The organism is Streptomyces mayonensis (genome assembly GCF_018982965.1).
In the GTDB taxonomy this organism is placed as follows: domain Bacteria; phylum Actinomycetota; class Actinomycetes; order Streptomycetales; family Streptomycetaceae; genus Streptomyces; species Streptomyces mayonensis.
The window spans coordinates 1-53,657 of the sequence record NZ_JACBYP010000051.1 but is presented as its reverse complement, the minus strand read 5'-3'; the positions used below and the strand labels follow the sequence as shown (position 1 = coordinate 53,657).

Here is a 53,657-nt window from a genome sequence, read left to right as displayed (position 1 = left end):
GCCCCGCACCCCGCGCCACCGCGCACCCCGCCCCTCCGCGCGGCGCGCTGCACCCCTCCGTGTCACATGGTCAGCAGCATGGCCAGCATCCCGATCGCCATGGCGAGCCGGCAGGCCCGCGCCAGCTCCGGACGGTCGCCCCACCCCGCGGCCGCGGGGGCGCCGGCCCCCGGCCCGCCTCCGGCGACCGCCACGCCGGGTATCAGGCGTACGCCGGTCAACAGTACGTAGCCCGCGAAGTAGAGCAGCAGGATCCCGGTCAGCACGGGCGCGCCGGAGGCGCCGTGCCCGTGGGCGTGCCCGTGGGCGGCGGAACCGGACGCCGGGGAGGCGGCCATCGCTGCGGCCATGTAGACCATGGCTCCGGCCTCCACGAGGTGGTGCAGATGGCGACGCCCGGTCCGGGCCGCCCAGAGGGCCCGCAGCCCGGCGGCCCCGAACACCACCGCGCCACCGGCCCATGCCCAGGCCGGTGCCGTGAACACCGCCGCCGGCACGGCCATGGCGGCCATGCCGAACCCCATGACCGCCTCCCCGCCCGCGGCGCGGCGCTGGTCCTCGACGCTGCTGCGCATCCGCAGCAGACAGTAGGCGCCGGTCGCCGCGCAGAGCGCGACCAGCAGCCAGGCGGGCGACTCCGGTCCGTGCACACGCACCTCCCCGTTCAGCGGTTCACGGTCGGTCAGAGGACTGCCCGTCGCGTGCGGCGCGCACGCGAGCGCAAGGGTGTACACGGGGGGTATTCGAGGGAGCGCGGCGGATCGTCGCTGGTCGGGAGGGGCCTTCGGGTCGGGATCCCGCACCCGGCCGGTATCATTTACTGGTAAAACACCTGCTAAACTAAAAGTCATGAGCAGTGCGACCCCCACCTCCGGCACCCCGCTGGGCCGACGTCTGTCCCTGTCGGGCGTACTCCGACTGCGCCGGCCCTCCGAGATCTGGTTCAAGCCCGCCCTGAGTTCGGTCGCCGCCGTCGCCCCGCCCAACCTGCTCCTGCTGGCGCTCGGCCGGCTCGACCTGGCGATGTACACGATGGCGGGGTCGCTGTGCGCGCTCTACGCCCACAACCGCCCCTACGCCGCCCGCGCCCGCACCCTGGCGTGGGTGGTCCTCGGCATGCTCGGCGGTGTCGCCGTCGCCCTGGTCACCGCCTCGCTCACCCGGAACGCGGTCGTCCTGGTCACCGTGGGTGCCCTGCTGGCGGCCGTGCAGAAGACGCTGTGCGACGCCACCCGCGTCGGGCCGCCGGGCAACGTGATCCTCACCTTCATCAGCTCCGCCGCCCTCTTCGTCCCGCAGACCCCCGGCCAGATCCCCGGCCACCTGGCGCTCGGCGCCGCCGCCGGCGTCTGGGCCTGGGCCGTCGGCATGGCGCCCGCGCTCGTCCGCCCGCACGGCCCGGAGCGCCGGGCCACCGCCCAGGCGCTGGGCGCCGCCGCCGCGTACGCCGCCGCCCCCGGCACCGCTGAGGGCCGCGACGCCGCCCGCGCCTCCGGGTACGCCGCCGTGCAGGCCGCCTGGCAGACGCTGCTGTCCCTTCCGGCTGCGGGGACCCGCGCCACCACCCGCCGCGCCCTCGAACGCCTCGTCGTACGCGCCGAGGTCGCGCTGGCCGCCCCCGCCGACACCGACCCGGAGCGGCTGCGCGGGTGGGCCCGCGCCCTGCGCGGCACCGGACGGATCCCCCGCACCGGCGAGATTCCGGCGGACACCGGCGAGCTGCTCGGTGTCGACGCCGAACTCACCGCCCGCCCGGCCCCCCTGTGGCGGCGCCTCGGCCCACTGGCCCCCATCGCCGTGCGCACCGCCCTCGGCTGCGCGCTGGCCGGTTACGCCTCCCTCGCCCTCGGCATCGGCCGCCCCTACTGGGCCCTGGTCACCGCCGCCGCGCTCTACCAGGCGAACCTGACCCTGACCTGGAGCCGGGCCGTGCAGCGCGTGGTCGGCAACGTCGCGGGGGTGCTGCTGTTCGCGGCACTCGTCCCGCTCGCCCACCTCGGGCAGGTGCTCCTCGTCCTGTTCTGCCTCGCCCTCAACTTCGGGGCCGAGGCGCTCATCACCCGCAACTACTGGCTCGGCACCGTCTGCGTGACACCGATGGCGCTGCTCATCACCGAGTTCGCCGGCTACCAGCAGCCCGGCGAACTGATCACGGAGCGGGTGGTGGACACCCTCGTCGGCGCCCTGGTCGGCTTCCTGGCCGCCGTCGCCGTCACCAACCGGCGCGCCGGGAACCGCGTCGAACAGGCGGTGACCGCCGCCGACCGGGCACGCGAGAACGCCGCGCGCCTCCTCGCGCAGGCCGACCCCGGCCCCGGCGCCCTGGAGGCCGCCCGCCGGGGCCTCGCGGCCGCACTGACCGAGCTGCGGGCCACCGCCGACGGAGCGGCCGGCGAGTGGTGGGGGCGCGCACTGCCGCAGGAGAGGGTCGTGCTCGCCGAGCAGTCCGGACACCGTACGCTCGCCGAGGCGGTGCGACGCCAGGCAGCGCGTCGGGACCGGGACACGGCCACGAGAGCGGAGGACGTACGGCGATGACCGCAACCGACGGGGGACCGGCCACCGGGGGCGACGAGGGTGCCGGCCACGGGGGAGACGGCGCCGGGAGCGACGGGCCGGGCGGGGACACCGTCGCCGCCGTCGTACGGCAGTGGCGGGCCGTCCACCCCGACCTGGACACCGGGCCGATGGAGATCATCGGCCGCATCAACCGCTGCGCCGCCCTGCTCCAGCAGGCCGAGGACGCGCCGCTGCGCCGGGCGGGCCTCAGCCGTGCCGAGTTCGACCTGCTCGGCGCGCTGCGCCGGACCGGGCACGAGCTGACCCCCGGGGAACTGGCCCGGGAGACGTTCTCCTCCGGCGCCGCCGTCACCAAGCGCCTCAAACAGCTCAGCGAGCGGGGTCTGGTGGAGCGGCGCGGCGACACCCGCGACCGCCGCGTCGCTCACGTCCGCCTCACGGACACCGGACGCGACCTCGTCGACGGCCTGCTGCCCGACCAGCTCGCCTACGAGGCCGCCGTCCTGTCCGGAGTGGAAGGGACCAGGCAGGGCGAGCTGGCGGGGCTCCTGGCGGGACTGCTGGGCCAGTTGGAGGGCCGCCTGGACGCGCTGCGGGTGTGAGGTTCAGCCCGTCCGGGTCCCGGACTCGCCAAGGGCGGGGACGACCTCGGCGTCGGTGGCGGCGCGCACCTGGTCCAGGGTGACACCGGGGGCGAGTTCGGCCACCGTCACGGCGGGCGGGGCGATGTCGAAGACACCGAGGCCGGTGATGACGCGGTCCACGCACGCCGTGCCGGTCAGCGGCAGCGTGCAGTCGCGCACGATCTTGGGGCTGCCGTCCTTGGCGGTGTGGTCCATCAGCACGATGACCCGCCGGGCCCCGTGCACCAGGTCCATCGCCCCGCCCATGCCCTTGATCATCTTGCCGGGCACGGTCCAGTTGGCGAGGTCGCCGCCGGTGGAGACCTGCAGGCCGCCGAGGATCGCGGTGTCCAGGTGGCCGCCGCGGATCATGCCGAAGGAGAGCGCCGAGTCGAAGAACGACGCGCCCGGCGCCGTGGTCACCGTCTCCTTGCCCGCGTTGATCAGGTCGGGGTCGACCTCGTCCGGGGTGGGGTACGGGCCGACGCCGAGGATGCCGTTCTCCGAGTGCAGGACGACGTCGACGCCGGCCGGGAGGTGGCCGGGCACCAGCGTGGGCAGCCCGATGCCCAGGTTGACGTAGGAACCTTCGGTCAGCTCGGCCGCCGCGCGGGCGGCCATCTCGTCACGGTTCCAGGGCATCAGCGCACCGTCGCCTTCTCGATGGACTTGTCCGCGGCCTGCGCGGCGGTGAGCGGCACGACCCGCTGCACGAAGACGCCCGGCAGATGCACCTCGTCGGGGTGGAGGGCGCCGTCGGCCAACTCCTCGACCTCGGCGACCGCGACCGTGCCGGCCATGGCCGCCAGCGGGTTGAAGTTGCGGGCCGAGCGCCGGAAGACGAGGTTGCCGTACCGGTCGCCGCGCACCGCACGGACCAGGGCGAAGTCGGTGGTGACCGACTCCTCCAGCACGTACGTACGCCCCCGGAACGCGCGCCGCTCCTTCCTCGGCGACGCCACCTCCACGGCCCCGTCCGCCGTGTACTTCCACGGCAGGCCGCCGTCCGCGACCTGGGTCCCGACACCGGCCGGGGTGTAGAACGCGGGTATGCCGCAGCCCCCGGCGCGCAGCCGTTCCGCCAGCGTGCCCTGCGGGATCAGCTCCACCTCCAGCTCCCCGCCCAGGTACTGGCGGGCGAACTCCTTGTTCTCGCCGACGTAGGAGGCCGTGACCCGGCTGATCCGGCCGGCGGAGAGGAGGACGCCGAGCCCGTGTCCGTCGGTGCCGCAGTTGTTGGACACCACGGACAGGTCACCGGCGCCCTTCTCGTGCAGGGCATGGAGCAGCACCGTGGGGATGCCGCACAGACCGAAACCGCCGACCGCGAGCGACGCGCCGTCGCCGATGTCGGCCACGGCCTCGCGCGCACTGGCGACGACCTTGTTCATGAGCCGTCGCCTCCCGCGACGATCCGGCCGCGGACCTCTCCGAAGCCGATGCGCGAGCCGTCGGGCCCCGGTGCGGTCGCCGTGATGGTGACCTCGTCGCCGTCCTCCAGGAAGGTGCGGGTGGAGCCGTCCGACAGCGTCAGCGGCTCCTGCCCGTTCCAGGTCAGCTCCATCAGGCAGCCGCGTTCGTGCGCCTGCGGGCCGCTGACCGTGCCGGAGGCGTAGAAGTCGCCGGTGCGCAGCGAGGCGCCGTTGACGGTGAGGTGCGCCAGCATCTGGGCCGGTGTCCAGTACATCGACGTGAACGACGGCCGGGAGACCACCTCCCCGTTGAGCCGCACCTCCAGGGCCAGGTCCAGACCCCAGTCCTCGCCGTCCCGGAGGTAGGGCCGCAGCTCCTCGGTCCGCTCGGGCGGCGCCGTGCGGGCCGCCTCCAGCGCGTCCAGCGGCACGATCCACGGCGACACGGACGTCGCGAACGACTTGGCGAGGAACGGCCCGAGCGGCACGTACTCCCAGGCCTGGAGGTCCCGTGCGCTCCAGTCGTTGACCAGGCACACGCCGAAGACGTGGTCGGCGAAGTCCCCGACACCGACCCGGGTGCCCCGCGCGGACGGGGTGCCGACGACGAAGCCGACCTCCGCCTCGATGTCCAGCCGCGCGGACGGGCCGAACGGCGGTGCGCCGCCGTCGGCCGGACGGGTCTGGCCCCACGGGCGGACGACGTCCGTGCCGGAGACGACCAGCGTGCCGGAGCGGCCGTGGTAGCCGATCGGGAGGTGCTTCCACTGCGGGGTCAGCGGCTCCTGGCCGGGACGCAGCATCCGGCCGATGTTCGCCGCGTGGTGCTCGGAGGCGTAGAAGTCGACGTAGTCGGCCGGTTCGAAGGGCATGAGCAGCCGGACCCGGTCGGCGCGGTGCAGCGCGGGCTCCACCGCCCCGCGGTGCGCGGAGTCGGTGAGCAGCCCGGTGACGCGGGCCCGTACCTCCTGCCAGCGGGCCCGGCCCTGGGCGAGGAAAGCGTTGAGCGAGGGCCGGGCGAAGGTGTCGTCGCCGAGGGCGCGGGCCAGGTCGAGGACGTGGTCGCCGATGGCGACACCGACCCTCGGGGCACCGTCCTCGGGGGCGAAGACGCCGTAGGGAAGGGTGTGTTCGGTGAACGGGGAGCCCTCGGGCACCGGGACCCAGCTTGCGGAGGTCATCGTGGAACTGTCCTTTCAGGCGGTGCCGAGCAGAGTGCGGGCCTCGGACACCGGTGTCGCGGTGGAGCAGGAGCCGTAGGAGACGAACAGGGCGCGGGCCGCGGCCGCGTCGGGTCCGGACAGGGCGGTCAGCTCGCGGGTGAGCGTGTCGGCCGACTCCGTCCGCAGCGCGTCCAGCACGGGCGCCGGGGCGCCGGGTCCGGCGGCGGCGCGGGCGGCGGCCAGCAGCAGGTTGAGGTAGCCGTGGTGGGTGAATCCGGTCTCGGTGTCCCGGTGCCGTACGGCGTGGTGGAGCCCGGCGGTCGCCTTGAAGGGGACGCCGGCCCGGGCGCAGGAGACGACGAAGTGCAGGACCTCGGCGGGGGTGGGGAACAACTCGGCCCGTACGCCGCCGCAGCGCAGCTTCGCCCCGATGCCGGGGGCGCCCGCCACCGCGGTGAGCAGGGCCCCGATGCCGGACGGTGCGGCCGGTTCCAGGAACACCGGCACCCCGGCCCCGGCGGTGGCGGCGAGCGCGGCGGGCACAGCCGTCGCCGGATCACCGCCGAACACCGCGAGCGGCACCTCGACCAGTGCCGTTTCCAGCCGGTCGTCGTCGGCCACCGTCTCCAGCGCGGCCCGCAGCCGGTCACCGGGATCGCCCGGCCCCGCCGCGTCCGCGATCAGACCGAGCAGCAGCCGGTCGTCCGGGCCCAGTTCGGCCCGGATCTCCTCCAGCCGGCCCACCGGAACCAGGAACCGCAGGGTGTGCATCGGGTGGGCGGCGGCCCGGTCGCGGCGGTGCCGCGCCACCGCTCCGGCGGGCGGCAGCGCGGTCGGCGGGAACAGCCCGGCGTCGTCGACGAGCCCGGCGAGCAGCGCGCTCACGCGGCCGGCCCCCGCCCCGCCCAGGTCCAGGCGTAGCCGGCGTCCTCCGCGGCCAGCGCGCCCTCGCCCAGCTCCAGCGGCCTGAACGTGTCGACCATGACGGCCAGTTCGTCGAAGAACTCGGCGCCGACCGACCGCTCGTAGGCGCCGGGCTGCGGCCCGTGCGCGTGGCCGCCGGGGTGCAGCGACACCGAACCCTGCCCGATGCCGGAGCCCTTGCGGGCCTCGTAGTCGCCGCCGCAGTAGAACATCACCTCGTCGCTGTCCACGTTGGAGTGGTAGTACGGGACCGGGATCGCCAGCGGGTGGTAGTCCACCTTGCGGGGCACGAAGTTGCAGACGACGAAGTTGTCGCCCTCGAAGACCTGGTGGGCGGGCGGCGGCTGGTGCACCCGGCCCGTGATCGGCTCGAAGTCGTGGACGCTGAAGGTGTACGGGTACAGGCAGCCGTCCCAGCCGACCACGTCGAACGGGTGGGTGGCCTGGGTGAACACCGTGCCGAGCACCTCGCCGCGCGGCCCGCGGTGCTTGACGTACACGTCGACGTCGGTGCCGTCGGCCAGCAGCGGCCCGCCGGGTCCGTGCAGGTCCCGCTCGCAGAACGGGGCGTGCTCCAGGAGCTGTCCGTGGCGCGAGAGGTAGCGGCGGGCGGGGGAGATGTGCGAGTTGGCCTCCACGCAGTACAGGCGCAGCGGCTCGTCGCCCTCGGGCAGCCAGCGGTGGGTGGTGGCCCGGGGCAGCAGCACGTAGTCCCCGGCACGCGCGGGCAGCGTGCCGAACACGGTCTCCACGGTGGCCGTGCCGGCCTCGACGTACACGCACTCGTCGCCGAGGCCGTTGCGGTAGAGCGGCGAGGCGGCACCGGCGACGACGTAGGAGATGCGCACGTCGCCGTTGCCGAGCAGCAGCCGCCGGCCCGTCACGGCATCGGTGTCGCGCCAGGCGTCACCGGGGAAGAGGGCGTGGAGCTTCAGGTGGCGCGGTTTGAGCGGGTGGTTGGCGGCCGTGTCCTGGCCGGTGAGGTTCCAGGTCCGGGAGTCGGTGATCGCCGAGGGGATCTCGCGGTGGTAGAGCAGCGAGGAGTCGGAGGAGAAGCCCTCCTCGCCCATGAGTTCCTCGAAACGCAGACGGCCGTCGGCGTCCCGGTGCTGGGTGTGCCGCTTGGGCGGCACGTCCCCGACACTGCGGTAGTAAGGCATGAGGTGTGGTTCCTTGCGTCGGCGGGTGAGCTGGTCAGACGCCCGCTGTGGTGGCCGTGGCGGGAGCCTCGGCGGGCTGCCGGTCACGCGGCACCTTCAGGAGGGCGAGCATCCCGGCGCACACCACGAGGCAGACGATGGGGAAGTACAGGCCGACGGTGACGTCGTCGGCGGTGGCGTTCTGGCCGATGATGTACGGGCTGAAGAAACCGCCCAGCGCGGCGATGGAGTTGATGCCGGCCAGGCCCACCGCGGTCTGCTCGCGCGGCAGCACCCGTGCGGCCAGCGCCCAGTACGGCGCCATGTAGCCGAGCACGCCGATCGCCACCAGCGACAGGCAGATCATCGCCGGCACCGGGTCGTGCCGGAAGACGATGGTGCCGAACAGGCCGACCGCACCGAGCAGCATCAGGCCGATGACATGGAGGCGGCGTTCCCCCGTGCGGTCGGAGTTCCGCGCCACCAGCAGCATGCCGGCCGCACCCACCAGGTACGGGATGGTGCCGAGCACACCGATGTTGGTGGCCGAGTACGACGGGTCGAGCTGCTGGACGATCTTCGGCACGAAGAAGGTGAAGCCGTACAGGCCGCACGCCGCGAAGAAGTTGGCGAAGGCCAGGTAGAGCACCTTGCGGTTCTTCAGCGCAGCCAGCTGGTCGCGGACGGTCTCCTTGTGACCGGGCCCGTCCGTGTACTCCTTGTCGATCTCCGACTCCAGCCAGCGGCTCTCGGCCGGCGTCAGGAACCGGGCGTCCGACGGCCGGTCGGGCAGCCACACCAGGGTGACCAGGCCGATCAGGATCGCGGGCGCGCCCTGGAGGATGAACACCCAGCGCCAGCCGCTCAGGTCGGCCCAGTGCACGTGGTCGAGGATCCAGCCGCCGGTGAGGGAGCCGAGGACCATCGCGACGGGCTGCGCGAGCGCCATCATCGCGATGGCCCGGCCGCGCTCCCGGCCCCGGTACCAGAACGTCAGATACAGCAGCAGACCCGGGAAGAGCCCGGCCTCCGCGATGCCCAGCGCGATCCGCGCGACGTACAGGTGGGTGACGCTCTCCACGAACCCGGTGACCACGGTCACCAGACCCCAGCTGATGGCGATCCGGGCCAGCCACAGCCGGGCCCCGACCTTCTTCAGCATCATGTTGCTGGGGATCTCCAGCACCACGTAGGCCAGGAAGAAGATGGCCGCGACGGCGCCGAACGTGGCCGTCGTGATGCCCAGTTCCTGCTCCATCCCGAGCTGGGCGTAACTGATGTTGGACCGGTCCATGTAGTTGAACACGTACAACAGGCCCACGATGGGGAAGATCCGGTACGTGACCTTCCGGGTGACTCTGCTGCCCAGGGCTGCGGTGTCCTCGGCGTCGAGGTGCGCTCCCATGACGGCTCCTGAGGGGAAGAGGGGGAGAAGGGAGGTGAGAGGGTCAGCGGGCCGCGTTGCGGCCGGCGACGCGCCCCATGGTGAGGGCGTTGGCGACGGCGTTGCCGCCGCCGACGTAGCGCATGCCGAGCACACCGCCGCCGGCCTCACCGGCGGCGAACAGCCCGGGTACGGGGGTTCCGGTGCGGTCCAGTACGGCCGCGTCGTGGTCGATCTCCAGCCCGGTGTGCGTGCACACCAGCTCCGCCGGCAGCACCCGTGCCGCGTAGTACGGCCCGGCGTCGAGCGGTGCGGGCGGCTGCGGCGACCCCTTCGCGGCGAGCGAGTCCTCGCGCAGGAAGTCGGGGTCCGTGCCCTCCCCGGCGAGCTGCGCGTTCCAGCGGGCGACGGTGGCCGTCAGCGCCTCGGGCGGTACGTCCATGGCGGCGGCCAGTCCGGAGAGGGTGCCGGCGCTCAGTGTCCGTCCGGCGCGCACCTCCTCGGCGACGCGTTCGGGCGTCCAGTCGGCGTACCCGGCCGGCAGACCCAGCCGGGCCTTCTCGTCGAACACCGCCCACACCGGCCCGTCCTGGGCCAGGATGATGCCGGTGGAGACCGCGTAGGAGGCGTCCTCGTCCATGAAGCGCCGGCCGGTCCCGTTGACGTACACCCGGGACTTCGGCGGGAACCCGGCCTGCCAGTGGTGGTGGCGCTGGAAGTACGCGGTCGGCAGCATCAGGCCCCAGCCGTGCCCGGTGAGTGCGGCGCCGGTCTGCTCGGCGAAGGCGAAGTGGTCGCCGCGGCTGCCGGGAGCCGCCACCACGAACAGCGAGTCGCCCGCCTGCCGCGCCTCGGGGTAGTATCGGTCGAGCAGCCCGGGGTCCTGCGCGAAGCCGCCACTGGCGACGACGACCGCCCCTGCCCGGACCTCGATGCCGTCGGCGACCACGCCCGCGACCCGTCCCTCCTCGAACAGCAGCCGCTCGACGCGGGTGTTGAGCACCGCCTCGACGCCGCGTCCGCGCCGGGCCCGGTCGAGGACCTGCACGAGTCCGTACCCCTGGTCGCGCGGTACGTGGCCGCGCCAGACGTCCTCCACCCCGGCCCGGCACAGGCCCGGTGTGTGCGCGTCGGGCGACACGGCCGCCGGGACGTCCAGGCCGAGGCCCAGCATCCACTCCAGGGTGGGACCGGCCGCCGCGCAGAAGGCCCTGACCAGACCGGGCTTGAGCAGCCACTGGTTGAGGTCCATGTAGTGCTGGAAGTGCCGGCCGGCGGTGTCCTCGATGCCCAGGCCGCGCTGGACGCTGGTGCCGGCCGCGGTGAACAGGCCCGCGGAGAGCTGCGTGGAGCCGCCCAGTTCGCGTTCGGACTCGAAGAGCAGCACCTGGGCGCCCTGTTCGGCGGCGCTGACCGCGGCGGCCAGACCGGCCCCGCCGCCGCCCACCACGATCACGTCCAGTGCGTCGAGGTCGGTCATCACAGTGCTCCTTCGGCGTCGTCGAGGATGCGGTGGTACAGCCCGTTGGAGACCAGTCCGCCGTCGAGGGTGACCTCGGTGCCGGTCATGTACGAGCTGCGGTCGGACAGCAGGAAGAGCACCGCGTCCGTCACCTCGCCGACCTCACCGAGACGTCCGGCCGGGATGCTGCGCCGGGCCGACTCCACGAAGCCGTCCGAACCGGCCAGCAGTCCCGTGCCGACCAGCCCCGGATGGAGCGAGTTGACCCGGATGCCCCAGGCGGCCAGCTCCCCCGCGGCGGACTTCGACAGGCCGGTCAGGCCCCACTTGCTCGCCGAGTACGACGGGGAGAAGTAGCCGATCTGCCCGGAGACCGACGAGATGTTGACGACCGATCCGCCACCGCTGTCGCGCATCAGCGGCGCGCAGGCGCGGATGCCGTGGAAGGGACCGTGGAGATTGATCCGCAGGACCCGGTCCCAGACCTCCTCGGTGGTGTCCATGAACCGCAGCCGCCGTGAGACGCCGGCGTTGTTGACCAGTCCGTCGAGGCGGCCGTCCGACTCCCGGACGGCTTCCACGAGCGTGCGCCAGCCGCCCGGGTCGGTGACGTCGAGGAGGTGCCCGGTGGCCCGGCCGCCCGCCCCGGTGATGTCCCGCACCACGGGCGCGGTGTCGGCCACGTCGGCGAGGTGGACGTGGACACCGCGCCGGGCAAGGGCACGGGCGTGCTCGGCGCCCATGCCGGCGGCGGCCCCGGTGACCACGACGACGGACGGGTAGCGCACCGTCTCCCGGTGGGCGCCGGACCCGGGGTGCTCCCGGTCGGTGCCGGAGACGGCCTCCTCCCGGCGGTCGCCGGGCACGATCTCCTGTCCGTGGGCGTCAGACATGACGCGAGCCGCCGTCCACCGCGATGCTGTGCCCGGTCACGTAGCGCGCGCTGTCGGAGAGCAGGAACAGCAGCACGCCGAGCACCTCCTGCGGCGAGCCCAGCCGGTGCAGCGGCACGCTGTCCAGCGCGTGCCGCAGGGCCGCCGGGTCCTCCTGCACCCACCGGGTCATCTCGGTGTCGATGTAGCCGGGCGCGATGGAGTTGACGCGCAGGCCCTCGTCGCCGAGTTCCACGGCGAGCGACTCGGTGAGGTGGGCGACCGACGCCTTGGAGGCGCAGTACGCACCGCGGCCCTTGCGCACCCGGACGGCCGAGACCGACGACATGTTCACGATGGAGCCGCCGGGCCGCATGTGCCGGGCGGCGGCCTGCGAACCGAACAGCACGCCCTGCACGTTCACCTTCAGCACGGCGTCGATCTGCTCCGGCGAGATGTCCCGCACGAAGGAGTGCGGGAAGATGCCGGCGTTGTTGACCCAGTGGTCCAGGCGGCCGAACTCGGCGTGCGCCAGCCGCGCCAGCTCTTCGTGCCCGGCCGGGTCCACCACGTCCACCGCGGCCGGTACGACCCGGCCCCGGGTGCCGTCGGCGGGCAGGGCGTCCCGCCCGGCGTTGATGGTCTCGGCGGTCTCCTTCATCGCGACGAGGTCGATGTCGGCGGCGACGACGTTGACCCCGCGCAGGGCCAGGCCCTCGCTGAAGACGGCGCCCATGCCGCGGGCGGCGCCGGTGACGACGGCGGTGGTGCCCGCCAGCTCGGGGTGGACGGCGGCGGGCCGCCGGCCGACGACCCGGCCGGGACCTTCGGCGCCGGTGACCGGCGGGTATGCGGTGTCGCTCATGGGGGGATCCGTTCCTTCGTCGTTGAAGTGCCGTTGTGGTGAGGTGCCGTCGACGGGCGAGGGGGAGGGGGCCCGCTCAGGCGCCGGGGGCGTCGTCGCGGCGTACGGTGCGGGCGGCGACCCGCCAGCCGTCGCCGTCGCGCACCACCCGGTCGGAGAGGGTGGTGAACCGCTCGATGCGCGGGGATCCGCCCGGCGGGGTCGCGACGATCTGCAGATACGCCGCGACCCGCACCGCTCCCTCGCCGTCGCCGCCGGTCACGGCCACGTTCGAGACCACGTGCCGGCGGACCACGCCGTCGGCGGCGCAGCCGGCGGCGAACCGCTCGGCGAACGCGGTGAGGGCGCCCGCGCCGGCCACCGGCTCCGGGTAGGTGGGGGAGTCGAAGGTGCCGTCCGCGGTGAAGGTCGTGGCCCACTCCGCGGCGTGTCCGCCGTCGATGAGATGGCTCTGCAGGGCGTACAGGTGGTGGATCTCGGCCAGTGCCGCACCGGCCAAGAACGCGGGCGCGCTGGAGTCCATGCGTGCGTCCCTTCGGCTCGTGGTCCCCGGACAACCGCTGTCCCGAGCGGTCGGAGGGGTTGTCGCACACCTCAATGTTGTGCGATAATCGCACTCACTGTGCGAATAATGGGAGCATAGGCAGCGTGGCTGAAACCCGTCAAGGGATGGATTCGTGAACTCACCAGCACCGGCCCGGCCGGTCCCCGAGCTCGACGCCGGGATGTCCAAGACGCTCCACCACGGGCTGCTGATCCTCAGAGTCCTCTCCGAGCACCCGCGGGGGCTGACCGTCAGCGAGGTGGCGGACGCCGTGGGCGTGCACCGCACGGTCGCCCACCGTCTGGTGCGCACCCTGGAGGCGCACCAGCTCTGCCGCCGCGACCACCAGCGCCGCATCGTCCTGGGCACGGGCCTGGTCACCCTCGCCGAACCCGTCCAGCAGGACCTCCGGGCCCTCGCCCGCCCCGTCCTGGACGACCTCGCCGAGACCACCCGCGCCACCGCGCACCTCATGGTCCGGGAGGGCGCCACCGAGATGCGGGCCCTCATGGTCGTGGAGCCGCGCGGGGCCCGCGTCCACGTCTCCTTCCGCCCCGGGCACACCCACTCCGTCGAGCAGGGCTCCGGCGGCCTCGCCCTGCTCGCCCACGGCCCGCACCGCGAGGGTGAGCGCCCCGAGGTCACCGAGGCCCGGGCCCGGGGGTACGCCGTGACCATGGGCGAGGTGATCCCGGCCGTCACCGGCATCTCCGCCGCCGTGCCCGGCCGCGGCGGCGAGGCGACGACCAGCATCGGCATCTCGGTCTTCGAGCAGACGGACCTCGACGACCTGGGCACCACCGTGGCCGCCGCCGCCTCCCGGCTGGGGGAGCTGCTCGACTGACGGGCGGGACCGCGCGTTCACACGTCGCGCACGTCCGCGCACGTCCCCGTACGTTCGTGCGGATGGCGCGGCAGCGGAGGGAGGGGGCGCGAAGCTGCCGCCGGACGACGCGCCCATGTGTCCGTCCCATGGGAGCCCGGACACGGGATGCCGGACGGACGGCCCGCAAGGAGCGCGTGTCACCGGCCCGGGAACGCCGCCGGTGAGGTGGCCGAGGCCCTCCGGCCCGGCCCTGGTGTCCGCACGCGCTCCCCGGTCACCCTCGTGCTCGCCGACCTGTCGGGTGCCCTCCGCCCGACGGCCCGCGACCGCACCGGGGCAGGGCGGCCGCCCAAGGTCCGGCCTGCCCCGTAACCGGCCGCCCGGACGACCCGCACACCGCCGTCGCGGGAGCACCCGGCCGGCCCGGAGCGGCCCCCGGGCGGCTCAGCGCTCCCCGCCCGCCCGGTACACGCCGAACATCGCGCCCTGCGGGTCGCGCAGGACCGCGAGGCGGGGCCCGTCGGGGACCGAGGTGGGCTCCATGAGCACCGTCCCTCCGGCGTCGGTCGTGTCCACCGCCGCGGTGTTCACGTCCGCCACCGCGAAGTACGGCAGCCAGTGCGCCGGTACCTCGTGCGGGAACTTGTCGTCCATCGTCACCATGCCGCCGAAGTCCGCGTCGCCGACCCTCCACTGCGGGTAGCGCGCCGAGACGTCGACGTTCCAGCCGAACACCGTGGTGTAGAAGTCGGCGGCCCGTTCGGGTTCACGGGTCAGCAGCTCCACCCAGCCCAGCGAGCCGGGCGCGTTGAACAGCCCGGCGCCGGGGAAGGTGCCCGGCTGCCACAACTGGAACAGCGCGCCGGTGGGATCGACGGCCACCGCGAAGCGGCCCGCCTCGAAGACGTCCGCGGGCCCCTGCGGCACCGTCCCGCCGGCCGCGGTCACCTGCCGCACGGCGGCGTCCGCGTCGCCCACGGTGAACGACACGTTCCACGCGACCGGCTGCTCTCGCTGGTACAGCGGCGTCAGGGCGGCGACGGCCGCACCGCCGACGTGCGCGATCGTGTAGCCGCCCGCCTGCTGCCGCGGGTCCGTCTCGGGGCGCCAGCCGAACAGCTTGGTGTAGAAGCGCCGGGCCCCGCCCAGGTCGGTGGTCCCCAGCTCCGCCCAGCAGGGGCCGCCGGTCACCGGTTCGTGGAGCTTCATCGTGGGGCGTCCTTCCGCCGGGCCGCAGACCGTCCGTCCCCCTCCAGCACGCTAAGGCCGGGTGCGGGAGGCGGCCATCCGGCGCGGACGGCCACGGTGGCGCCCGAGGCCTCTCAGATTCCCGGCCGGTAGCGCAGCGGATGCTCCGCGGGCACCTCCACCAGGACGATCCGCGTACCGTCCGGGTCCGCGATCCACATCTCGACCAGCCCCCACGGCTCCTGGACCGGCGGCCGGACGATCTCGACACCCCTGGCGCGCAGTTCGTCGTGGGCCGCCGCGGCGTCCTCGACCTGGAGCCACACCTGGAGCGCGGGGGAGGCCGGGGTCTCCGAGCGGCCGGAGACCTCCAGGAACCCGCCGCCGAGGAAGTAGACGGTGCCCCGCTCGGGCCCGGTGCCGAACTCCCGGTGCACGGCGAGGCCGAGCTGATCGCCGTAGAAGGCGCGGGAACGGTCGGGGTCGGTGGGGCGGAGCAGGATCCGGCTGCTGAGTACGTGCACCATGCGTCCCGACCCTAACGGGGCCCGGCCACCACGCGGCCCGACCCCGACGGGACCCGGCCGCGGCGCTAGGCTCATCGGTGCCCGCGCCCGAGGACGAACCGGAGACGCCTCCATGGACACCGCCGCCAGCCCGCTGACCTACCGCGACGCCACCGGCGCCGACGTGGACGGGATCGTCGCGCTCATAGAGTCCGCGTACCGCGGGGACTCCAGCCGGGCCGGGTGGACCACCGAGGCGGACATCCTCCACGGGCAGCGCACGGACCCCCGGGGGGTGCTGGAGGTCGTCGAGGCGGCGGACAGCCGCCTGCTCGCCGTGGAGCGGGACGGCCGGCTGGTGGCCTGCTGCCAGCTGGAGCACCGCGGCCCGCACGCCTACTTCGGGATGTTCGCCGTCAGCCCGGCGCTCCAGGGCGCGGGCCTGGGCAAGACGGTCATCGCGGAGGCCGAACGGCAGGCCCGCACGACCTGGGGCGCCGAGGAGATGCACATGACCGTGATCTCCGTGCGCGAGGACCTCATCGCCTGGTACGAACGCCGCGGCTACCGCCGTACGGGAGAGACGATCCCCTTCCCGTACGGCGACGAGCGTTTCGGCATCCCGCAGCGGGACGACCTCCGGTTCGAGCTGCTGGTCAAGCCGCTGGGGTGAGCCCGGCCCGCGAAGCCACCGCGGTTCAGGCGGTGAAGCGGCCGGTACGTTTGATCTCCGGGTAGTCGGTCGTCGCGCCGTCGAGACCGAGGGCGCGCACCAGCCGCAGGTGGTCCTGGGTGTTCACGGTCCAGCAGAAGACCCGGAGCCCCGCCTTGCGGGCCAGTTGCACGATCTCCAGCGTGACCCGGTTGATGTCGAGACACAGGGTCCCGGCACCGGCCGCCACCGCCCGGTCCACGACCTCCGTGCCGTAGTACTGCGCGACCAGCGCGGTGCGCACCCCGGGCACCAGCCGGGCGATCTCCACGACGGCCTCGTCGTGGAACGAGATCACCTCGACGCGCTCGGCCAGGTCCCGGCGGAGCATGACCTCGGCCAGCGTCCGCGCGGCCGCCGCGTCCTTGATCTCGGCCTGCAGCGGCACCGAGACGGCGTCGAGCACCTCCTCGAAGACGGGGATCCGTTCCCCGCGGCCCGCGTCCAGCACGCGCAGTTCCTCGAGCGTCTTGTCGGCGATCGCGCCCGTGCCGTCCGTGGTGCGGTCCACGGCCGTGTCGTGCATGACGACGAGCGCGCCGTCCTTGCTCAGATGCAGGTCCAGCTCGACGACGTCGAGGCCGGCCTGCTCGGCGGCGACGAAGGAACGCAGGGTGTTCTCGGGTTCGACACCCATCGCTCCGCGGTGACCGATGGTGAGGAAGTTCAAGGCTCGACTCGCTTCCGTCGACGTCGGCGTGGGCAGGGCGGCAGCCTAACGGCCCTGCCGGACCGTTTCCCCCGTGCCGCGCCGGGTATACGAATCCGGCGATCGGCAGGAAAAAATGCGGCAAGAGGTGGGGTGAGGCAGGATAATTTACGGATACCTGCCTTGATTGGAGGAACCTCGTATGCCTACGGTGTGACGACGCAAGCTTCTCCCGTGGAGGGTGGGACATGACGGAAATTCTTGTGCAGGTGGGTGCGGAGGGGAATGTTCCTCCTGCGAGCAGGGTGGTGGAGCACCCGGCGTGGCCCGTCCTCAAGGATGCCGTGGAGCGGATCCGGCCGTGGCAGTCCAAGGACGGGTCGATCGACTTCGACGCCGAGGGCGCCCCCGAGCGGGCCGCCGCCGAGGACGCCGTGCGCGGGGTCACCGAGGCCGTGCGCGAGCTGTCCCCGCTCCTGCCGCACGACCGCGCCTACCACGACGCCCTCGTCACCGACCTCGGCCGCTGGGCCGACGGCGGCTTCCAGGTGCCCGACTTCCTCGACTCGCTGCTGGCCTTCCAGCCCGCCGCGCACCGGGCGGACGGCCTGCAGCACCTGGTCGTCTTCCCGATGTACACGCAGAACGGCAACCCGGACCGCAACCTCGAAGCGGTCGTGCTGCGCATGGTCTGGCCCGACTGGCTGGCCGAACTCGAGCGCACCCGCTACGACAACCCGATGTTCTGCGGCATCACGTTCGAGGACTTCACCGCGGGCTACGACACCAACTCCGCCGTCCTCTTCCCGGAGACCATCGCCGTGCGCGAGGCGCCCGAGCGCTTCTCCTGGGGCGGCATCTTCTGCGACCGCGAGGCCGCCCGCTTCCGCCGCGTCACCGAGGCCGCCGTGGACGTCCTCGGCGTCGAGCTGCCCGAGGACGTCGCCGCCATGGTCGAGGACCAGAAGCGCTGCCAGGAGGCCTTCGTGCTGTGGGACATGGTGCACGACCGCACCCACAGCCACGGCGACCTGCCGTTCGACCCCTTCATGATCAAGCAGCGCCAGCCGTTCTGGATGTACGGCCTGGAGGAACTGCGCTGCGACCTCACCGCCTTCAAGGAGGCCGTGAAGCTGGCGGCGGACGGCGTCCCGCAGGCCCGCGACGTGCAGTACGCGGTGCTCTTCGACCGCATGTTCCGCTTCCCGGTCACCGGTGAGCGCGTGCGCAACTACGACGGCCTCGGCGGCCAGCTCCTCTTCGCCTACCTGCACCAGCACGACGTCGTCCGCTGGACCGACAACAAGCTCCACCTCGACTGGGAGCGCGCCCCGCAGGTCACCAACCAGCTGTGCGCGGAGATCGAGAAGCTCTACCGCGACGGCATCGACCGCCCGAAGATCGTCCACTGGTTCGCCGGCTACGAGCTGGTCTCCACCTACCTCGCCCCGCACCCCGGCTCGAAGTGGGCCAAGGGTCCCGACGCCCTGGACCTGACCCTGCCGCCGCGCAAACTGGTCGACGACGTGCTTCCGGACGAGTTTCCCCTGAGCATGTTCTACGAGGCCCTTTCCAAGAAGCTCAAGAAGGTGATCGCCTCGACCCGCGGCATCACCGGAACCGCGGACGGCCCCGAGCGGGCCGCCGCGTGAGCGACGGCGACGGCGGGCACACACGCGCACGACAGACACAGGCTCGACAGACACAGACACAGACACAGACACGACGGACGCAGGCGCGGCAGGCTCAGTGGAGTCGGCCGGCCCGGGAGGCGAGGACCATGGGGAACGGGGCGCTGGACGGCGCGGTGATCGCGGTGGCGGGAGCGGGCGGCCCCGCCGGACGGGCGGCACTGCTGCGGCTCGCCGAGGCGGGCGCGACCGTGGTCGGCGCGGACAACGACCCGGAGCGGCTGGCGGAGGCGGTCGACGCGGCGCGCTACGCGCACGGCGGCGCCACCGTCACCGGCGAGACCGTCGACCTGCTCGACCTCGACTCCACCCGGGCCTGGGCCGACCGCACCGAGGAGGAGTTCGGCCGGGTCGACGGCATGGTCCACCTCGTCGGCGGCTGGCGCGGCAGCCAGACCTTCACCAAGACCGACCTCGGCGACTGGGACCTCCTGGAGAGGCTGCTCGTCCGCACCGTGCAGCACACCTCGCTCGCCTTCCACGAGGTGCTTCAGCGCAGCGACCGCGGCCGCTACGTCCTGATCAGCGCGGCGGGCGCGAGCAGGCCCACCGCGGGCAACGCCGCCTACTCGGCCGCCAAGGCCGCGGCCGAGGCGTGGACGCTCGCGATGGCGGACTACTTCCGCAAGGCGGGGGGCGAGCAGGGACCGACGTCGGCGGCTGCGATCCTGGTGGTCAAGGCGTTGGTGCACGACGCGATGCGCGCCGAGCGCCCCAACGCGAAGTTCGCGGGCTTCACGGACGTGCGTGACCTCGCCGAGGCCGTCGCCGGAGTCTGGGACCAGCCCGCCGCGGAAGTGAACGGAAACCGCCTGTGGCTGACCGAGAAGCCGTGAACCCACCGAAGACCGACGCACGTCGCCACCACGACCCCGAGGTCCGCGGTTTCGCCAGTGACAACTACGCCGGCGCGCACCCCGAGGTGCTCGCCGCCCTGGCCCTGGCCAACGGCGGGCACCAGATCGCCTACGGCGAGGACGAGTACACGGAGAACCTCCAGCGGGTGATCCGCAGCCACTTCGGCGCGGGCGCCGAGGCGTTCCCGGTGTTCAACGGCACCGGCGCCAACGTCGTCGCGCTCCAGGCGGTCACCGACCGCTGGGGCGCGGTGGTCTGCGCCGAGAGCGCGCACATCAACGTCGACGAGGGCGGCGCACCCGAGCGGATGGGCGGCCTCAAACTGCTCACCGTGCCCACCCCCGACGGCAAGCTCACGCCCGACCTGATCGACCGGCAGGCGTACGGCTGGGACGACGAGCACCGTGCGATGCCGCAGGTCGTCTCGATCACCCAGAGCACCGAGCTCGGCACCCTCTACACGCCGGACGAGATCCGTGCGATCTGCGAGCACGCCCACGCGCACGGCATGAAGGTGCACCTGGACGGCTCCCGGATAGCCAACGCCGCCGCCTCCCTGGACGTGCCCATGCGCACGTTCACCAACGCGGTCGGCGTCGACCTGCTCTCCCTCGGCGGCACCAAGAACGGGGCCCTGTACGGCGAGGCGGTCGTGGTCCTGAACCAGGACGCGGTGCGGCACATGAAGCACCTGCGCAAGCTGTCCATGCAGCTCGCCTCCAAGATGCGCTTCGTGTCCGTGCAACTGGAGGCGCTGCTCGCCAGGGACCTGTGGCTGCGCAACGCCCGGCACTCCAACGAGATGGCCCGGCGCCTGGCCGAGGGCGTGCGTGCCGTGCACGGCGTGGAGATCCTCCACCCGGTGCAGGCCAACGCGGTCTTCGCCCGCCTGCCGCACGACGTGGGCGAGCGCCTGCAGAAGCGCTTCCGCTTCTACTTCTGGGACGAGGCCGCCGGCGACGTCCGCTGGATGTGCGCCTTCGACACCACCGAGGACGACGTCGACGCGTTCGTGGCGGCGCTCAAGGAGGAAACGGCGCGCTGACAGGCGCATTCTCGCCATGCATAGATATGCGGTCACCTGAAAAGTCATTGACTCTCGGGTGATCGCTTTTCTATGCTCTGCGGGCATGGAGCTGATCCAGAAAGACCCCGACCTGTCCGCCTACCTGGCCGCCGACGAGGTCATCGACCACCACCACCCCTACGTGCGGGAGGTGGCCGGCCGGCTCGCGCAGGAGGCGGAGGACTCGTATGCCTATGCGAGGCTGGCCTTCGACTTCGTGCGCGACACCATCCCGCACTCGCAGGACTCCGGTGACCCGCGGGTCACCTGGCGGGCCTCCGACGTCCTTCGGCAGCGCACGGGGATCTGCTACGCCAAGGCCCACGCGCTGGCCGCGCTGCTGCGGGCCGAGGACATTCCCACCGCGCTGTGCTACCAGCGGTTCGACGTGGTGCACGGGCTCGTGGCCGTACGGTTCGGCGGCGCGTGGCACCGGCAGGATCCGCGGGGCAACAAGCCCGGCGTGAACGCCCGGTTCTCCCTGGGGCGGGAGCGGCTCGCCTTCACGCCGGACCCCGGGGCGGGCGAGGCGGACTGTCCGGACCTGTACGCGGCGCCGCATCCGGCCGTGCTGGACGCCCTCAAGGCGGCCGCCGACCGGCCCCGGCTGTGGGAGACCCTCCCGGTCGCGCTCTGACGTGTCCGGCTCAGTGCGCCTGGGCCGCCCGCACCTGTTCCGGCGTCGGGGCCGTGCCGCCGAGGTGGGCCGGCATCCACCACGTGTCGTCGGCTCCCTTCGGGCGTACCGGATACGCGCGCTGCGCCGCCTCCAGCAGTTCCTGCACCCGCTCGCGCAGCCGGCGGGTGATGGCACCGGCGTACTGCTCGCGGGAGGCCTCGACGGCCTCGCCGACCCGGATGGTGACCGGCGTGTGGCTGCGCTTGAAGTTGCGCGGGTGACCCTTGGTCCACAGGCGCTGCGTGCCCCACAGTGCCACCGGCACCAGCGGCACGCCCGCCTCCTGGGCGAGTCGCGCCGCGCCCGACTTGAAGCTCTTCAGCGTGAAGGACTCCGAGATGGTCGCCTCCGGGAAGACCCCGACGATCTCACCGGACTTCAGCGAGTCCAGGGCGTGCGCATAGGCCGCCTCGCCCTGTTTGCGGTCCACCGGGATGTGCTTCATGCCGCGCATCAGCGGCCCCGAGATCCGGTGCCGGAAGACCGACTCCTTCGCCATGAAGCGCACCAGCCGCTTCTGCGGCAGGGCCGCCAGGCCGTCGAAGATGAAGTCCAGGTAGCTGATGTGGTTGCTCACCAGCACGGCGCCGCCCTCGCGCGGGATGTGCTCCGACCCACGGCAGTCGATCTTGAGGTCCCACACCTTGAACATGGTGCGGGCGAGACCGATGACCGGACGGTAGACGAGTTCTGCCATGGGCGGGTCGGACCCTTCCTTGTCAGCCTGGGAAGGGAGGCTCCCAGTCGAAAGTTACGCAGCCGTAGGTTTACGGCTTGTCGCAGATCGTGCCCCAAGAACGGCCGGTGTACCAGCCTTGGTGCCCGTCCGCGGCGAGATCCTCATCACTCGCCCGGCGGTTGTGCGGCCGAAAAACGTCGGCCGGACGGGAATCTCCGGTCCCGCGCGGACGCTGCACCTGTGGACGACCGACCTCCGACGGCGTGCGGTGCACGCAGGCCCGGCGAGTAGGCGAGTGAACGAGTGCCGCGGTTGCGGCGGAAGCGGGAGGCGCGCCGGTGCGCGGGCAGGGTGACGGCAGGCCGCCGGGGGGCACCGGCACACGGCTCGGCGCGGCCGATCTCGGCGCGGCACTGGGTGCCCGGGCGACGCTCGTCCAGTTCTCCAGCGCCTTCTGCGCCCCCTGCCGGGCCACCCGGGCGGTCCTGGGCGAGGTGGCCGGCATGGTCCCCGGTGTCGCCCACGTCGAGATCGATGCCGAGGCCCGTCTGGAACTCGTGCGCGCCCTCGACGTGCTGAAGACCCCGACGGTGTTCGTGCTCGACGCTGCGGGCCGCGTCGTACGGCGTGCTGTGGGTCCGCCGCGCAAGGCGGACGTGATCGCCGCGCTGGGCGAGGCGGTGTGATCAGCGCCACGCCGGGGATGAGGCGCCTTCCACAGCTTCCGCGGCCGTGCAGGCCTTTGACTGGAGGACCGAAAGCGCCGGACCCGAGGTGCTGGACCGAAGGCGCCGGAGGTGCCACTTCCGGCATGCGCGCACCGCGCCGCGGGCCCGCCCCTGCGCACCCCGCGCCCCGCATGCCGTTGCGGGCCCGACCGCGACACAGGAGGACATCCCCCGTATGACGGCCACGCCCGACCTCGCCGCCTCCCGGAGCGCCACCGGCGACCTGCTGCGGTCCGTCTTCCGGCGGCACGCCGCGGGAGTCGCCGTCATCACCGCGTGCGGCGCCGGCGGTCCGGCCGGCTTCACGGCCACGTCACTGGCCTCCGTCTCGGCCAGTCCGCCACTGCTCTCCTTCGGCATCGGCACCGGGTCCTCCAGCTGGCCCGCGGTGTCCTCGGCCGAGTACGTCGGAGTCCATCTGCTCGGCGAGCACCAGGAGGAGCTGGCGGCCACCTTCGCCCGCAGCGGCGCCGACCGCTTCGCCGCGCCCACCGCGTGGCGCGAGGGACCGCAGGGGGTGCCCGTCCTCGAAGGCGTCCTCGCGTGGCTGGTCTGCCGCGTCGTCGGCCGGGTGCCCGCGGGGGACCACCGCATCGTGGTGGCCCAGGTGCTCGCCGGCGACTCCGCGGGGATCGGCAGCCCGCTCCTCTATCACCAGGGCCGTTACCGGAGCCTGCGGGACTGACCGGCTCCGGGGCCGCCGCTGCGGGGGCGTCGAGTTCCGGTTACGCTGCGTTGCGAAGGTCACAGTTCAAAGCGCTTGCTCAGCGGGCAGGAACTGGATGTACTGGCGAGTAATATCGCGGGTGGAACGCAGGTCGCCCCGCCCGGGATCGGCCGCTTGGGGCGCCTATGCTGCCTGCAAGAGGCAGCACTGAAATGTCGACGCAGTAGGAGAGCCGGCGTGAGCTTGAGGATCGTTGTCACTGTGAAGTACGTGCCCGACGCCACTGGCGACCGGCACTTCGCCGATGACCTGACCGTCGACCGGGACGACGTGGACGGTCTGCTCTCCGAGCTGGACGAGTACGCGGTCGAGCAGGCGCTGCAGATCTCGGAGAATTCGGACGACGACGTGGAGATCACCGTCCTGACGGTGGGCCCCGAGGACGCGAAGGACGCCCTGCGCAAGGCGCTGTCCATGGGCGCGGACAAGGCGATCCACGTCGAGGACGACGACCTGCACGGCACCGATGCGATCGGCACCTCGCTGGTGCTGGCCAAGGCGGTCGAGAAGGCCGGTTACGACCTGGTCGTCTCCGGCATGGCCTCCACCGACGGCACCATGGGCGTCGTCCCCGCGCTGCTCGCCGAGCGCCTGGGCGTGCCGCAGGTGACGCTGCTGTCCGAGGTCTCCGTCGAGGGCGGCACGGTCAGGGGCCGCCGTGACGGCGACTCCGCCACCGAGCAGCTGGAGGCCTCCCTGCCCGCGGTCGTGTCGGTCACCGACCAGTCGGGCGAGGCGCGTTACCCCTCCTTCAAGGGCATCATGGCGGCCAAGAAGAAGCCGGTCGAGTCCTGGGACCTGTCCGACCTGGAGATCGACGAGGACGAGGTCGGCCTGGAGAACGCCTGGACCGCGGTCGACTCGGCGGCGGAGCGTCCCGCGCGCACCGCGGGCACGATCGTCAAGGACGAGGGCGAGGGCGGCAAGCAGCTCGCCGCCTTCCTCGCGGAGCGCAAGTTCGTGTAACAGCCTCGCGGGCCAGAAGTTCGTCCGAGGCCCCGCCGCCCCTACCGCCCCTCATCTTTCGCAAGCAGGAGAGAAGAAGTCCCATGGCTGAAGTTCTCGTCTACGTCGACCACGTGGACGGTGCCGTCCGCAAGCCGACCCTGGAGCTGCTGACGCTGGCCCGCAGGGTCGGCGAGCCCGTCGCCGTCGCGCTGGGCGCCGGTGCCGGTGACACCGCCGCCGCCCTCGCCGAGCACGGCGCGGTGAAGGTCCTCACCCACGAGGCCGCCGAGTACGCCGACTACCTGGTCGTGCCGAAGGTCGACGCCCTCCAGGCCGCCGTCGAGGCGGTCTCCCCGGCCGCCGTGCTCGTCCCCTCCTCCGCGGAGGGCAAGGAGATCGCCGCCCGTCTCGCCCTGCGGCTCGGCTCCGGCATCATCACCGACGCCATCGACCTGGAGGCCGGTGACGAGGGTCCGGTGGCCACGCAGTCGGTGTTCGCCGCCGCCTTCACCACCAGGTCCCGCGTCTCCAAGGGCACCCCGGTCATCACGGTCAAGCCCAACAGCGCCGCCGTGGAGGCCGCCCCGGCCGCCGGTGCGGCCGAGGCCCTGTCGGTCACCTTCTCCGCCGCCGCGACCGGCACGAAGGTCACCGCGCGCACGCCGCGCGAGTCGACCGGCCGTCCGGAGCTGACCGAGGCCGCGATCGTCGTCTCCGGCGGCCGCGGTGTCAACGGCGCGGAGAACTTCGCGATCATCGAGGCGCTGGCCGACTCGCTCGGTGCGGCGGTCGGTGCCTCGCGTGCCGCGGTGGACGCGGGCTGGTACCCGCACACCAACCAGGTCGGCCAGACCGGCAAGTCCGTCTCCCCGCAGCTGTACATCGCCTCCGGCATCTCCGGTGCGATCCAGCACCGCGCGGGCATGCAGACCTCGAAGACGATCGTGGCGATCAACAAGGACGCCGAGGCCCCGATCTTCGAACTGGTCGACTACGGCATCGTCGGCGACCTCTTCGACGTCGTCCCCCAGCTGACCGAGGAGGTCAAGACCCGCAAGGGCTGAACCTCCGGACCGGCCCCGGCCGGAGACCCGTACCCAGGCCCCCGCGACCGTCCCCGGACGCCGCGGGGGCCTCGGCGTACGCGCAGGGTGGTGTTGACCGGTGAAGGGTCGCCAGATAGCTTCGCTCTACGGATAAATGATTCCGGTAAGCGGAAAAGTGGATATCAGGAGGGTCTGGGATGGGTCAGCAGGAGAAGGTGGCGACGAGCCTCGCGAGTGCCGTCGGTGAGGAGATCAGCGCCTCCCTCGCACCGGTCGACGCGGAGCTGGAGCGCCGCTACCCCGGAGACCCCGGCACCCGTCAGCCCGTTCACACCGTCTACGTCCCCGCCGACGTCCTCGCCGCCGGCACCGTCCGTTCCTGGGGCGACCGCGCCCTCGCGGCCCTCGACGAACACGCCCCGGACGCCGCCTCCTTCGCCGCCGTCCTCGGGCTCACCGACGACCTCGCCGAGTCCGTGTACGCCCGGGTGCGCGCCAAGCTGGAGCGCGAACCGGTTGAGGACCTGCGCATCGACTTCGAGGACGGCTACGGGGGCCGCACCGACGCCGAGGAGGACGAGGCCGCCGCCCGCGCGGCCCGGCTGACCGCCGAGGCGTACGAGCGGGGCACCGCGGCCCCCTGCACGGGCATCCGCATGAAGTGCATGGAGGCTCCGGTACGCGCCCGGGGCATCCGCACGCTCGACATCTACCTCAGCGGCCTGATGGAGGCCGGCGGCCTGCCCGGCGGGCTCGTCCTCACCCTGCCGAAGGTGACGTACCCCGAGCAGGTCACCGCCATGGTGCGGATCCTGGAGGCGTTCGAGAAGGCGCGCGGTCTGGAAGCCGGCCGGATCGGGTTCGAGATCCAGATCGAGACCAGCCAGTCGATCCTCGCCACCGACGGCACCGCCACCGTCGCCCGCATGATCCAGGCCGCCGAGGGCCGCGCCACCGGCCTGCACTACGGCACCTTCGACTACAGCGCCTGCCTCGGCGTCTCCGCCGCCCACCAGGCCAGCGACCACCCGGCCGCCGACCACGCCAAGGCGGTCATGCAGGTCGCCGCCGCCGGCACCGGCGTACGGGTCTCGGACGGCTCCACCAACGTCCTGCCGGTCGGTACGACCGAGAAGGTCCACGACGCGTGGCGACTGCACTACGGACTCACCCGCCGCGCCCTCGCCCGCGCCTACTACCAGGGCTGGGACATGCACCCGGGCCACCTGCCCACCCGGTACGCGGCCGTGTTCGCCTTCTACCGCGAGGGCTTCGAACAGGCGGCCGCCCGACTCGCGCGGTACGCGAACCGCACCGGCGGCGACGTCATGGACGAGCCCGCCACCGCCAAGGCCCTCGGCGGCTACCTGCTGCGCGGCCTGGACTGCGGCGCCCTCGGCATCGGAGAGGTCGCCCGGCTGACCGGCCTGACCCGCGCCGACCTCGAGGGCTTCTCCGCGCCGCGCCGCGGCGACCTCACGGCGTCGGCCCGGTAGGCCCCGCCGACGGCGGCCGGGCGCCCGCGAAGGGATCGTCCGGCCCCGGGCCGACGTACCGCTCCAGACCGGACGGCGCCACCCGCCCCTCCTCCGCGAACAGCCGCGTCCCCCGGTCGCACAGCCGCCGGTCGGCCCGCGCCCGCGCGCAGAACTCCTCGGGCGTCGTCCCGAACAGCGCCCGCAGCCGGGCCGACCCGCGCAGCAGCCCGGTGATCAGGGGCCGCTGCTCCCCCGGGTGCCGCCGGGGCGTGCCGGTGCCGTCGTGCAGGACACCGTGGCGGTTGACGTACGCGTACGCGCCGCGCAGCACCGAGCCGTCACCGGGCTCCACCCGTACGTCGGGTGCGGGCAGCCAGGCGCGGTCGAAGTTGCCGCCCGCCATCGGGACACCCTCGCTGGCGTCGACCACCGCGAGCTGCTCGGCGTCGAGCCACAGGACGAACAGCTCCCGTACGGTGCCGGGGGCGGCCACCGGCGACGCGGAGACGTAACCCATGCGGCTCACGTGCGCGGAGACGCCGATGTCGAGGCCGGTGACGCGTGACCTGACCATGGGAACCGGCGAGCCGACCCCGAACTCGGCCATCTTGTGACGCAGCTGGCCCGGACTCGCGTTGGAGCCGATGGCCAGCACCGGGACCCGGCCGCCCCCGTCGTCGTGTGCCCGCGCCTCCAGCGGCAGCAGCCGGTCCCCGTCCAGCAGCCCGGACTCCCGCGGCCATGCGCCCGGGTACAGCAGCGGATCCTCCCGCGGCACCCCGGCGAGACCGAGCGCCTCCAGGGTCCGGCCCCCGCCGGGCGGCCGCCCGGGGCCGCGGTCACGGTCCAGTGGTTGCGGCACGGTGTGTTCCTCCCGGCGGGTGTGCGGCGCGGTGGGCGGGCGTCCGTGCGGTGGCCGCCCGGACGGAGGGGCGCTGTCCGGGCGGCCGTCGTGCCCGCCGTCCCGTACGGCCCGGCGCACCGCTCGTACTCCGGTGCGCCGGGACCCGGCTCAGTGCGCCGGGGGCAGCTCGCCCGAGCCCCGGGTGACGAGCCTGGTCGGCAGTTCGATGCGCTCCGGGGCGAGTAGCGTGCCGTCGAGCTGCCGGAAGAGGCGTTCGGCGGCGGTGCGGCCGAGGGCGGCGGCGTCCTGGGCGACCACGGTGACACCGGGCCGGAGCAGGTCGGCCAGCTCGATGTCGTCGAAGCCCACGAGGGCGACGTCCGTCGGGTGTTCGGCGAGGACCCGGATCACGGTGACCGTCACCCGGTTGTTGCCGGTGAAGATCGCGGTGACCGGCTGCGGATCGGCGAGCATCTTCTCGGCCGCCTGGCGCACCCGCTCCGGGTCGGTGACGCCCAGGGACATCCAGGAGTCCTGCACCGCTGTGCCGGCGTCCTCCATCGCGGCCCGGTAGCCGCGCAACCGCTCGGCGGCGGTGTGGATGCGGGGCATGTCGCCGATGAAGCCGATCCTGCGGTGCCCGTGCGCGATCAGGTGCGCCACACCGTCGCGTGCGCCCCCGAAGTTGTCGGACACCACCACGTCCGCGTCGATCTGCCCCGCCGGACGGTCCACGAACACCGTGGCGACGCCCGCCTTCAGCTCGGGCTCCAGGTACCGGTGGTCGTCCCCGGCGGGAATCACCACCAGGCCGTCCACGCGGCGTGCGCACAGCGCCAGCACCAGTTCCTGCTCCCGCTCGGGGTCCTCGGCGCTGGACCCGTTGATCAGCAGGGCGCCGTGCGCGCGGGCCACCTCTTCCACCGCCCGGCTGAGCGGGCCGTAGAACGGGTCGGCGAGATCCTCCAGGACCAGCCCGATACTGGCGGTGCGGCCCTTGCGGAGCACCCGGGCGCTGTCGTTGCGGCGGAAGCCGAGGGCGTCGATGGCCTCCTGGACGCGGTGCTCGGTCTCCGGGGTGACCCCCGGCTCGCCGTTGACCACCCGGGAGACGGTCTTGAGCCCGACACCGGCCCGCGCGGCGACGTCCTTCATGGTGGGGCGATTGCCGTAACGGTTCCCGGGAATGCGGGCTGCGCGGCGGGTCGTGTCGGGCACGATGCGGTGTCCTGTCCTGTCGTCCACGGGAGTGCGTCGGCTCCTGTTGTCCACGGGGGATGTGTCGGTCATGAGGTTGTATGAGGATGTGGCGTCGAGCATAGAGCCTGGACAACGTTGTCAGATGCAGGAGACACTGTCCGGTGCACTCTCGGTCCTCGTCCCCGTGGTGGGAGCGGTCCGCTGCGCACCTTGGGTACGTCATTTTTCACTTCCGGTCCGACGGGGAGATCCGACTCTGATGCACACCGACCTCGTGGCAGCGCTGGACATCGGCGGCACCAAGATCGCCGGTGCACTGGTGGACGGCGACGGCCGCATCCAGGTGCGCGCCCAGCGTGCGACCCCCGCCCGGGAGGACGGCGACACCGTGATGGGGGCCGTCGAGGCCGTGCTGGCGGAGCTGACCGGGTCACCGCTGTGGGGGCGGGCCACGGCCGTCGGCATCGGCAGTGCGGGCCCGGTGGACGCCTCGGCCGGCACCGTCAGCCCGGTCAACGTGCCCGGCTGGCGGGACTACCCGCTGGTCCGGCGGGTCGGCGAGGCCGCCGGTGGCCTGCCCGTGGAACTGATCGGCGACGGGGTGGCCATCGCGGCGGCCGAACACTGGCACGGCGCCGCCCGGGGGCACGACAACGCGCTGTGCATGGTGGTCTCCACGGGCGTCGGCGGCGGTCTGGTGCTGGGCGGCCGGCTGCACTCCGGACCGACCGGCAACGCCGGCCACATCGGTCACATCAGCGTCGATCTGGACGGCGACCCCTGTCCGTGCGGCGCGCGCGGCTGCGTGGAGCGCATAGCCAGCGGGCCCAACATCGCCCGCCGCGCTCTGGAGGCCGGCTGGCTGCCGGGCCCGGACGGGGACGCCTCCGCCGCCGCGGTGGCCTCCGCCGCCCGTCTGGGCGACCCCGTCGCCGTCGCCTCCTTCGAACGCGCCGCGCAGGCACTGGCCGCGGGGATCGCCGCCACCGCGACCCTCGTGGAGATCGACATCGCCGTGGTCGGCGGGGGCGTCGGCAAGGCGGGCGACGTGCTCTTCGCCCCGCTGCGCAAGGCCCTGACCGACTACGCGACCCTCTCCTTCGTCCAGCGCCTCGCGGTCGTCCCCGCCCAGATGGGCACGGACGCCGGACTGGTCGGCGCGGCCGCGGCGGCCCTCACGAGGACGGCGGGCGCACGGACGGCACGCGTCTGAGCCCACGACCCGGCCGAACGAAGCCGCCTGGGGCAGCGACGTAGGGCTCGGTCGGCCCGGTCGGCCCGGTCGGCCCGGTCGGCCCGGTGGCGCGGGACCTTTTCCTCCAAGGGCCGGGCCGGGTCCCGGGTCCTCCAGAGCGTCGGGCGCCTGTTCGAACCGGTGCCCCGCGCGGCCGCACCCGTGACCAGCGGGCCGTCGCGTAGTTGAACGGGGCATGAAGAAGCGCAGCATGCTCGCCCTCGCGTCCCTCGCCACCGGCTTCGTCGTCGCGGCCGTCACCCCGTCCCACGCCGCTCCGAGCGAGCTCCCGCTCGGCCTGGACCTGGAGGACACCGTCAGCACCGTCGAGGACACCGTCGCCACCGACAGCCTGACGCTCGACGAGGGCGCTCTCGGGCAGCGGGGCTGACCCCCGGCGCCCCACCCGCACCACCCGGACCCGCACGGCGCCGGTGCCCCTCTCCAGGGGGTGCCGGCGCCGCTGCCGTACGTCCTCAACTGGGCCTGGTTTCCGTGGCAGGGTGAAGCGGGCAAGCCACAGGGGGCCAACAGAAGAGGGGGACCTGTGACCGTCGTCTGGATCAACGGCGCGTTCGGTGCGGGGAAGACCACCACCGCACGGGAACTGATCGACCTGATCCCGAACAGCACACTTCTCGACCCCGAGGTCGTCGGCGGGGCGCTCGCGCAGTTGCTGCCGCCCAAACGCCTGGCCGAGGTGGGCGACTTCCAGGATCTGCCGATCTGGCGGCGCCTGGTGATCGACACGGCGGCCGCGATGCTCGCCGACCTCGGCGGGACCCTCGTGGTGCCGATGACCCTGCTGCGCCAGGAGTACCGGGACGAGATCTTCGGCGGCCTCGCCGCCCGCCGGATCGAGGTCCGGCACGTCCTGCTGGCTCCGGCCGAAACGATACTGCGGGAGCGAATAGCGAGTCGCGGGACACCGGACGGCCCGCCGGACGACGAGATACGGGTGCGGCAGTGGTCCTACGACCACATCGAGCCCTATCGTTCGGCCCTCGCCTCCTGGCTCACCGCCGACGCCCACCCGGTCGACACCAGCGCCCTGGCCCCTCGCGAGGCAGCAGCCCGGGTCGCCGAGGCCGTCGGCACCGGCGCCGTGCCGGCCTGCGAGATCGTGCAGACCCCGGAACCGACCGGTGAGACCGTCGCCGCAGGTGTCCTGCTCTTCGACGACCAGGACCGGGTGCTGCTCGTCGACCCCACCTACAAGGCCGGCTGGGAGTTCCCCGGCGGCGTCGTCGAACCCGGCGAGGCACCGGCCCGGGCCGGTGTGCGCGAGGTCGCCGAGGAGACCGGCATCCGCCTCGACGGCGTACCGGCGCTGCTGGTCGTCGACTGGGAACCGCCCGTGCCCCCCGCCTACGGCGGTCTGCGGATGCTCTTCGACGGCGGCCGGCTCGGCCCCGCGGACGCCGGCCGGGTCCTGCTGCCCGGGTCCGAGCTGCGTGACTGGCGCTTCGTCACCGAGGACGAGGCCGCCGACCTGCTGCCGCCGGTCCGCTACGAGCGGCTGCGCTGGGCACTGAGGGCCCGGGAGCGCGGTGCCGCGCTCTACCTGGAGGCCGGCACACCGCTCGGCTGACGCCGGGCGACGGCCCGTGGCCGCACGCCGCAGTGGTCCCGCACGCTGCTTCACGGCTTCACGGCTTCACGGCTCCCCGGCAGCGCGGGCTGCACCACTCCTGTCGGGGCGCGCCCCGCAACGGGGACTGTGCCGTTCCTGCCCTGCCGGGGCGCGCCCCCAACCGGGACTGCGTCACTCCTGCCGCGGCCCGCTCCGCAAAGGCGTCCGAAGGAGGCCGTGCCCGGTATCTCCGGCCACGCCGGACAGGACGCCGCCCGGCATCCGGTCCCGGCAGGGGCACGCCGACGGCACCGCGGGGCGGCCGTCGGCAGGGGGAGAGCACGCCGCAGCGCGAAGCCCTCGGCCGACGGCCGCCGACCGCCGGACGGGAGCCGGCTCAGCCCGCCGCGTAGTTGAGCAGGAAGTGCGCCTCGGCCACCGACAGCCGCTCCAGTTCCCCGGGGGACACGCTCTCGTTGACGGCGTGGATCTGCGCCTCCGGCTCGTTCAGCCCGATCAGCAGGATCTCCGCCTGCGGGTACAGCGCGGCGAGGGTGTTGCACAGCGGGATGGAGCCGCCCTGACCGGCGTACTGCATCTCCTCGCCCGGGTACGCCACCGCCATCGCGTCGGCCATGGCCTGGTACGCCGGGCTGGTGGTGTCCGCGCGGAACGCCTGGCCCTGGCCGATGTGTTCCACGCCGACCCGGGCGCCCCACGGCGTCCGCGCCTCCAGGTGGGACTGGAGCAGCTTGGTGGCCTCGGCCGCGTCCACGCCCGGCGGTACCCTCAGGCTCACCAGCGCCCGGGCGCTCGCCTGCACGGACGGCGTGGCGCCCACGACCGGCGGGCAGTCGATGCCGAGCACCGTGACGGCGGGCCGCGCCCAGATCCGGTCGGCGACCGCGCCGGAGCCGATCAGCTCCACGCCGTCCAGGACCCGCGCGTCCCGGCGGAACTGTTCCTCGTCGTACGCGAGCCCCTCCCACGTGCTGTCCGCCGCCAGCCCGTCCACGGCCGTCGAGCCGTCCTCGTCGCGCAGCGAGTCCAGCACGCGGATCAGGGCGGCCAGCGCGTCGGGTGCCGCGCCGCCGAACTGGCCGGAGTGCAGGTTGCCTTCGAGGGTGTCGACCTTCACGCGGACCAGCGTCATGCCGCGCAGCGTCGAGGTGACCGTCGGCAGGCCGACGCGGAAGTTGCCCGCGTCGCCGATGACGAGGGTGTCCGCGGCCAGCAGTTCGGGGTGCGCCTCGGCGTACCGCTCCAGACCGCCCGTGCCCTGCTCCTCCGAGCCCTCGGCGATCACCTTGACGTGCACCGGTACGCCGCCGTTCGCCTTCAGGGCACGCAGGGCGAGCAGGTGCATGATCACGCCGCCCTTGCAGTCCGCCGCCCCGCGCCCGTACCAGCGGCCGTCGCGCTCGGTCAGCTCGAAGGGCGGGGTGACCCAGCCGGCCTCGTCCAGCGGCGGCTGCACGTCGTAGTGGGCGTAGAGCAGCACCGTCTTCGCGCCCTCGGGGCCGGGCAGGTACCCGTACACCGACTGCGTGCCGTCCGGGGTGTCGAGCAGGGTCACGTCCTGGAAGCCCTCGGCGCGCAGGGCCGCCGCCGTCCAGTTGGCGGCGCCCACGCTCTCACTGCGCGGGAACTGCTCGAAGTCGGCCACCGATTTGAAGGCCACCAGCGCGGCGAGTTCCTCCTTCGCGCGGGGCATCAGCGAAGCGACGGTCTCGGCGACCGGATTCGACGACATGGGCACGCTCCTTGTGGGTGCGACGTTGTACCAAGGAGTACTTGGACGAAATGAACGGGCCGATCCTCCCACAGTGGCCTGCGGCGATGCCCGCCGTAGGATGCGGGGGTCAGGTGCGGCATGCGGTTTGATCGGAGCAGTAGACCATCGTGAGCAGCGAGAACTCTTCGGCGGACGACGCGCGTCAGGTCTGGGACGTGGTCGTGGTGGGCGCGGGACCGGCGGGGGCCTCGGCCGCCTACGCGGCGGCGGTCGCGGGGCGGCGCGTGCTGTTGCTGGAGAAGGCGGACCTGCCCCGTTACAAAACATGTGGCGGCGGCATCATCGGTCCCTCGCGCGACACCCTCCCACCCGGTTTCGAGCTGCCCTTCAGGGACCGCGTGCACGCGGTGACCTTCTCGAACAACGGCCGCTTCACCCGGACCCGGCGCTCCCGGCAGATGCTGTTCGGACTGATCAACCGGCCCGAGTTCGACCAGCAGCTCGTCGAGCACGCCCAGAAGGCGGGCGCCGAGCTGCGCACCGGGGCGACGGTCACCCGTGTGGAGCAGCACGGGTCGGCGGTGCCGGACCGGCGCACGGTCGCCGTCGTCCTCCAGGGCGGCGAGACGGTACTCGCCCGCTCCGTCGTCGGCGCGGACGGCAGCGCCAGCCGGATAGGCGCGCACGTCGGAGTCAAACTGGACCAGGTCGACCTCGGCCTGGAGGCGGAGATCCCGGTGCCCGACACGGTCGCCGAGGACTGGAAGGGCCGGGTGCTCATCGACTGGGGGCCGATGCCCGGCAGTTACGGCTGGGTCTTCCCCAAGGGCGAGACGCTCACGGTCGGGGTGATCTCGGCGCGCGGCGAGGGCGCGGCGACCAAGCGGTACCTGGAGGACTTCGTCGGCCGGCTCGGGCTCGCCGGCTTCGAGCCCAGCATCTCCTCGGGCCATCTCACCCGTTGCCGCGCCGACGACTCGCCGCTGTCGCGCGGCCGGGTCCTGGTGTGCGGGGACGCGGCCGGGCTCCTGGAGCCGTGGACCCGCGAGGGCATCTCCTTCGCACTGCGGTCGGGACGGCTGGCCGGTGAGTGGGCGGTACGGATCGCCGAGTCCCACGACGCGGTGGACGCGCGCAAGCAGGCCCTGAACTACGCCTTCGCCATCAAGGCCGGGCTGGGCGTCGAGATGAGCGTCGGCAAGCGGATGCTGGCGGTGTTCGAGCGCCGGCCCGGGCTCTTCCACGCGGCACTGACCGGATTCCGGCCGGCCTGGAAGGCGTTCAAGGACATCACGCAGGGTTCGACGTCGCTGGGAGAGCTGGTCCGCGCCCACCCGCTGGCGCAGCGGGCGCTGGCCACCATGGACCGCCGCCCCGCAGGAGGAGAGGACACGGCTCCCCCCGCCCCGGCGGACGCGGTCCCCGCCACCGCGCCGGGCCCGGCGGGCCGCACCGACGACGGGGCCGGTTCCTGAAGCTGCCTGGGGCTTTCTGAGGCCGTCGGGGGTTGTTGAAGCTGCCTGGGGTTTCTGAGGCCGCCAGGGGTCCCTGAAGCTGCCGGGGCCGGAACCGTGACCGAGGCCCGGGGCGCGCCTTCCGGCCTGCGAGGCCGGAAGGGAACCCGCCCGGTGGCGCCTTGAACGGCGTACCTCCCGGGAGAACGGCGTACTTCCCCGGGAGTAGCCGTGAGCACCCCGCGCGGGTGACGCCCCGCGCGGCGGCCGGCGTCTAGCGTGGCGGGCATGGACGCAGAGCGCGAGCGCGGGGGAGGGCCGCCCCGGTTGCGGCGGCACCGGCCCCCGCGGTGGAACCGCTGGGGCGACGAGGAGGGCCGTCCCCGTCGGCCCTGGCGCTCCACGGTGCTGATCACCGCGTTCGTCCTGTTCGGCTCCAACTTCGCCGCCCACGCCCAGGCCGGCGAGCGGGCCGCGCCGGACCCCTTCGCGTACGCGCTGCTGTTCGTCACCGGCGCCTCCCTGCTCTGGCGGCAGCGGTACCCGGTGCCGGTCGTGTTCGGCACGGCGGTCACCACCCTGGTCTATCTGGGCGCCGGTTACTCCTACGGGCCGGTGTTCCTGGCCGTCGCCGTGGCCTGCTTCAGTGCCGTCGTCGCCGGACACCGCCGCGCCGCGTGGAGCGCGATGGGCGTGCTGTGGTCCGGGCACGCCCTGGTCGCGCACTGGCTCTACCGGTGGCTGCCGCCGTCCGGCGACTCGGCGGCGTCCTGGGCGCAGGAGGTCGTGATCGCCACGTGGGTGGTGGCGATCGTGGCCCTGTCGGAGCTGGCCCGGGTCCGGCGCGAGCAGTGGGCGCGCGAGCGGGCGGAGCGGGCGCAGGCGGTGAGACGCCGGGCGGACGAGGAGCGGCTGCGGATCGCCCGCGAACTCCACGACGTCCTCGCGCACAGCATCTCCGTCATCAACGTGCAGGCGGGCATGGGACTCGCCCTCCTGGACACCGACCCCGAACAGGCGCGCACCGCGCTCACCACCATCAAGGCCCAGAGCAAGGAGGCGCTCGGCGAGGTGCGGCAGGTCCTCGACACGCTGCGCACCCCCGGAGACGCGCCCCGTGCCCCGGCCCCCGGACTCGACCGGTTGCCCGAACTGGTCGAGCAGGCGGCCGGCGCGGGGCTGACCGTCGAGGTCGAGGGGGAGCCGCCACGCCTTTCGCCCGGCACCGGCCTGGCCGCGTTCCGCATCGTCCAGGAGGCACTCACCAACGTCGTACGCCACTCCGGTTCTCGTCGCGCGCGCGTGCGCCTCGGCCGGGACGGCGGCGCGCTGCGGCTGTGCGTCGACGACGACGGCCCGGCGACGGGCGCCGAGGCCGGTGGCAGCGGCAACGGGCTTGCGGGGATGCGGGAGCGGGCAGCGGCGCTGGGTGGCACCATCGAGGCGGGCCCGCGTCCCGACGGCGGCTTCCGGGTGCTCGCGACCCTGCCGGCCGACCTGAAGCAGGCCGGGCAGGCGAAGGGAAAGAGGGAGGACCGGTGATCCGCGTACTGCTCGCCGACGACCAGTCACTGGTGCGGGCCGGCTTCCGGGCACTGCTCGACGCGCAACCCGACATCGAGGTCGTCGCGGAGGCCGCCGACGGGGAGCAGGCGGTGCGCTCCATCCGCCGGCTGCGTCCCGACGTCGTCCTGATGGACATCCGGATGCCCGTACTGGACGGGCTCGCCGCGACCCGCCGGATCACCGGCGACGACGGGCTGGAGGACGTACGGGTCGTCATGCTCACCACCTTCGAACTCGACGAGTACGTCTTCGAGGCGATCCGCTCCGGCGCCTCCGGTTTCCTCGTGAAGGACACCGAACCCGAGGAACTCGTGCGTGCCGTGCGCGCGGTGGTGGAGGGCGACGCACTGCTCTCGCCCGGAGTGACCCGGCGCCTGATCGCCGAGTTCGCGGCCCGCTCCAAGGAACCCGCCGCCCCGGCGGAGATGGCCAGGCTGACCGAGCGGGAGCGCGAGGTCATGGCCCTGGTCGGCATCGGCCTGTCCAACGAGGAGATCGCCCGCCGTCTCGTCGTCAGCCCGCTGACCGCCAAGACCCACGTCAGCCGCACCATGGTGAAACTCGGCGCCCGCGACAGAGCCCAACTGGTCGTCCTCGCCTACGAGTCGGGGCTGGTCCGGCCGGGCTGGCTGGGCTGACCGACAGGTCTCCCGCGCGGACGAGCACACCACGGGCACCGCCCGGCGGACACCCGTGGGCTCCCATGTCGCCCACACCTCCGGATCGGCACGCCACGCCCCGGCCCCTCCCTGGTCCGCCCTGTCCGGCTCGGTTCAGGTGACGGCCGACCGCTCGCGCCACAGCGCCGCGAGCGAGGTGTCGCCGGTCACCTCCGGGAACGGGCGGCGGTTCCAGAGGGCCGGGTAGAGCTCCGCGGCCGGTCCTGACAGTTCGCAGTCGGCGTCCCCGGCGTCGTTCCGCTCCGCCACGGGCGGCTGCGGGGACAGCCGTACGGTCCAGACGGCGTCCGGCGCGTCCGTCGCCCGCACCCGTAGTGTCCGGGACTCCGCGGTGCGCACGGCGCTCTTCTGACGGGCGTGGAAGCCGCAGAGCAACTCGTCGATGCCGTCCACCGCGAAGTCGACGCCGATGCCGGTGTACCCACCGCCCGCGGCCGACTCGGCGTCCAGCCGGTGCACGGTGGTCTCGTGCGCCTGCCGCCGCGCCCAGAAGTCCAGCGGGGACGGCGCGGGCAGGAAGTGCCAGCACCGCACATCGGGGGCGGCGCCGGCGAGGGTCTCGACGAGGCGGCCGTGTCCCTCCCGGAACCAGGCCACCAGCGGGGCGCCGTCCAGGTCGGGCGGGCGGACGCCGGGCCGGGGCCCGGTGTGCCCGTCGGCGACGAACGCCGTCGCCCAGCGGTGCACCCTTCCCGTGTGCCGCAGCAGGTCCCGCACCCGCCAGCCGGGGCAGGCCGGCACCTCGGCGTCGCAGCCCGCAGCCTCGGTGGCCGCGGCCAGCAACGCCCCTTCGCGGTCCAGCGTCTCGACGTACGCGGCAGTGTGCATGGCAGGGAGTGTGCCGGACGGGGCGAGTGCGAGGACAGGGCCCGGGCGGACGACGGCCGGCTCAGCCGGGAACGGCGCGCCGTGTCGCGACCGCGACCAGGACCGCCACCGCCGCGAGCGCCGCCACGCTGGTGAGCGCGGCCGGCAGGGAGAACCAGTCGGCCATGAAGCCGATCGCGGGCGGCCCCAGCAGCATCCCGCCGTAACCCAGGGTGGACGCGGTCGCCACACCGCTCGGTCCGCCCAGCGCGCCGGCCCGTTCGATCGCGACCGGGAAGATGTTGGCGAGTCCGAGCCCGGTGATCGCGAAGCCGAACAGGGCCGCCCACACGTACGGGGCGAGCGAGCCGATCAGCATGCCGGTCACGGCCGTGGTGCCGCCCGCCACCACCGTGGCCGTCCGGCCGAGCCGCTCGAGCAGCGTCGTCCCGGTCAGCCGGCCGACGGTCATGGCCAGCGCGAAGCACGAGTAGCCCGCCGCCGCCAGACCGGGGGAGGCGTCGAGGTCCTGCTCCAGGTGCAGGGCACCCCAGTCGGCCATGGCTCCCTCGCCGTAAGCCGTGCACAGGGCGATCAGGCCGAAGGTGACGACGAGGCGACGGGTGCGGCGGTCCGGGCGGCGCGCGGCACCCTCCTCCTCGACGGCGGGTGCGGGCGGCGCGACGGGCTCGATGCGCAGCAGGGCGCGGCCGGCGACGAGGGTGACAAGCAGACCCGTCACGGTGAGCGCGAGCAGGTGCCGCGTCGGCGACAGCGAGCCCGCGACCAGACCGCCCAGCCCGGCGCCGACCATTCCGCCGAGGCTGAACGCCGCGTGGAAGCTCGGCATGATCGGGCGCCGCAGCACGGCCACCAGGTCGACGGCCGCGCTGTTGAAGGCGACGTTGATGCCGCCGTAGGCGCTGCCGAAGACGAGCAGTACGACACCGAGGGCGAGCGCCGAGTGGGTGAGCGGGGGCAGGGCGATGCTGAGGCAGAGCAGGACCGCGCAAACGACGGTGACGGGGTGGCTGCCGTAACGGCGGACCAGTCGTCCGGTGAGCGTCATGGTGACGACGGCGCCGGCCGAGACCCCGAGCAGGGCCAGCCCGAGGGCACTGGCGGAGGCGCCGGTCTGTTCCTTGATGGCGGGGATCCGGACCACCCACCCGGCGAACACGAAGCCGTCGAGTGCGAAGAACGCGGTCAGGGCGACGCGGAGTCGGGTGAGGTCGTCGCGGCGGCCCGGCACGGCGCTGTGCGATCGGGCTTTGTTTATTTGCGGCACAAAATCAGGCTAGAGTCGGTGCGGGGACAGGGCAAGGTCCGCGGGCCGCCGAACTGGTCCCGGGCGCGGGCGCGGGTGGGGCGGTGGCCGGGGCCCGCCGTGTCGCGGGAGCCGCCGCCCGGCCGGAGGAGTCGGTCCCGTGCAGGGACACCGCGACGTCGAAGACGGATTCCGGCGGCCGGGCGGGGACGGATCAGGCCCGGGTCACCGGCGCCTGCAGCTCCGTCACCCAGTCCTCACGGTTTTCCGGGCACTCCAGGTTGATCTCGCGGGGATACCCGGTCGACCGGTAGTCGTGGGCGTCGACCCAGCGGGCCAACGCCTGTGCGGTGGGGAGCACGGTGTCCATCGGACCGCGGTGCACGACGGTCGCCGCCCGGCCGAGGGACGGCAGGTCGAGGATCCGGAAGGCGCCGTCCTGGAGAGGGGCCGAGACCTGGACGGCGGCGTGGACGCTGATCCTGCCTCCTCCCTCCGGGGCGTCCTCGTAGTAGGCGACGCCGGGCCCCGTGGGGCTGATGCCCGCCGCGTCCAGGCACCGGAACAGCTCGTCGTAGAGCGGCCCGACGACGGGGCCGATGTCCTCGGGGCAGAAACTGGCGGCGGTCGCGGTCAGCTCAGCCACCCGGACGGAGGGGACGTTCTTGAGGACTACGTCGTTCGTGGGCATCCGGCCCTCGCTCTCGATCGCTCGGAGCCTCGCCTCGACCTGGACCAGCCGTGCTTCCGCGGCAGCCATCGCGGTCTCCAGCTCGGCCCGCCGCAGCCGCAGCATGCCGCGCAGTTCCCCGAGGCCGACCTTCTCGTCCACGATGTCCTGCACTTGCCGGAGCGTGAATCCGAGGTCCTTGAGCGCGATGATCCGGTTGAGGCGGGCGAGCTGGGCCGCGGTGTAGTGGCGGTAGCCGCTGACGGGGTCGACGTGGGCCGGGTGCAGCAGTCCGGTCGCGTCGTAGTGACGCAGCATCCGGACCGAGACACGGCCGTGCCGGGCGAAGTCTCCGATGGTGAACATGATGTCTCCGAGCTGATCACCTGACACCGTGTGAGGGTCAAGGAGCCACCCGGCGGCCGGGGGAGAGCCGGAGCGCCCGCCGGTGGTGCCTGCGCGTTTCTGGGACGGTCGCCCGTTCTGATGGTCGCATGACCCTTGATCGGCCGATGTACCGCGTCAAACGGCGGCTCCTTGGCAAGCCGCTCACCACAGAACGTGTCAGTGAGGAGAAGCTGAGCAACCGGACGGCGCTCGGAGTTCTCGCGTCCGACTGCATCAGTTCGTCGGCCTACGGCTCCGAGGAGATGCTCCGGGTCCTCGTTCCGGTGGTCGGAGCGGCCGCCTTCACGCTCGTCCTGCCGGTGACGGGCGCGATCCTGTTGGTGCTGCTGCTTCTGACGCTCTGTTACAGCGACGTCGTCACGATCTACACCCGGGCCGGAGGGTCCTACGTGGTGGCACGGGAGAACTTCGGCCCGGACATCGCCCAGGTCGCAGCAGTGGCCCTGCTGGTCGACTACGTCGTCACCGTCGCCGTCCAGGTCTCGGCCCCACGAACGCGCTGATCTCACTCGCCCACCTGGTCGGCGGCGGCTGGACGGGACTCGATCATCTCCAGTTGCCGGTCTCGGTGGTGGTGATCGTGCTCCTCGGATACGGGAATCTGCGCGGAGTCCGGGAGGCGGGCCGGATGTTCGCGCTGCCCGCGTATCTCTTCACCGCCGCGATGAGCCTGGTCTTCCTCGTCGCGGCGGTGCGCGCACTGACGGGCGAGCTGCCTCGTGCCGACCTGAACGCCCCTGGTGCCGTGCCTCTGGCAACTCCGGGCGACGGCTGGCTCTACGGCGCGTCGCTCTTCATCGTGCTGCGTGCCTTCGCCAACGGCGGCTCGTCCCTCACCGGACTGGAAGCCATCTCGAACGGCATCTCCGCCTTCCGCGATCCGCAGGGCCAAAACGCCCGGCACACCCTCGTCGCGATGAGCTGCGTACTGGCCTTCCTGGTCCTGGGCGTCTCCACCCTCGCCCACTTCACCCACGCCGTCCCGTACACCGACGGGACCCCGACGGTGATCGCGCAGGAGGCGCGGCTCGCCTTCGGCAACGGAACGGCCGGGACGGTCGGGCTGGTCTTCGTCCAACTGGCGACGGCACTGGTCCTCTACACCGGTGCCAACACCCCCTTCACCGGGTTTCCCTTCCTGGCCAGTTTCGTCGCGCAGGACCGGTTCCTGCCACGGGTACTCACCCGGCGGGGGCACCGGCTCGCCTTCTCCAACGGCATCGTCACCCTCTCCGCCCTCTCGACGGCCCTGTTGCTCGTCACGGGCGCCAACGTGGACAGGCTCGTGGCCCTCTACGCGATCGGCGTGTTCACCGCCTTCACCATGGCCGGGGCGGGCCTCACCGCTCACCACCTGCGCGGACGCGAGCCGCTGCGCCGGGTGAAGATCGCGGTCAACGCACTCGCGGCGACCGTCTCCGCCGCCGTCGTGCTGGTCTTCGCCGTCACGAAATTCACCGAAGGCGCCTGGCTGGTCGTCGTGGTCTTCCCGCTGGGGGTCTGGGTACTGATCCGGATCAACCGCGAGTACCGGCGTGAGGCCGCGGCCCTGGAGCGGCTGCCCACGGGCGCGGACCGGCCGCGCACCCGACGTCACCAGGTGTTCGTCCTCGTCGAGACGCTGGACCTGGCCGCGCTGAAAGCCCTGCGGTACGCCCACGAGCTGCGGCCCGACACCGTCAGGGCCGTGCACTTCGCCATCGACGAGGAACACGCACGCCGACTGTCCGCCCTCTGGGCGTCGACGTCGGCGACCTCGGTCGACCTGGAACTGGTGGCCTGTCCCGACCGCCGGCTGCGCCACGCGATGCGGGAGCTGGCCGTCCGGACCACACAGGACGGGAACACGTCCCTGACGGTGCTCGTGCCCCGGCGGTTGTACGCCAACGCCCTCGGCAAACTCCTCCACCGGGGCACCGGCGAGAAGATGTCGAGGGCGTTGGATCGACTGCCGCACGTAGCGGTCGTGATCCTGCCGTTCAACGCATCGCAGGCCATGCGGGCCCTGGAGGCGGACCGCCTGCCCGACATGGACTGAGGCGGGGCCGCACGGGCTCTCCCGACGGCCGTCCGGCAACGCCCGCGCCCGTCAGCCGGCTTGGCAGGTGCGGGCCCGTCACGCCTCGGTCGCGTCCCGGGGCGCGCTCCGGCGGTTCGCGGCGATCATCTCCCGGTACCAGCGGTAGCTGTCCTTCGGTGTGCGCTCCTGCGTGTCGTAGTCGACCCGCACGATGCCGAAGCGCTTGTCGTAGCCGTACGCCCACTCGAAGTTGTCCAGCAGCGACCACACGTAGTACCCGCGCACGTCCACGCCCGCGTCGATCGCCGCCCTCAGGGCCGTGAGGTGGTCCCGCAGGTAGGCGACGCGGTCGGTGTCGTGCACCGCGCCGTCGGCGGCGGGCGCGTCGTCCTCCGCCGAGCCGTTCTCCGTGATGTGGACCGGCGGGAGTGCGTCGCCGTACTGCTGCTTCAGCGCCACCAGGAGGTCGGTGAAGCTGTCCGGGACCACCGGCCAGCCCATCGAGGTCTCCCGGACGCCGGGGAGGCGGACCTCCTGGTAGCGGTTGTCCGTCGCCACCCGCCGGGCCGGGTCGTCCTCGCGGTACGGGGCGTCGGCGACCACGATCGGGCGGTAGTAGTTGATGCCGAGGAAGTCCAGCGGCTGGGAGATCAGCTCGAGGTCGCCGTCCTGCCGGAAGTCCTCCCCGGTGATCAGCTCGCCCCAGGTCTCCTCCTCCGTGGCCGGGTAGCGGCCCGCGAGGATCGGCTCGGTCCACACCAGGTTGTGCTGGGTGTCGGCGCGGACCACCGCGGCCGCGTCTGCGGCGGAGTCGGTGGCCGGCAGGTTGCGGTCCAGGTTGAGCGTGATGCCCACCTCGCGCACCCCGGCCGCGCGCAGCGCCTTCACCGCCAGCCCGTGGCCGACCAGCAGGTGGTGGGCGGCGGCCAGCGCGCCCCGCCCCTCCTTGGCACCGGGGGCGTGCCGGCCGACGGAGTAGCCGAGGAAGGAGCTGCACCACGGTTCGTTGAGGGTGATCCAGCGCGGCACCCGGTCGCCCAGGTGCTCGGCGACCACGGCCGTGTACTCGGCGAAGCGCTCCGCAGTCTCCCGCACCCGCCAGCCGCCACGGTCTTCCCATACCTGCGGGAGGTCCCAGTGGTAGAGGGTGGCGGCCGGTTCGATGCCCGCCGCGAGCAGTTCGTCGACCAGGCGGGAGTAGAAGTCGAGGCCCTTGCGGTTCACCGCGCCCGAACCGTCCGGCACGATGCGCGGCCAGGCGATCGAGAAACGGTAGGAGTCCACGCCGAGGTCGCGCAGCAGCGCCACGTCCTCGGGGTAGCGGTGGTAGTGGTCGCAGGCCACGTCACCCGTGTCGCCGTTCGCGACCAGGCCCGGGGTGTGGCTGTAGGTGTCCCAGATCGACGGTCCGCGGCCGTCCTCGCGGGCCGCGCCCTCGATCTGGTACGAGGCGGTCGCTGCGCCGAGGACGAAGCCGGGCGGGAAGCTGGGGTAGTCGCTCATGCTGTGCTGCTCATCTCCCTGTGTACGGGGTGGGCGGGGGTCACTTGACGGAACCGCCGGTGATGCCGGCGGCGATGTACTTCTGGGCGAGGACGAGGAGGACCGCGGCGGGCACCGCGGACAGGACGGACGCGGCCATCACCGAGCCCCAGTCGCCGACGTGCGCGCCGATGTACTGGTAGATGCCCAGGGTGATGGGCTTGACGTCGTCGGTCGTGTTCAGGGTGAGCGCGAACATGAAGTCGCTCCACGAGAACAGGAACGCGAACAGGCCCGACGTGATCAGTGAGTTGCGGCTCATCGGCAGCACCACCCGCACGAACGTCCGCACCGGCCCGGCACCGTCGATCTGCGCGGCCTCGATCACCTCGCCCGGGATCGACACCATGAAGGAGCGCATCAGCACGATGGAGAAGGGGATGCCCAGCGAGGCGTCCGCCAGCATCAGGCCGAAGTAGGAGTTGACCAGGCCGAGGTCGACGTAGGAGTTGTAGAGCGCGTTGGCGATGACGATGCCCGGCACCATCTGGGTGATCAGCGTGCCGAAGACGATGGTGCGCGAGCCGCGCAGCCCGAACCGGGCGAGCCCGTAGGCGGCCGGTGCCGAGACGGCCAGGCAGATGGCGACCGCGCCGAGCGAGACCGCGAGCGAGGTCAGCAGGTGCCCGCCCTGGTCGGTGATCGCCTTGGAGAACCCGGACAGGTCCAGGCCGCCCGGCACCGGGTCGACCTGGAGGAGCCCCGAGTCGGGCTGGAGGGCGGTGTTGAGCATCCAGTACAGCGGGAACAGCATCACGCACAGGATCAGCACGCCGGCGACGGTGGAGCCCCAGCGGCGCCGCGATGCGGTGGGCGGGTGGGAGGCCATGGACGTCACTTCCCCTCGGTGCGGTTGGCCCGCAGGTAGAACACCGCGAACACGGCGGAGATCAGGATGAGTACGTTGCCGACGACGGCGCCCGCGCCGAAGTCCAGCTGTACGAACGAGTTCTGGTACGTCAGGGTGCCCAGCGTCTGGGTGGCGTCGGCCGGGCCGCCGTCGGTGAGGGCGAGGATCAGGTCGAGGATCTTGACCGTCGACATGAAGCCGAGCACCAGGACGACCGTGACGACCGGCTTGAGCATCGGCAGGGTCACCGAGCGGAACGTCCGCCAGGCCGAGGCGCCGTCCAGGGCGGCCGCCTCGTGCAGTTCCCTCGGGATCTCCTGGAGACCGCCGTACAGGATGACCATGTTGAACGGGATGCCGATCCAGATGTTGACCAGGATCACCGAGACCAACGCCATCCCGGGGCTGGTCAGCCACGGTGTGTGACCGGCGATTCCGAGCGTGTCCAGGAACGAGTTGAGCACGCCGGTGTCCTGGTCGAGGATGCGCCGCCAGACGATGCCGGACACCACCATGGGCACCAGCCAGGGCAGCAGGATCAGCGAACGCAGCACCCCGTTCAGCGGGAAGCGGCGGCTGAAGAACACCGCGAGCGCCAGGCCGATGCAGAACTGGCCGAGCAGGGAGCCCGCCGTGAAGACGAGCGTGTGCCACAGGGCCTTGCCGAACAGGGCGTCCTGGAACACGGTGGACCAGTTGTCGGCGCCGTTGAAGGGCGCCTCACCGGTGAAGAAGGTCTTCGGCGTGTAGTCCTGGAAGCTCATCAGGACGTTGCGCACGAGCGGGTAGCCGAAGAACAGCAGCATGAAGACGACGGCGGGGGCGACGAACCCCCACTGGGCGAGCCTGCGCCGGCGCGCGACCCGGGCCGGGTCCGGTGCGGCGGCCGGCTCGGGGACCTCGGCGGGCGTCCGCGCGGTGGCGGCGGACGTGGGCATGGGCGTGGTCATGGGGACGTACCTCAGTTCCCGCTCGTGGCCCGCTGCTGGGCGCGCTTCAGGGCGGTCTCGCTGGACTGGCCGGTCAGGGCCGACTGGAAGGCGCTCTGCAGGGCGAGCGACACGCCCGACCAGCCGGCGCCGAGCTTGCCCGTCCGGGACCGGGCGACCGCCACCTGGTCGGCCAGGGAGTCCAGTTCGGGCACCTTCTCGCGCCAGGCGGCGGCGGCCCGGGAGTTGGCCGGGACCATCCAGCTGTTGAGCGCGTAGGTCAGCTGCTCCTTCTCGCTCGCGAGGCAGCCGACGATCCTGGCGGCCGTCTTCTCCCGTGCCCCGTCACCGGTGTTGGGCACGGTGAGCACCGCACCGCCGAGCGGACCCACCGAGTCGTCGCCGGCCTCGGGCACCGGGATCGGCGCGATGCCCCAGTGCAGCGACTTGTCGCTGTTGAGGGTCTCCACCTGCCACGGACCGTTGATCATCATCGCCGCGTTGCCCGCCATGAACTGGTCGTTGACGTCCGCCTGCGTCCAGTTGACCGTCGACTTCGAGAGTGAGCCGTCCTTCAGCAGACCCTTCCAGTAGTCCAGGGCCTCGACCACTTGCGGACCGTCCAGGTCCGTTTCGTCGCCGCCGTTGGACCACATGAAGGGCGTGAACTGGAAGACGCCGTCCTCCGCGCCGCCCGCGCTGAGCGCCAGCCCGTACTGCTTGCCTTGGGTGAGCCGCTTCGCGGTCTCCTGCAACTCGGCCCAGGTCGTCGGCACTTCGACACCCGCCCGGTCGAGGACGTCCTTGTTGTAGAAGAGAGCCAGCGTGTTCACCGACCGGGCCGCGCCGTAGTACGTCCCCTCGTACGAGCCGAAGTCGACGATGCCGTCGGGGATGCCGTCGGTGCTCAGCCCCAGGCTCCTGAGATCCACCAGGCCGCCCGCGTCGGCGAACGTCGGCATCTCGGAGGCGTCGAACTGCACGATGTCGGGCAGCGACTTGGACGAGGCCATCCGCAGGGCCTTCGTCATCACCTGCGCCGCCGGGACGCTCTGCTGCTCGATCGTGATGCCCAGCTGTTCGCCGCAGCGGGCCATCGCCTCCGCGTCCCAGCGGTGGTAGGACTCGTCGGTCGAGGAGTTCATCACGGTGTACACGTCGGCGTCCCGCTGCTGTCCGCAGCCGGCCAGCGCCGTCCCGGCGACCAGCGCGGACACGACGGCGAGCGGGGTGACGACGCGGCGTGAGCGCCCTCGTCCGCGGTGCGTGGCAGCCGGAGGGTGTGCTGTCAGGGCTAGCGGTGTGAAGCGCTTCGACATGGTGCGGCCCTTGCTGTCGTACCGTCCGGCTCCTTCGCCGGACCGTTTTGTTTGATGTGATGACTAATACGTCACGGACCCGCTTCCGCGCTAGACCAAAGCGGCTGCGGTCTCTTCACCGCGTGTGGTGAGGAGACCGGTCTTGTGTGTGATAACGGCAGTTCAAGGCCGTGTGAGTGGTCCCGGCCCCCTCGGCATCCCGGTCCGTGCTGTGTACGATCACAAAGCTGCGGGACGGCCTCCGTGCTCCCTGCCCGACAGCTACCGCCGCACCTGAGGAAGATCATGAAGTTCACCGACGGCTTCTGGCTCGTCCGCGAGGGTGTGCATCTCTCGTACGCCACCGAGGTACGCGATGTACGTCCGCAATCGAAGCGCTTCACCGCCCATGTCGCCGTGAAGAAGGTGACGCGTAGGGGGGACACGCTCAACGCGCCGCTCCTCACGGTCGAATGCTTCTCTCCCACCGAGGGCGTCATCGGCGTCCGTGTCACCCACCACGCCGGAAAGCGCCGGCCGGGTCCCGACTTCGCCCTCGCCGGCCCGGCGGACGGCGCCGGCGAGGTGCGCCAGGACGGCACCGTCACCGAGCTGACGAGCGGCCCGCTCACCCTGCGCATGGACCGCGAGGGCCCCTGGGGCCTCACCTTCCACGACGCCGACGGACGCGAACTGACCCACGCCAACGCCAAGAGCACCGCGTTCGCCACCACCGGCGACGGCTCCCACCACATGCTGGGCCGGCTCGCGCTCGGGGTCGGCGAGCAGATCTACGGCCTCGGCGAGCGCTTCACCCCGTTCGTCAAGAACGGCCAGGTCGTCGACATGTGGCAGGCCGACGGCGGCACCAGCAGCGAGCAGGCGTACAAGAACGTCCCGTTCTACCTCTCCTCACGCGGCTACGGCGTCTTCGTCAACCACCCCGGAGCGGTCTCCTTCGAGGTCGGCTCCGAGTCCGTCGGGCAGGTGCAGTTCAGCGTCGAGGACCAGACGCTGGAGTACTACGTCGTCGCCGGGCCCACCCCCAAGGACGTCCTCACCCGCTACACCGCCCTCACCGGCCGCCCCGCGCTGCCGCCCGCCTGGTCCTTCGGCCTGTGGCTCACCACGTCCTTCACCACGCCGTACGACGAGGCGACGGTGACGTCCTTCGTCGACGGCATGGCCGAGCGCGGCATCCCGCTCTCGGTCTTCCACTTCGACTGCTTCTGGATGCGCGAGTACCAGTGGTGCGACTTCCAGTGGGACCCCGACGTGTTCCCCGACCCGGACGGCATGCTCGCCCGGCTCAAGGCCAAGGGGCTGCGGATCAGCGTCTGGATCAACCCGTACATCGGCCAGAAGTCCCCGCTCTTCGAGGAGGCCGCCGCCCTCGGGCACCTGGTGCGCCGGGCGAACGGCGACATCTGGCAGTGGGACCTGTGGCAGGCCGGGATGGGCCTGGTCGACTTCACCAGCCCCGCCGCCCGCGACTGGTTCGCGGCCAAGCTGAAGCCGTTGCTCGACCAGGGCGTGGACTGCTTCAAGACCGACTTCGGCGAGCGGATCCCCACCGACGTCGTCTGGCACGACGGCTCCGACCCGGAGCGGATGCACAACTACTACACCCATCTGTTCAACCGCACCGTCTTCGACCTCCTGGAGAGGGAGCGCGGCCGGGGCGAGGCCGTCCTCTTCGCCCGTTCCGCCACCGCGGGCGGCCAGCAGTACCCCGTGCACTGGGGCGGCGACTGCTTCTCGTCCTTCGAGGCGATGGCCGAGTCCCTGCGCGGCGGCCTGTCCCTGTCGCTGTCCGGCTTCGGCTTCTGGAGCCATGACATCGGCGGCTTCGAGGGCACACCCGACGAGGCGGTCTTCAAGCGCTGGCTGGCCTTCGGCCTGCTCTCCTCGCACAGCAGGCTGCACGGCTCCTCGTCCTACCGGGTGCCGTGGGAGTTCGGCGAGGAGGCGGTCGACGTGGCCCGCCGCTTCACCCGCCTCAAGCACCGCCTGATGCCCTACCTGTACGGCGTCGCCGCCGAGGCCCACCGCACCGGCGTGCCCATGATGCGGCCGATGGTCCTGGAGTACCCGCACGACCCGGGCTGCCGCCCGCTGGACCGCCAGTACATGCTCGGCCCCGACCTCCTCGTCGCGCCGGTCTTCACCGAGGACGGCGAGGTCGAGGTGTACCTCCCCGAGGGCACCTGGACCCACCTCCTGACCGGCGAACGCGTCACCGGCCCGGTCTGGCGCACCGAACGGCACGGCTACGACAGCCTGCCGCTGTACGTCCGGGAGGGCGCCGTCCTGCCGCTGGCCCGCGACGAGCAGCGCCCCGACGCCGACTGGCTGGACGCCCCGACCCTGCTCGTCCACCCGCCCGCCCGGGCGGACTGGACGGCCCAGATCACCGTCCCCGACCTGCTGGGCGGCGCGGCCGCGGACTTCCGGGTGCGGCGCGAGGGCGACACCCTGCGGGTCACCGCGAGCGGCACCGACCGCCCCTTCACGGTGCGGGTCGCGGGCGGCGCGAGCGCGGACGGCACCGGCGAGGTGACGGTGCCGCTGGGGTGAGGCCCGCGCCGGGCGCCTGCGGCGGCCCCGGTGGCGGTCCGGCCGCGGCCCGGGGGCAGCCGGTGAGGGTGTCCGGACCCGGGGCAGCCGGTGAGGGTGTCCGGACCCGGGGCAGCCGGTGAGGTGTCCCGGCCCGGGGTCAGCCGGTGAGGGTGCCCAGAGCCGTCAGGAGGCGGTCCACGTCGTCCGTGTCGGTGTACGGCGCGAGCCCGACCCGGACGCCGCCCTCGTCGCCGAGTCCCAGGCGGCGGGAGGCCTCCAGGGCGTAGAAGGTGCCGGCCGGCGCGTCGATGCCGTGCTCGGCGAGCCGCCGGTACACCTCGGCGGGGCGCAGGCCGGCCACGGTGAACAGCAGGGTCGGCGTGCGCCGGGCGGCCCGCGAGTACACGGTGACCCCGCCGAGCCCGGCAAGACCCTGCTCGATCCGCCCGCGCAGCGCGTCCTCGTGGGCCTCGAGCGCCGCGAAGGAGGCGACGAGCCGGTCCCGGCGGCTGCCCCGCGCCTCCGGGTCGAGACCGGCGAGGAAGTCCACCGCCGCCCGCGCCCCCGCCAGCAGCTCGTACGGCAGCGTGCCCAGCTCGAAACGCTCGGGCACGGCGTCGCTGGAGGGCAGCAGCTTGTCGGGGCGCAGGCCCTCCAGGAACTCCGGCCGGGCCGCCAGCACCCCCAGGTGCGGGCCGAGGAACTTGTACGGCGAGCACACCAGGGTGTCCGCGCCGAGGGCCGCGGGATCGACCACGGCGTGCGAGGCGTAGTGCACGGCGTCGACGTGCAGCAGCGCGCCGACGCCGTGCGCCAGACGGGCGACGGCCGGCAGGTCGGGCACGGTGCCGACGAGGTTCGAGGCCGCCGTCACCGCGACCAGCCGGGTGCGCGGGGAGAGCACCGCCGCGACGTGGTCGGGACGCAACTCCCCGGTGGCCGGGTCGAAGTCGGCCGTGCGCACGCTCGCCCCGGCCGCCTCGGCGGCCTGGACCCAGGGCCGGATGTTGGAGTCGTGGTCGAGCCGCGTGACGACGACCTCGTCGCCGGGACCCCACGACTTGGCGAGCGTCCGGGACAGGTCGTAGGCGAGCTGGGTGGCGCTGCGCCCGAGGACGATGCCCCGCGGGTCGGTGGCGAGCAGGTCGCCGAGCGCGGCCCGTGCCGAGGACACGATGTCGTCCGCGTTCCGCTCGCCCTCGGTCGTCCGCCCCCGGTTGGCCAGCGGGCCGGCCAGTGCCTCGCCGATGGCGTCGATGACGGGCTGCGGGGTCTGGGTGCCGCCCGGCGCGTCGAAGCGGGCGGAGCCGGACTTCAGGGCGGGTATCTGCGCGCGGATCGCTTCGACGTCCAGGGCCATGTGCACTCCAACCGGGGCGGGGGCGGGGACTCCGGCTTCATGATCGCAGCCGAGTGGCGATCGGAACAGACGCGGCGCCCCGGCGGGCGGCGGCTTGGGGCCCTGGGGGTGGAGGGGCGGGCATGACCCGAGGACAAGGGCGGATGTGCCGACCCGGTCAGGATTCCTCCGCCGCCACCGGGCTCTTCTCCCGCCCGCCGGGATGCCGGTGCCGCCAGACCCAGAAGACCGCGCAGGACAGCAGTGCCCACCCCGCCAGCACCAGGAAGGGGAACACGTGCTGGTGGCCCTGGAAGTACACCGCAGTGTGCTGGGCGTTGACCGAGGCTCCGGGCGGCAGCCACCGGCCGATCAGACCCAGCGGGGACGGCAGCAGCGGCCAGGAGACCGCGCCGCCCGACGAGGGATTGCCGATGATCACCATCAGGCCCCAGGTCGGCAGCATCGCCCAGCGGCCGAACAGGGTGTTGAACATGGTGAAGACCATGCCGGACACGAACATGGTGAGCGCCAGGATCGACCACGACTCGGCGAAGGGCAGATCCAGCGCGTCCAGCAGCCAGTCCACCGTGGCGGCGATGGCGAACCCGCCGAGCAGCGCGTAGGCCGCCGTGAAGAGGATGCGTTCGACCGGGGTGAGCGACCGCGCGTGCACGCTCAGCTGGATCGCCCCGACGAATCCGATGATCACGGCGGCCAGCGAGACGTAGAAGATCGCCAGCCCGCGCGGGTCGCCCTCCTGCAGCGGGTTGACGTCATGGACGGTGACACGGACGCCGAGCTTCTCGCCCACGGCAGGTGCCGTCTCGGTGAGCAGCTCGGCGACCGAGGCGCCCGAAGCGCCGGACACGTCCAGAACGGCGTTCCGCCCGTCGTCGCGCAGCTCGAAGACCGCGAAGACCTCCTGCTGCTCGATCGCCTCGTGCGCCGCCGTACGGGTCGCGTAGGGGTGCACCTTGACCGACGTGTCCAGCGCCCGCTCCAGACCGTTCAGGAAGGCCCGGCCACCGGCTTCCTGATAGGAGCCCACCACCGCCGTGGGGATCAGACGGGGCGTCGGGTTCGCCATCGAGTAGGTGTACGAGCCGGCGAAGAGCCCCGCCGCGGCGGCCAGGATCAGCGCCAGCACGGTGGCCGGCCAGAACGGCGTCTGCCGGAAGGCCGCCCACCGGTGCCCGCGCGGTGCGTCCGCGTCGGCGTCCTGGGACAGGTGAGCCATGTGCGGCGGGGTCAGGCGTGCACGAGCGGGGTGTCCACCAGGTGCTCCGCAACGAACCACGCCTGCAGTTCGTTGGTGCGCACGACCTCCGAGACGAGCAGGTCGTTGGTGCCGTCGTCGCCGAGGTCCTGGGTGCGGGCCGCCGCGTCGTGGCAGTCGGTGAGGATCAGCTCGTGCGCCTCCAGCAGCCGCGAGAGCATGGACGGAACCTCCTCGACCCCGTCCGGCGGCCGCGGCACGCCGGTGATCTCGGCGACGTGCCTGGGGTCGCCGACCGCGACACCGCCCAGCGTCTGGACGCGCTCGGCGATGGTGTCGATCAGCTCCAGCTGTTCGCCCGCGTGCTTGTCGAGCAGCAGGTGCAGTTGGTAGAACGTCGCTCCGCGCATCAGCCAGTGGTACTTCTTGTACAGGTCGTGCAGGATCCGGGTGTCCGCCAGGACCTTGTTGAGCCGCTGGCCGGAGTAGAGCCGGGTCTCCATGGACAGCGCCACGGGGAACTGCTTGACCGTGCCGAACTCCTGGATGATCCTGCCCTGCTGGTGCAGCCAGGGCTGGCTGCCGTCGGACCGGTGCTGCGCCGACGAGGACGACTTCGGGGAACTCACGCCGGGACTCCTTCCGGAGGGTCGAGAAGAGTGCGCCGGCACGATGCCACCGGCTTCGGTTCCCCCCGCGACAGTCGACCAGCCGCCCGCCGGGCCCGCAAACGCTGGCGGGTGTCCGGGCGACCGGGCCCGGAGGGTACCGCCGCCGCAGGGGCCGCCCGGGCCGCAACGGCACGGGCGGCCTGCCGGAGCCCGGCGGTGTCCGGGTGACGGGCGCTCCGCTGCCGCGCGCCGTCAGGGTGTCCCCGCCGCCGCGTACACGGAGCGCACGCCCGGCACCGGCGCGGCCGCCGCTGCGGCCAGCGCGGCGGCCGCACTGGCGATGCCGAGCACGGCGCCGGCGGCCACGTCGCCCGGGTAGTGCACGCCGGTGTGGACCCGGGAGTAGCCGACGGCGCTCGCCAGCGCACCGAGCGGGACGGCGCCGGCGGGCAGGACGACACCGACGGCCGTGGCGAACGCGACCGCCGCGGCCGTGTGCCCCGACGGGAACGAGGCCGACGTGGGCATCGGCACCAACCGGTCCACCGTCACCCGTGCCGCCTCCCGGTCCGGCCGCGCCCTGTGCACCAGCCGCTTGCCCAGCAGGTTCGCCGACGCCGAGGCCACGGCGGCCGCGCCGAGGCCGACGAGGGCCGCCCGGCGGGCCCGTGCGCCGCCGAGCGCGAGGACGGCGGCGGCACCGAGCGAGATCTTCGAATGGTCCGCGGCGCGGGACAGGCGCCGCAGCGCCCGGTCGAGCGCCGGCGTGGAGGTGGCGGCCACCGCCGCGTACAGCGCGCCGTCGACGGCGCGCAGCTCACCGAGCACGGTGGCCCCGGCCCGCTCGCGCGCACGCCCCGGGCCGTGCTGTCGGGCGGGTGGTCCGCCGGAGTCCGGGTCCGGGACTCGGGCCGGATCCGGGGCCGCGCCGGTGGGTTCGGTCATCGGCTCCTGCTCTGCGGAAGGGCATGCGGCCACGGGTGTCGGCCACGGGCGCCGGGTGCGGTGGTGGGACGCGGTGGTGCGGCGAGGCCACGCCGCGGACCGGCGCTCGGTGCGCCGTGCGATCCGGCGCCGCACCATTGTGGTCCGGCGCGGTGCGCAGGGCGCGTCCGCGGGGCCGTACGGGGGACGGGGACGGGGTACGGAGGGCGGTTTGTGGG

The 53,657-nt window shown here is 73.0% G+C and carries 49 protein-coding genes and 1 pseudogene; 21 read left to right on the top strand and 29 right to left on the bottom strand.

What is annotated here, in order from left to right; all coding sequences use genetic code 11:
• Positions 1–62: 62 nt before the first annotated feature.
• Positions 63–650 carry a DUF5134 domain-containing protein gene (locus tag HZS56_RS20295; protein ID WP_216722147.1) on the bottom strand — a complete coding sequence of 196 codons (588 nt, stop codon included), beginning with the start codon at positions 648–650 and terminating at the stop codon, positions 63–65.
• Between the two features lie 199 nt (positions 651–849).
• On the opposite strand from HZS56_RS20295, the gene HZS56_RS20290 reads away from it, so the two are divergent.
• Together HZS56_RS20290 and HZS56_RS20285 are read left to right on the top strand one after the other, a co-directional pair.
• Positions 850–2,538: an FUSC family protein gene (locus HZS56_RS20290; RefSeq protein ID WP_216722146.1), complete on the top strand. Its 1,689-nt coding sequence runs from the start codon at positions 850–852 to the stop codon at positions 2,536–2,538.
• Entirely contained in the window at positions 2,535–3,122 is a 588-nt protein-coding gene (locus tag HZS56_RS20285; RefSeq protein ID WP_216722145.1) for a MarR family winged helix-turn-helix transcriptional regulator, read from the top strand. The genes HZS56_RS20290 and HZS56_RS20285 overlap by 4 nt, the downstream gene beginning before the upstream one ends.
• 3 nt (positions 3,123–3,125) lie before the next feature.
• Here HZS56_RS20285 and HZS56_RS20280 read toward each other — a convergent pair whose 3' ends face one another.
• The 10 genes from HZS56_RS20280 to HZS56_RS20235 all read right to left on the bottom strand — a co-directional run bounded on the left by HZS56_RS20280 (position 3,126) and on the right by HZS56_RS20235 (position 12,887).
• Positions 3,126–3,785, bottom strand: coding sequence for a 3-oxoacid CoA-transferase subunit B (locus HZS56_RS20280; protein ID WP_216722144.1), 660 nt, complete (start codon positions 3,783–3,785; stop codon positions 3,126–3,128).
• On the bottom strand, positions 3,785–4,534 hold the full coding sequence (locus HZS56_RS20275) for a CoA transferase subunit A (RefSeq protein ID WP_216722143.1): 750 nt from the start codon (positions 4,532–4,534) through the stop codon (positions 3,785–3,787). The genes HZS56_RS20280 and HZS56_RS20275 overlap by 1 nt, the downstream gene beginning before the upstream one ends.
• Entirely contained in the window at positions 4,531–5,736 is a 1,206-nt protein-coding gene (fahA, locus tag HZS56_RS20270) for a fumarylacetoacetase (RefSeq protein ID WP_216722142.1), read from the bottom strand. Before fahA ends, HZS56_RS20275 begins: the two co-directional genes overlap by 4 nt.
• Positions 5,737–5,751: 15 nt before the next feature.
• The gene (locus HZS56_RS20265; protein WP_308408109.1) at positions 5,752–6,603 is read right to left on the bottom strand and encodes a hypothetical protein; all 852 of its coding nucleotides are present in this window, start codon (positions 6,601–6,603) and stop codon (positions 5,752–5,754) included.
• Positions 6,600–7,802, bottom strand: coding sequence for a homogentisate 1,2-dioxygenase (locus HZS56_RS20260; protein WP_216722141.1), 1,203 nt, complete (start codon positions 7,800–7,802; stop codon positions 6,600–6,602). Before HZS56_RS20260 ends, HZS56_RS20265 begins: the two co-directional genes overlap by 4 nt.
• A gap of 34 nt (positions 7,803–7,836) precedes the next feature.
• Complete coding sequence (locus tag HZS56_RS20255; RefSeq protein WP_216722140.1) at positions 7,837–9,186, bottom strand: MFS transporter; 1,350 nt, start codon at positions 9,184–9,186, stop codon at positions 7,837–7,839.
• 43 nt (positions 9,187–9,229) lie between these two features.
• Entirely contained in the window at positions 9,230–10,645 is a 1,416-nt protein-coding gene (locus tag HZS56_RS20250; RefSeq protein WP_216722139.1) for an FAD-dependent oxidoreductase, read from the bottom strand.
• A complete protein-coding gene (locus HZS56_RS20245) occupies positions 10,645–11,520 on the bottom strand; it encodes an SDR family NAD(P)-dependent oxidoreductase (RefSeq protein WP_253914550.1) in 876 nt (291 codons plus the stop codon). The genes HZS56_RS20250 and HZS56_RS20245 overlap by 1 nt, the downstream gene beginning before the upstream one ends.
• The gene (locus HZS56_RS20240; protein WP_216722138.1) at positions 11,513–12,364 is read right to left on the bottom strand and encodes an SDR family NAD(P)-dependent oxidoreductase; all 852 of its coding nucleotides are present in this window, start codon (positions 12,362–12,364) and stop codon (positions 11,513–11,515) included. The genes HZS56_RS20245 and HZS56_RS20240 overlap by 8 nt, the downstream gene beginning before the upstream one ends.
• Positions 12,365–12,440: 76 nt before the next feature.
• Entirely contained in the window at positions 12,441–12,887 is a 447-nt protein-coding gene (locus HZS56_RS20235; RefSeq protein WP_216722137.1) for a nuclear transport factor 2 family protein, read from the bottom strand.
• Between the two features lie 202 nt (positions 12,888–13,089).
• Between HZS56_RS20235 and HZS56_RS20230 the strand changes: the two genes are divergently transcribed.
• Entirely contained in the window at positions 13,090–13,752 is a 663-nt protein-coding gene (locus HZS56_RS20230; protein ID WP_216722152.1) for an IclR family transcriptional regulator, read from the top strand.
• Between the two features lie 426 nt (positions 13,753–14,178).
• Here the strand turns inward: HZS56_RS20230 and HZS56_RS20225 are convergent, their stop codons facing one another.
• Positions 14,179–14,943 (bottom strand): VOC family protein, encoded by a 765-nt coding sequence (locus tag HZS56_RS20225; RefSeq protein ID WP_216722136.1) that lies wholly within the window; start codon positions 14,941–14,943, stop codon positions 14,179–14,181.
• 113 nt (positions 14,944–15,056) lie between these two features.
• Positions 15,057–15,449 carry a VOC family protein gene (locus tag HZS56_RS20220; protein ID WP_216722135.1) on the bottom strand — a complete coding sequence of 131 codons (393 nt, stop codon included), beginning with the start codon at positions 15,447–15,449 and terminating at the stop codon, positions 15,057–15,059.
• Between the two features lie 112 nt (positions 15,450–15,561).
• Here HZS56_RS20220 and HZS56_RS20215 point away from each other — a divergent pair, with 112 nt between their 5' ends.
• The gene (locus HZS56_RS20215; protein WP_216722134.1) at positions 15,562–16,101 is read left to right on the top strand and encodes a GNAT family N-acetyltransferase; all 540 of its coding nucleotides are present in this window, start codon (positions 15,562–15,564) and stop codon (positions 16,099–16,101) included.
• Positions 16,102–16,126: 25 nt separating this feature from the next.
• On the opposite strand, the gene HZS56_RS20210 is transcribed toward HZS56_RS20215, so the two are convergent.
• On the bottom strand, positions 16,127–16,810 hold the full coding sequence (locus HZS56_RS20210) for a glycerophosphodiester phosphodiesterase (RefSeq protein WP_216722133.1): 684 nt from the start codon (positions 16,808–16,810) through the stop codon (positions 16,127–16,129).
• A gap of 227 nt (positions 16,811–17,037) precedes the next feature.
• Here HZS56_RS20210 and HZS56_RS20205 point away from each other — a divergent pair, with 227 nt between their 5' ends.
• The 4 genes from HZS56_RS20205 to HZS56_RS20190 all read left to right on the top strand — a co-directional run bounded on the left by HZS56_RS20205 (position 17,038) and on the right by HZS56_RS20190 (position 21,041).
• Positions 17,038–18,441 carry a DUF6421 family protein gene (locus HZS56_RS20205; RefSeq protein ID WP_216722132.1) on the top strand — a complete coding sequence of 468 codons (1,404 nt, stop codon included), beginning with the start codon at positions 17,038–17,040 and terminating at the stop codon, positions 18,439–18,441.
• A gap of 128 nt (positions 18,442–18,569) precedes the next feature.
• Positions 18,570–19,316 carry an SDR family NAD(P)-dependent oxidoreductase gene (locus HZS56_RS20200; protein ID WP_216722131.1) on the top strand — a complete coding sequence of 249 codons (747 nt, stop codon included), beginning with the start codon at positions 18,570–18,572 and terminating at the stop codon, positions 19,314–19,316.
• Positions 19,313–20,383 (top strand): threonine aldolase family protein, encoded by a 1,071-nt coding sequence (locus HZS56_RS20195; RefSeq protein WP_216722130.1) that lies wholly within the window; start codon positions 19,313–19,315, stop codon positions 20,381–20,383. Before HZS56_RS20200 ends, HZS56_RS20195 begins: the two co-directional genes overlap by 4 nt.
• Positions 20,384–20,468: 85 nt before the next feature.
• Positions 20,469–21,041 carry a transglutaminase domain-containing protein gene (locus HZS56_RS20190; protein WP_216722129.1) on the top strand — a complete coding sequence of 191 codons (573 nt, stop codon included), beginning with the start codon at positions 20,469–20,471 and terminating at the stop codon, positions 21,039–21,041.
• A 10-nt stretch (positions 21,042–21,051) separates the two neighbouring features.
• Here the strand turns inward: HZS56_RS20190 and HZS56_RS20185 are convergent, their stop codons facing one another.
• Positions 21,052–21,780 (bottom strand): lysophospholipid acyltransferase family protein, encoded by a 729-nt coding sequence (locus HZS56_RS20185; protein ID WP_216722128.1) that lies wholly within the window; start codon positions 21,778–21,780, stop codon positions 21,052–21,054.
• Between the two features lie 320 nt (positions 21,781–22,100).
• Between HZS56_RS20185 and HZS56_RS20180 the strand changes: the two genes are divergently transcribed.
• The 5 genes from HZS56_RS20180 (at position 22,101) to HZS56_RS20160 (ending at position 26,707) form a co-directional block, all read left to right on the top strand.
• On the top strand, positions 22,101–22,448 hold the full coding sequence (locus HZS56_RS20180; protein WP_216722127.1) for a TlpA family protein disulfide reductase: 348 nt from the start codon (positions 22,101–22,103) through the stop codon (positions 22,446–22,448).
• 217 nt (positions 22,449–22,665) lie between these two features.
• A complete protein-coding gene (locus tag HZS56_RS20175; RefSeq protein ID WP_216722126.1) occupies positions 22,666–23,175 on the top strand; it encodes a flavin reductase family protein in 510 nt (169 codons plus the stop codon).
• A gap of 219 nt (positions 23,176–23,394) precedes the next feature.
• Positions 23,395–24,183, top strand: coding sequence for an electron transfer flavoprotein subunit beta/FixA family protein (locus HZS56_RS20170; protein WP_216722125.1), 789 nt, complete (start codon positions 23,395–23,397; stop codon positions 24,181–24,183).
• A gap of 83 nt (positions 24,184–24,266) precedes the next feature.
• The gene (locus HZS56_RS20165; RefSeq protein WP_216722124.1) at positions 24,267–25,229 is read left to right on the top strand and encodes an electron transfer flavoprotein subunit alpha/FixB family protein; all 963 of its coding nucleotides are present in this window, start codon (positions 24,267–24,269) and stop codon (positions 25,227–25,229) included.
• 179 nt (positions 25,230–25,408) lie between these two features.
• Entirely contained in the window at positions 25,409–26,707 is a 1,299-nt protein-coding gene (locus HZS56_RS20160; RefSeq protein WP_216722123.1) for a DUF6986 family protein, read from the top strand.
• On the opposite strand, the gene HZS56_RS20155 is transcribed toward HZS56_RS20160, so the two are convergent.
• Positions 26,688–27,551 (bottom strand): hypothetical protein, encoded by an 864-nt coding sequence (locus tag HZS56_RS20155; RefSeq protein WP_308408108.1) that lies wholly within the window; start codon positions 27,549–27,551, stop codon positions 26,688–26,690. The two genes, HZS56_RS20160 and HZS56_RS20155, sit on opposite strands and share 20 nt — an antisense overlap.
• A 150-nt stretch (positions 27,552–27,701) precedes the next feature.
• Positions 27,702–28,778, bottom strand: coding sequence for a LacI family DNA-binding transcriptional regulator (locus HZS56_RS20150; protein ID WP_216722122.1), 1,077 nt, complete (start codon positions 28,776–28,778; stop codon positions 27,702–27,704).
• 214 nt (positions 28,779–28,992) lie between these two features.
• On the opposite strand from HZS56_RS20150, the gene HZS56_RS20145 reads away from it, so the two are divergent.
• The 3 genes from HZS56_RS20145 to HZS56_RS20135 all read left to right on the top strand — a co-directional run bounded on the left by HZS56_RS20145 (position 28,993) and on the right by HZS56_RS20135 (position 31,558).
• On the top strand, positions 28,993–29,946 hold the full coding sequence (locus tag HZS56_RS20145) for an ROK family protein (protein ID WP_216722121.1): 954 nt from the start codon (positions 28,993–28,995) through the stop codon (positions 29,944–29,946).
• 217 nt (positions 29,947–30,163) lie between these two features.
• Complete coding sequence (locus tag HZS56_RS20140; RefSeq protein ID WP_216722120.1) at positions 30,164–30,358, top strand: hypothetical protein; 195 nt, start codon at positions 30,164–30,166, stop codon at positions 30,356–30,358.
• 156 nt (positions 30,359–30,514) lie between these two features.
• A complete protein-coding gene (locus HZS56_RS20135; RefSeq protein WP_216722119.1) occupies positions 30,515–31,558 on the top strand; it encodes an NUDIX hydrolase in 1,044 nt (347 codons plus the stop codon).
• A gap of 379 nt (positions 31,559–31,937) precedes the next feature.
• Here HZS56_RS20135 and HZS56_RS20130 read toward each other — a convergent pair whose 3' ends face one another.
• Complete coding sequence (locus HZS56_RS20130) at positions 31,938–33,293, bottom strand: dipeptidase (protein ID WP_216722118.1); 1,356 nt, start codon at positions 33,291–33,293, stop codon at positions 31,938–31,940.
• 149 nt (positions 33,294–33,442) lie between these two features.
• Here HZS56_RS20130 and HZS56_RS20125 point away from each other — a divergent pair, with 149 nt between their 5' ends.
• The 3 genes from HZS56_RS20125 to HZS56_RS20115 all read left to right on the top strand — a co-directional run bounded on the left by HZS56_RS20125 (position 33,443) and on the right by HZS56_RS20115 (position 36,933).
• The gene (locus tag HZS56_RS20125) at positions 33,443–34,750 is read left to right on the top strand and encodes a geranylgeranyl reductase family protein (protein WP_216722117.1); all 1,308 of its coding nucleotides are present in this window, start codon (positions 33,443–33,445) and stop codon (positions 34,748–34,750) included.
• Between the two features lie 267 nt (positions 34,751–35,017).
• Positions 35,018–36,271 carry a sensor histidine kinase gene (locus HZS56_RS20120; RefSeq protein WP_216722116.1) on the top strand — a complete coding sequence of 418 codons (1,254 nt, stop codon included), beginning with the start codon at positions 35,018–35,020 and terminating at the stop codon, positions 36,269–36,271.
• Positions 36,268–36,933, top strand: a complete 666-nt coding sequence (locus HZS56_RS20115; RefSeq protein ID WP_216722115.1) for a response regulator transcription factor — start codon at positions 36,268–36,270, stop codon at positions 36,931–36,933. The genes HZS56_RS20120 and HZS56_RS20115 overlap by 4 nt, the downstream gene beginning before the upstream one ends.
• A gap of 135 nt (positions 36,934–37,068) precedes the next feature.
• Here HZS56_RS20115 and HZS56_RS20110 read toward each other — a convergent pair whose 3' ends face one another.
• The 3 genes from HZS56_RS20110 to HZS56_RS20100 form a co-directional block, all read right to left on the bottom strand.
• Positions 37,069–37,803 carry a maleylpyruvate isomerase family mycothiol-dependent enzyme gene (locus HZS56_RS20110; RefSeq protein ID WP_216722114.1) on the bottom strand — a complete coding sequence of 245 codons (735 nt, stop codon included), beginning with the start codon at positions 37,801–37,803 and terminating at the stop codon, positions 37,069–37,071.
• Between the two features lie 61 nt (positions 37,804–37,864).
• A complete protein-coding gene (locus tag HZS56_RS20105; RefSeq protein ID WP_216722150.1) occupies positions 37,865–39,034 on the bottom strand; it encodes an MFS transporter in 1,170 nt (389 codons plus the stop codon).
• 229 nt (positions 39,035–39,263) lie between these two features.
• Positions 39,264–40,085 carry a MerR family transcriptional regulator gene (locus tag HZS56_RS20100; RefSeq protein ID WP_216722113.1) on the bottom strand — a complete coding sequence of 274 codons (822 nt, stop codon included), beginning with the start codon at positions 40,083–40,085 and terminating at the stop codon, positions 39,264–39,266.
• A 128-nt stretch (positions 40,086–40,213) separates the two neighbouring features.
• On the opposite strand from HZS56_RS20100, the pseudogene HZS56_RS20095 reads away from it, so the two are divergent.
• Positions 40,214–42,165 (top strand): annotated as a pseudogene (locus tag HZS56_RS20095) (APC family permease).
• 78 nt (positions 42,166–42,243) lie between these two features.
• Here the strand turns inward: HZS56_RS20095 and HZS56_RS20090 are convergent.
• From HZS56_RS20090 to HZS56_RS20075, 4 genes are read right to left on the bottom strand one after another with little or no spacing between them, the layout of a single operon-like run.
• Positions 42,244–43,650 (bottom strand): GH1 family beta-glucosidase, encoded by a 1,407-nt coding sequence (locus HZS56_RS20090; protein ID WP_216722112.1) that lies wholly within the window; start codon positions 43,648–43,650, stop codon positions 42,244–42,246.
• A gap of 40 nt (positions 43,651–43,690) precedes the next feature.
• Positions 43,691–44,518 (bottom strand): carbohydrate ABC transporter permease, encoded by an 828-nt coding sequence (locus HZS56_RS20085; RefSeq protein ID WP_216722111.1) that lies wholly within the window; start codon positions 44,516–44,518, stop codon positions 43,691–43,693.
• Positions 44,519–44,523: 5 nt separating this feature from the next.
• Positions 44,524–45,477 (bottom strand): carbohydrate ABC transporter permease, encoded by a 954-nt coding sequence (locus HZS56_RS20080; protein WP_216722149.1) that lies wholly within the window; start codon positions 45,475–45,477, stop codon positions 44,524–44,526.
• Between the two features lie 23 nt (positions 45,478–45,500).
• Positions 45,501–46,787 carry an ABC transporter substrate-binding protein gene (locus HZS56_RS20075; RefSeq protein ID WP_253914548.1) on the bottom strand — a complete coding sequence of 429 codons (1,287 nt, stop codon included), beginning with the start codon at positions 46,785–46,787 and terminating at the stop codon, positions 45,501–45,503.
• Positions 46,788–47,072: 285 nt separating this feature from the next.
• Between HZS56_RS20075 and yicI the strand changes: the two genes are divergently transcribed.
• A complete protein-coding gene (gene yicI / locus HZS56_RS20070; protein WP_216722110.1) occupies positions 47,073–49,343 on the top strand; it encodes an alpha-xylosidase in 2,271 nt (756 codons plus the stop codon).
• Positions 49,344–49,482: 139 nt separating this feature from the next.
• Here yicI and HZS56_RS20065 read toward each other — a convergent pair whose 3' ends face one another.
• From HZS56_RS20065 to HZS56_RS20050, 4 genes are all read right to left on the bottom strand, one after another.
• Positions 49,483–50,685 (bottom strand): cysteine desulfurase-like protein, encoded by a 1,203-nt coding sequence (locus HZS56_RS20065; RefSeq protein ID WP_216722109.1) that lies wholly within the window; start codon positions 50,683–50,685, stop codon positions 49,483–49,485.
• A gap of 157 nt (positions 50,686–50,842) precedes the next feature.
• A complete protein-coding gene (locus tag HZS56_RS20060) occupies positions 50,843–51,904 on the bottom strand; it encodes an ABC-2 transporter permease (protein WP_216722108.1) in 1,062 nt (353 codons plus the stop codon).
• Positions 51,905–51,915: 11 nt separating this feature from the next.
• Entirely contained in the window at positions 51,916–52,512 is a 597-nt protein-coding gene (locus tag HZS56_RS20055; protein ID WP_216722107.1) for a Dps family protein, read from the bottom strand.
• Positions 52,513–52,746: 234 nt separating this feature from the next.
• Positions 52,747–53,439 (bottom strand): phosphatase PAP2 family protein, encoded by a 693-nt coding sequence (locus HZS56_RS20050; protein WP_216722106.1) that lies wholly within the window; start codon positions 53,437–53,439, stop codon positions 52,747–52,749.
• Positions 53,440–53,657: the final 218 nt, after the last annotated feature.

Bases quoted from the DNA above. Each gene is read 5' to 3' on its own strand.
- HZS56_RS20290 (WP_216722146.1), top strand. From the start codon at position 850: ATGAGCAGTGCGACCCCCACCTCCGGCACCCCGCTGGGCCGACGTCTG.
- HZS56_RS20285 (WP_216722145.1), top strand. From the start codon at position 2,535: ATGACCGCAACCGACGGGGGACCGGCCACCGGGGGCGACGAGGGTGCC.
- HZS56_RS20280 (WP_216722144.1), bottom strand. From the start codon at position 3,785: ATGCCCTGGAACCGTGACGAGATGGCCGCCCGCGCGGCGGCCGAGCTG.
- HZS56_RS20275 (WP_216722143.1), bottom strand. From the start codon at position 4,534: ATGAACAAGGTCGTCGCCAGTGCGCGCGAGGCCGTGGCCGACATCGGC.
- fahA (WP_216722142.1), bottom strand. From the start codon at position 5,736: ATGACCTCCGCAAGCTGGGTCCCGGTGCCCGAGGGCTCCCCGTTCACC.
- HZS56_RS20260 (WP_216722141.1), bottom strand. From the start codon at position 7,802: ATGCCTTACTACCGCAGTGTCGGGGACGTGCCGCCCAAGCGGCACACC.
- HZS56_RS20255 (WP_216722140.1), bottom strand. From the start codon at position 9,186: ATGGGAGCGCACCTCGACGCCGAGGACACCGCAGCCCTGGGCAGCAGA.
- HZS56_RS20250 (WP_216722139.1), bottom strand. From the start codon at position 10,645: ATGACCGACCTCGACGCACTGGACGTGATCGTGGTGGGCGGCGGCGGG.
- HZS56_RS20245 (WP_253914550.1), bottom strand. From the start codon at position 11,520: ATGTCTGACGCCCACGGACAGGAGATCGTGCCCGGCGACCGCCGGGAG.
- HZS56_RS20240 (WP_216722138.1), bottom strand. From the start codon at position 12,364: ATGAGCGACACCGCATACCCGCCGGTCACCGGCGCCGAAGGTCCCGGC.
- HZS56_RS20235 (WP_216722137.1), bottom strand. From the start codon at position 12,887: ATGGACTCCAGCGCGCCCGCGTTCTTGGCCGGTGCGGCACTGGCCGAG.
- HZS56_RS20230 (WP_216722152.1), top strand. From the start codon at position 13,090: ATGTCCAAGACGCTCCACCACGGGCTGCTGATCCTCAGAGTCCTCTCC.
- HZS56_RS20225 (WP_216722136.1), bottom strand. From the start codon at position 14,943: ATGAAGCTCCACGAACCGGTGACCGGCGGCCCCTGCTGGGCGGAGCTG.
- HZS56_RS20220 (WP_216722135.1), bottom strand. From the start codon at position 15,449: ATGGTGCACGTACTCAGCAGCCGGATCCTGCTCCGCCCCACCGACCCC.
- HZS56_RS20215 (WP_216722134.1), top strand. From the start codon at position 15,562: ATGGACACCGCCGCCAGCCCGCTGACCTACCGCGACGCCACCGGCGCC.
- HZS56_RS20205 (WP_216722132.1), top strand. From the start codon at position 17,038: ATGACGGAAATTCTTGTGCAGGTGGGTGCGGAGGGGAATGTTCCTCCT.
- HZS56_RS20200 (WP_216722131.1), top strand. From the start codon at position 18,570: ATGGGGAACGGGGCGCTGGACGGCGCGGTGATCGCGGTGGCGGGAGCG.
- HZS56_RS20190 (WP_216722129.1), top strand. From the start codon at position 20,469: ATGGAGCTGATCCAGAAAGACCCCGACCTGTCCGCCTACCTGGCCGCC.
- HZS56_RS20185 (WP_216722128.1), bottom strand. From the start codon at position 21,780: ATGGCAGAACTCGTCTACCGTCCGGTCATCGGTCTCGCCCGCACCATG.
- HZS56_RS20175 (WP_216722126.1), top strand. From the start codon at position 22,666: ATGACGGCCACGCCCGACCTCGCCGCCTCCCGGAGCGCCACCGGCGAC.
- HZS56_RS20165 (WP_216722124.1), top strand. From the start codon at position 24,267: ATGGCTGAAGTTCTCGTCTACGTCGACCACGTGGACGGTGCCGTCCGC.
- HZS56_RS20160 (WP_216722123.1), top strand. From the start codon at position 25,409: ATGGGTCAGCAGGAGAAGGTGGCGACGAGCCTCGCGAGTGCCGTCGGT.
- HZS56_RS20145 (WP_216722121.1), top strand. From the start codon at position 28,993: ATGCACACCGACCTCGTGGCAGCGCTGGACATCGGCGGCACCAAGATC.
- HZS56_RS20140 (WP_216722120.1), top strand. From the start codon at position 30,164: ATGAAGAAGCGCAGCATGCTCGCCCTCGCGTCCCTCGCCACCGGCTTC.
- HZS56_RS20130 (WP_216722118.1), bottom strand. From the start codon at position 33,293: ATGTCGTCGAATCCGGTCGCCGAGACCGTCGCTTCGCTGATGCCCCGC.
- HZS56_RS20120 (WP_216722116.1), top strand. From the start codon at position 35,018: ATGGACGCAGAGCGCGAGCGCGGGGGAGGGCCGCCCCGGTTGCGGCGG.
- HZS56_RS20110 (WP_216722114.1), bottom strand. From the start codon at position 37,803: ATGCACACTGCCGCGTACGTCGAGACGCTGGACCGCGAAGGGGCGTTG.
- HZS56_RS20100 (WP_216722113.1), bottom strand. From the start codon at position 40,085: ATGTTCACCATCGGAGACTTCGCCCGGCACGGCCGTGTCTCGGTCCGG.
- HZS56_RS20090 (WP_216722112.1), bottom strand. From the start codon at position 43,650: ATGAGCGACTACCCCAGCTTCCCGCCCGGCTTCGTCCTCGGCGCAGCG.
- HZS56_RS20085 (WP_216722111.1), bottom strand. From the start codon at position 44,518: ATGGCCTCCCACCCGCCCACCGCATCGCGGCGCCGCTGGGGCTCCACC.
- HZS56_RS20080 (WP_216722149.1), bottom strand. From the start codon at position 45,477: ATGCCCACGTCCGCCGCCACCGCGCGGACGCCCGCCGAGGTCCCCGAG.
- HZS56_RS20075 (WP_253914548.1), bottom strand. From the start codon at position 46,787: ATGTCGAAGCGCTTCACACCGCTAGCCCTGACAGCACACCCTCCGGCT.
- yicI (WP_216722110.1), top strand. From the start codon at position 47,073: ATGAAGTTCACCGACGGCTTCTGGCTCGTCCGCGAGGGTGTGCATCTC.
- HZS56_RS20065 (WP_216722109.1), bottom strand. From the start codon at position 50,685: ATGGCCCTGGACGTCGAAGCGATCCGCGCGCAGATACCCGCCCTGAAG.
- HZS56_RS20060 (WP_216722108.1), bottom strand. From the start codon at position 51,904: ATGGCTCACCTGTCCCAGGACGCCGACGCGGACGCACCGCGCGGGCAC.
- HZS56_RS20050 (WP_216722106.1), bottom strand. From the start codon at position 53,439: ATGACCGAACCCACCGGCGCGGCCCCGGATCCGGCCCGAGTCCCGGAC.